This is a genomic window from Alteromonas antoniana (genome assembly GCF_019249295.1).
GTDB classification, from domain to species: Bacteria; Pseudomonadota; Gammaproteobacteria; order Enterobacterales; family Alteromonadaceae; genus Alteromonas; species Alteromonas antoniana.
The window spans coordinates 57,672-115,342 of sequence record NZ_JAESDH010000016.1 but is presented as its reverse complement, the minus strand read 5'-3'; the positions used below and the strand labels follow the sequence as shown (position 1 = coordinate 115,342).

At 51.7% G+C, this 57,671-nt stretch carries 55 protein-coding genes and 1 pseudogene (2 of these 56 cut by a window edge); 36 read left to right on the top strand and 20 right to left on the bottom strand.

The window, feature by feature from the left end:
- From JKP77_RS14285 to JKP77_RS14265, 5 genes are all read left to right on the top strand, one after another.
- On the top strand, nt 1–199 hold the 3' portion of the coding sequence (locus JKP77_RS14285) for a hypothetical protein (RefSeq protein WP_218311834.1). It extends 161 nt beyond the left edge of the window; 199 of the gene's 360 nt are visible here — the last part of the coding sequence; the start codon falls outside the window, past its left edge; the stop codon is at nt 197–199.
- 202 nt (nt 200–401) lie between these two features.
- Nucleotides 402–869 carry a 2TM domain-containing protein gene (locus JKP77_RS14280; RefSeq protein ID WP_220100168.1) on the top strand — a complete coding sequence of 156 codons (468 nt, stop codon included), beginning with the start codon at nt 402–404 and terminating at the stop codon, nt 867–869.
- Nucleotides 870–1,049: 180 nt separating this feature from the next.
- A complete protein-coding gene (locus JKP77_RS14275; RefSeq protein WP_218311833.1) occupies nt 1,050–1,259 on the top strand; it encodes a hypothetical protein in 210 nt (69 codons plus the stop codon).
- A 98-nt stretch (nt 1,260–1,357) separates the two neighbouring features.
- On the top strand, nt 1,358–1,687 hold the full coding sequence (locus tag JKP77_RS14270; RefSeq protein WP_218311832.1) for an antibiotic biosynthesis monooxygenase family protein: 330 nt from the start codon (nt 1,358–1,360) through the stop codon (nt 1,685–1,687).
- Between the two features lie 53 nt (nt 1,688–1,740).
- Nucleotides 1,741–1,929: a hypothetical protein gene (locus JKP77_RS14265; RefSeq protein WP_218311831.1), complete on the top strand. Its 189-nt coding sequence runs from the start codon at nt 1,741–1,743 to the stop codon at nt 1,927–1,929.
- A gap of 247 nt (nt 1,930–2,176) precedes the next feature.
- On the opposite strand, the gene JKP77_RS14260 is transcribed toward JKP77_RS14265, so the two are convergent.
- The gene (locus JKP77_RS14260; protein ID WP_218311830.1) at nt 2,177–2,977 is read right to left on the bottom strand and encodes a substrate-binding periplasmic protein; all 801 of its coding nucleotides are present in this window, start codon (nt 2,975–2,977) and stop codon (nt 2,177–2,179) included.
- A 9-nt stretch (nt 2,978–2,986) separates the two neighbouring features.
- A complete protein-coding gene (locus JKP77_RS14255) occupies nt 2,987–4,105 on the bottom strand; it encodes a porin (RefSeq protein WP_218311829.1) in 1,119 nt (372 codons plus the stop codon).
- A gap of 379 nt (nt 4,106–4,484) precedes the next feature.
- Here JKP77_RS14255 and JKP77_RS14250 point away from each other — a divergent pair, with 379 nt between their 5' ends.
- The 4 genes from JKP77_RS14250 (at nt 4,485) to JKP77_RS14235 (ending at nt 6,548) form a co-directional block, all read left to right on the top strand.
- On the top strand, nt 4,485–4,769 hold the full coding sequence (locus tag JKP77_RS14250; RefSeq protein ID WP_218311828.1) for a hypothetical protein: 285 nt from the start codon (nt 4,485–4,487) through the stop codon (nt 4,767–4,769).
- A gap of 108 nt (nt 4,770–4,877) precedes the next feature.
- Complete coding sequence (locus JKP77_RS14245; RefSeq protein WP_246601214.1) at nt 4,878–5,279, top strand: antibiotic biosynthesis monooxygenase family protein; 402 nt, start codon at nt 4,878–4,880, stop codon at nt 5,277–5,279.
- Complete coding sequence (locus JKP77_RS14240) at nt 5,272–6,231, top strand: prenyltransferase (protein ID WP_218311827.1); 960 nt, start codon at nt 5,272–5,274, stop codon at nt 6,229–6,231. Before JKP77_RS14245 ends, JKP77_RS14240 begins: the two co-directional genes overlap by 8 nt.
- Nucleotides 6,232–6,317: 86 nt before the next feature.
- A complete protein-coding gene (locus JKP77_RS14235) occupies nt 6,318–6,548 on the top strand; it encodes a hypothetical protein (RefSeq protein WP_218311826.1) in 231 nt (76 codons plus the stop codon).
- A gap of 179 nt (nt 6,549–6,727) precedes the next feature.
- Here JKP77_RS14235 and JKP77_RS14230 read toward each other — a convergent pair whose 3' ends face one another.
- The gene (locus tag JKP77_RS14230) at nt 6,728–7,042 is read right to left on the bottom strand and encodes a hypothetical protein (protein WP_218311825.1); all 315 of its coding nucleotides are present in this window, start codon (nt 7,040–7,042) and stop codon (nt 6,728–6,730) included.
- A 273-nt stretch (nt 7,043–7,315) separates the two neighbouring features.
- On the opposite strand from JKP77_RS14230, the pseudogene JKP77_RS22765 reads away from it, so the two are divergent.
- The 9 genes and pseudogenes from JKP77_RS22765 to JKP77_RS14185 form a co-directional block, all read left to right on the top strand.
- Nucleotides 7,316–7,411 (top strand): annotated as a pseudogene (locus JKP77_RS22765) (DUF3703 domain-containing protein); the annotation flags it as partial.
- Nucleotides 7,412–7,900: 489 nt separating this feature from the next.
- Nucleotides 7,901–8,311, top strand: a complete 411-nt coding sequence (locus tag JKP77_RS14220) for a hypothetical protein (protein WP_218311824.1) — start codon at nt 7,901–7,903, stop codon at nt 8,309–8,311.
- Between the two features lie 4 nt (nt 8,312–8,315).
- Nucleotides 8,316–8,534 (top strand): helix-turn-helix transcriptional regulator, encoded by a 219-nt coding sequence (locus tag JKP77_RS14215; RefSeq protein WP_218311823.1) that lies wholly within the window; start codon nt 8,316–8,318, stop codon nt 8,532–8,534.
- Between the two features lie 235 nt (nt 8,535–8,769).
- Entirely contained in the window at nt 8,770–8,940 is a 171-nt protein-coding gene (locus JKP77_RS14210) for a hypothetical protein (protein ID WP_218311822.1), read from the top strand.
- A 2-nt stretch (nt 8,941–8,942) separates the two neighbouring features.
- Nucleotides 8,943–9,263, top strand: a complete 321-nt coding sequence (locus JKP77_RS14205; RefSeq protein ID WP_218311821.1) for a hypothetical protein — start codon at nt 8,943–8,945, stop codon at nt 9,261–9,263.
- Nucleotides 9,264–9,272: 9 nt separating this feature from the next.
- On the top strand, nt 9,273–9,800 hold the full coding sequence (locus tag JKP77_RS14200; protein ID WP_218311820.1) for an LURP-one-related family protein: 528 nt from the start codon (nt 9,273–9,275) through the stop codon (nt 9,798–9,800).
- Nucleotides 9,791–10,351: a DUF7010 family protein gene (locus JKP77_RS14195; protein ID WP_218311819.1), complete on the top strand. Its 561-nt coding sequence runs from the start codon at nt 9,791–9,793 to the stop codon at nt 10,349–10,351. Before JKP77_RS14200 ends, JKP77_RS14195 begins: the two co-directional genes overlap by 10 nt.
- Before the next feature lie 79 nt (nt 10,352–10,430).
- On the top strand, nt 10,431–10,844 hold the full coding sequence (locus JKP77_RS14190) for an acyltransferase (RefSeq protein ID WP_218311818.1): 414 nt from the start codon (nt 10,431–10,433) through the stop codon (nt 10,842–10,844).
- Nucleotides 10,845–11,087: 243 nt separating this feature from the next.
- On the top strand, nt 11,088–11,753 hold the full coding sequence (locus tag JKP77_RS14185; RefSeq protein ID WP_218311817.1) for a YitT family protein: 666 nt from the start codon (nt 11,088–11,090) through the stop codon (nt 11,751–11,753).
- 141 nt (nt 11,754–11,894) lie between these two features.
- On the opposite strand, the gene JKP77_RS14180 is transcribed toward JKP77_RS14185, so the two are convergent.
- The 5 genes from JKP77_RS14180 to JKP77_RS14160 are packed head-to-tail and all read right to left on the bottom strand — an operon-like array spanning nt 11,895 to nt 18,767.
- Nucleotides 11,895–13,205 (bottom strand): sugar MFS transporter, encoded by a 1,311-nt coding sequence (locus tag JKP77_RS14180; RefSeq protein WP_218311816.1) that lies wholly within the window; start codon nt 13,203–13,205, stop codon nt 11,895–11,897.
- Between the two features lie 5 nt (nt 13,206–13,210).
- Nucleotides 13,211–14,341: an N-acetylglucosamine-6-phosphate deacetylase gene (nagA, locus tag JKP77_RS14175; protein ID WP_218311815.1), complete on the bottom strand. Its 1,131-nt coding sequence runs from the start codon at nt 14,339–14,341 to the stop codon at nt 13,211–13,213.
- Nucleotides 14,338–15,333: a glucosamine-6-phosphate deaminase NagB-II gene (gene nagB-II, locus JKP77_RS14170; protein ID WP_218311814.1), complete on the bottom strand. Its 996-nt coding sequence runs from the start codon at nt 15,331–15,333 to the stop codon at nt 14,338–14,340. Before nagB-II ends, nagA begins: the two co-directional genes overlap by 4 nt.
- Before the next feature lie 15 nt (nt 15,334–15,348).
- Nucleotides 15,349–16,233: a glucosamine kinase nucleotide-binding domain-containing protein gene (locus JKP77_RS14165; protein ID WP_218311813.1), complete on the bottom strand. Its 885-nt coding sequence runs from the start codon at nt 16,231–16,233 to the stop codon at nt 15,349–15,351.
- A gap of 14 nt (nt 16,234–16,247) precedes the next feature.
- On the bottom strand, nt 16,248–18,767 hold the full coding sequence (locus tag JKP77_RS14160) for a family 20 glycosylhydrolase (RefSeq protein ID WP_218311812.1): 2,520 nt from the start codon (nt 18,765–18,767) through the stop codon (nt 16,248–16,250).
- A 450-nt stretch (nt 18,768–19,217) separates the two neighbouring features.
- Here JKP77_RS14160 and JKP77_RS14155 point away from each other — a divergent pair, with 450 nt between their 5' ends.
- The 9 genes from JKP77_RS14155 to JKP77_RS22690 all read left to right on the top strand — a co-directional run bounded on the left by JKP77_RS14155 (nt 19,218) and on the right by JKP77_RS22690 (nt 33,224).
- Nucleotides 19,218–20,252, top strand: a complete 1,035-nt coding sequence (locus tag JKP77_RS14155; protein WP_218311811.1) for a LacI family DNA-binding transcriptional regulator — start codon at nt 19,218–19,220, stop codon at nt 20,250–20,252.
- A gap of 167 nt (nt 20,253–20,419) precedes the next feature.
- Nucleotides 20,420–21,982 carry a tryptophan halogenase family protein gene (locus JKP77_RS14150; protein WP_218311810.1) on the top strand — a complete coding sequence of 521 codons (1,563 nt, stop codon included), beginning with the start codon at nt 20,420–20,422 and terminating at the stop codon, nt 21,980–21,982.
- A gap of 700 nt (nt 21,983–22,682) precedes the next feature.
- On the top strand, nt 22,683–25,400 hold the full coding sequence (locus JKP77_RS14145) for a TonB-dependent receptor (protein ID WP_218311809.1): 2,718 nt from the start codon (nt 22,683–22,685) through the stop codon (nt 25,398–25,400).
- A 186-nt stretch (nt 25,401–25,586) separates the two neighbouring features.
- Nucleotides 25,587–27,143 (top strand): tryptophan halogenase family protein, encoded by a 1,557-nt coding sequence (locus JKP77_RS14140; protein WP_218311808.1) that lies wholly within the window; start codon nt 25,587–25,589, stop codon nt 27,141–27,143.
- Between the two features lie 24 nt (nt 27,144–27,167).
- Nucleotides 27,168–27,887 (top strand): SapC family protein, encoded by a 720-nt coding sequence (locus tag JKP77_RS14135; RefSeq protein ID WP_218311807.1) that lies wholly within the window; start codon nt 27,168–27,170, stop codon nt 27,885–27,887.
- Entirely contained in the window at nt 27,887–28,921 is a 1,035-nt protein-coding gene (locus JKP77_RS14130; RefSeq protein WP_218311806.1) for a cupin-like domain-containing protein, read from the top strand. Before JKP77_RS14135 ends, JKP77_RS14130 begins: the two co-directional genes overlap by 1 nt.
- Nucleotides 28,922–30,019 carry a sulfotransferase family 2 domain-containing protein gene (locus JKP77_RS14125; protein WP_218311805.1) on the top strand — a complete coding sequence of 366 codons (1,098 nt, stop codon included), beginning with the start codon at nt 28,922–28,924 and terminating at the stop codon, nt 30,017–30,019.
- A gap of 25 nt (nt 30,020–30,044) precedes the next feature.
- Nucleotides 30,045–31,607: a tryptophan halogenase family protein gene (locus JKP77_RS14120; protein WP_218311804.1), complete on the top strand. Its 1,563-nt coding sequence runs from the start codon at nt 30,045–30,047 to the stop codon at nt 31,605–31,607.
- Nucleotides 31,608–32,234: 627 nt separating this feature from the next.
- Nucleotides 32,235–33,224 (top strand): GGDEF domain-containing protein, encoded by a 990-nt coding sequence (locus JKP77_RS22690; RefSeq protein WP_218311803.1) that lies wholly within the window; start codon nt 32,235–32,237, stop codon nt 33,222–33,224.
- Nucleotides 33,225–33,256: 32 nt separating this feature from the next.
- Here the strand turns inward: JKP77_RS22690 and JKP77_RS14110 are convergent, their stop codons facing one another.
- Complete coding sequence (locus JKP77_RS14110) at nt 33,257–34,039, bottom strand: ZIP family metal transporter (protein ID WP_218311802.1); 783 nt, start codon at nt 34,037–34,039, stop codon at nt 33,257–33,259.
- A gap of 284 nt (nt 34,040–34,323) precedes the next feature.
- Nucleotides 34,324–35,394: an alanine racemase gene (gene alr, locus JKP77_RS14105; protein WP_218311801.1), complete on the bottom strand. Its 1,071-nt coding sequence runs from the start codon at nt 35,392–35,394 to the stop codon at nt 34,324–34,326.
- A 191-nt stretch (nt 35,395–35,585) separates the two neighbouring features.
- Here alr and JKP77_RS14100 point away from each other — a divergent pair, with 191 nt between their 5' ends.
- The 3 genes from JKP77_RS14100 to JKP77_RS14090 are packed head-to-tail and all read left to right on the top strand — an operon-like array spanning nt 35,586 to nt 39,249.
- Nucleotides 35,586–37,172 (top strand): sodium:solute symporter, encoded by a 1,587-nt coding sequence (locus tag JKP77_RS14100; RefSeq protein WP_218311800.1) that lies wholly within the window; start codon nt 35,586–35,588, stop codon nt 37,170–37,172.
- A complete protein-coding gene (gene murQ, locus JKP77_RS14095) occupies nt 37,169–38,098 on the top strand; it encodes an N-acetylmuramic acid 6-phosphate etherase (RefSeq protein ID WP_218311799.1) in 930 nt (309 codons plus the stop codon). Before JKP77_RS14100 ends, murQ begins: the two co-directional genes overlap by 4 nt.
- Nucleotides 38,098–39,249, top strand: coding sequence for an exo-beta-N-acetylmuramidase NamZ family protein (locus JKP77_RS14090; protein WP_218311798.1), 1,152 nt, complete (start codon nt 38,098–38,100; stop codon nt 39,247–39,249). Before murQ ends, JKP77_RS14090 begins: the two co-directional genes overlap by 1 nt.
- 32 nt (nt 39,250–39,281) lie before the next feature.
- On the opposite strand, the gene JKP77_RS14085 is transcribed toward JKP77_RS14090, so the two are convergent.
- Entirely contained in the window at nt 39,282–40,127 is an 846-nt protein-coding gene (locus JKP77_RS14085; protein WP_218311797.1) for an SIS domain-containing protein, read from the bottom strand.
- Between the two features lie 163 nt (nt 40,128–40,290).
- Between JKP77_RS14085 and JKP77_RS14080 the strand changes: the two genes are divergently transcribed.
- The 4 genes from JKP77_RS14080 to JKP77_RS14065 all read left to right on the top strand — a co-directional run bounded on the left by JKP77_RS14080 (nt 40,291) and on the right by JKP77_RS14065 (nt 46,959).
- Nucleotides 40,291–43,158 (top strand): FAD-binding and (Fe-S)-binding domain-containing protein, encoded by a 2,868-nt coding sequence (locus JKP77_RS14080; RefSeq protein ID WP_246601213.1) that lies wholly within the window; start codon nt 40,291–40,293, stop codon nt 43,156–43,158.
- Entirely contained in the window at nt 43,151–44,491 is a 1,341-nt protein-coding gene (locus tag JKP77_RS14075) for a M14 family zinc carboxypeptidase (protein WP_218311796.1), read from the top strand. Before JKP77_RS14080 ends, JKP77_RS14075 begins: the two co-directional genes overlap by 8 nt.
- Before the next feature lie 491 nt (nt 44,492–44,982).
- Nucleotides 44,983–46,395 carry a family 43 glycosylhydrolase gene (locus JKP77_RS14070; protein WP_218311795.1) on the top strand — a complete coding sequence of 471 codons (1,413 nt, stop codon included), beginning with the start codon at nt 44,983–44,985 and terminating at the stop codon, nt 46,393–46,395.
- 147 nt (nt 46,396–46,542) lie between these two features.
- Complete coding sequence (locus JKP77_RS14065) at nt 46,543–46,959, top strand: hypothetical protein (protein WP_218311794.1); 417 nt, start codon at nt 46,543–46,545, stop codon at nt 46,957–46,959.
- On the opposite strand, the gene JKP77_RS14060 is transcribed toward JKP77_RS14065, so the two are convergent.
- The 6 genes from JKP77_RS14060 to JKP77_RS14035 all read right to left on the bottom strand — a co-directional run bounded on the left by JKP77_RS14060 (nt 46,956) and on the right by JKP77_RS14035 (nt 52,763).
- Complete coding sequence (locus JKP77_RS14060) at nt 46,956–47,936, bottom strand: tetratricopeptide repeat protein (RefSeq protein ID WP_218311793.1); 981 nt, start codon at nt 47,934–47,936, stop codon at nt 46,956–46,958. The two genes, JKP77_RS14065 and JKP77_RS14060, sit on opposite strands and share 4 nt — an antisense overlap.
- A 160-nt stretch (nt 47,937–48,096) precedes the next feature.
- Nucleotides 48,097–48,828 carry a sulfite exporter TauE/SafE family protein gene (locus JKP77_RS14055; protein ID WP_218311792.1) on the bottom strand — a complete coding sequence of 244 codons (732 nt, stop codon included), beginning with the start codon at nt 48,826–48,828 and terminating at the stop codon, nt 48,097–48,099.
- On the bottom strand, nt 48,825–49,631 hold the full coding sequence (locus JKP77_RS14050; RefSeq protein WP_218311791.1) for an SDR family NAD(P)-dependent oxidoreductase: 807 nt from the start codon (nt 49,629–49,631) through the stop codon (nt 48,825–48,827). The genes JKP77_RS14055 and JKP77_RS14050 overlap by 4 nt, the downstream gene beginning before the upstream one ends.
- A complete protein-coding gene (locus JKP77_RS14045; RefSeq protein ID WP_218311790.1) occupies nt 49,628–50,563 on the bottom strand; it encodes an SDR family oxidoreductase in 936 nt (311 codons plus the stop codon). Before JKP77_RS14045 ends, JKP77_RS14050 begins: the two co-directional genes overlap by 4 nt.
- Nucleotides 50,553–51,467 (bottom strand): bile acid:sodium symporter family protein, encoded by a 915-nt coding sequence (locus tag JKP77_RS14040; RefSeq protein WP_218311789.1) that lies wholly within the window; start codon nt 51,465–51,467, stop codon nt 50,553–50,555. Before JKP77_RS14040 ends, JKP77_RS14045 begins: the two co-directional genes overlap by 11 nt.
- Complete coding sequence (locus tag JKP77_RS14035; protein ID WP_218311788.1) at nt 51,468–52,763, bottom strand: flavin-containing monooxygenase; 1,296 nt, start codon at nt 52,761–52,763, stop codon at nt 51,468–51,470.
- 157 nt (nt 52,764–52,920) lie between these two features.
- On the opposite strand from JKP77_RS14035, the gene JKP77_RS14030 reads away from it, so the two are divergent.
- Nucleotides 52,921–53,910: an AraC family transcriptional regulator gene (locus JKP77_RS14030; RefSeq protein ID WP_218311787.1), complete on the top strand. Its 990-nt coding sequence runs from the start codon at nt 52,921–52,923 to the stop codon at nt 53,908–53,910.
- Nucleotides 53,911–54,183: 273 nt separating this feature from the next.
- Here the strand turns inward: JKP77_RS14030 and JKP77_RS14025 are convergent, their stop codons facing one another.
- On the bottom strand, nt 54,184–55,227 hold the full coding sequence (locus JKP77_RS14025) for a mechanosensitive ion channel family protein (protein WP_218311786.1): 1,044 nt from the start codon (nt 55,225–55,227) through the stop codon (nt 54,184–54,186).
- A gap of 275 nt (nt 55,228–55,502) precedes the next feature.
- On the opposite strand from JKP77_RS14025, the gene JKP77_RS14020 reads away from it, so the two are divergent.
- Complete coding sequence (locus JKP77_RS14020; RefSeq protein ID WP_218311785.1) at nt 55,503–55,928, top strand: putative periplasmic lipoprotein; 426 nt, start codon at nt 55,503–55,505, stop codon at nt 55,926–55,928.
- A gap of 81 nt (nt 55,929–56,009) precedes the next feature.
- Here JKP77_RS14020 and JKP77_RS14015 read toward each other — a convergent pair whose 3' ends face one another.
- A complete protein-coding gene (locus tag JKP77_RS14015; RefSeq protein ID WP_218311784.1) occupies nt 56,010–57,167 on the bottom strand; it encodes an acyltransferase family protein in 1,158 nt (385 codons plus the stop codon).
- A 1-nt stretch (nt 57,168) separates the two neighbouring features.
- Nucleotides 57,169–57,671 carry the 3' portion of a glycoside hydrolase family 3 N-terminal domain-containing protein gene (locus tag JKP77_RS14010; protein ID WP_218311783.1) on the bottom strand. 1,381 nt of this gene lie beyond the right edge of the window, so the window shows 503 of its 1,884 coding nt (coding positions 1,382–1,884); its start codon lies off the right edge, out of view; it ends in the stop codon at nt 57,169–57,171.

The window sequence follows — 57,671 nt, the reverse complement described above, 5'->3', positions numbered from 1 at the left end:
GTTAAAACACCATTACCAGAAGGCGCGTGACAGCATTACGCTGGCTGTGGTTTCACTTCAAACCAGTGCCAGTGCCAAACCGAAAACGTTTGCAGTTCAGGCCAGCTTTTGTTGTCTGGCTTTTGCCATAACCGGCTCGGCAGTATTCGCCATGAGCTTTTTTTTGCCAGGCATACTTTTTAATAACATGCTAATTTAACGGTATCAGGCATGAAGAATCACGCCAGTTGAATGAATAAGTAACCTTACCCATCGCCCGTGTGCTTTTGATTATCAACGCGGGCCATGGCTCTGTATCCCCCGTCGTTATTGCGCTGTCGTAATCGTGCCGTACAAACGCCGTAACCGGCTTTGGAAAAACGTTGCTATAAACACGGCTCACAGTAAGCAAAGAGAAAACAATGATCATCAGAAAGCTGCGATTACAACATGGCTGGTCACAGGACCAGTTAGCCCAGTTCAGCGGATTAAATATTCGTACCGTACAGAGAATTGAGCGTGGTCAGCAGGCCAGTCTGGAGTCATTGAAGTCGCTTGCCGCTGTGTTTGACATCGACGTAAGTGAACTGGCAACGGAGGAACCCATGGAAAGCACCACAACGATCACCGCTGAAGAGGCTGAAGCTTTAGAGCGAGTAAGGGATTTAAAAGCGTTTTATACCCACCTTATGGTATTTGTCGTATCAACGGCACTGATGTTTGTTGTTAATCTGATGGTATCGCCCTGGTACCTTTGGGCAGTCTGGGCTCTGGTAGGCTGGGGCTTTGGGATCATGGTTCATGGCATTGCCGTATTTGAAACTTTCAGTATTTTCGGCCCAAAGTGGGAAAAAAAGCAGGTTGAAAAAAGATTAAAGCGTAACCTCTGAGCAGGTAACGCATGATAACGGCGCTGCCTGGCTCAACGGGCAGTTGCCACATCGCGCAGAGCATGGCTCTGCGTTTTCTTCGCTTTACAACCAAACCTGTACCTACACACAAAACAGCCATTGAGGTATCCGCGCCAAGCGCATACTATCTTTTTATTCTTTGCTGTTATGTGGTCCGCTATGCCTGACACCTCTTCACAAAAAGTGCTTCCTGTTGGCCTTCGTCTGATTATCGGTATTGCCGGCCTGCCCTCGCTGTTGCTGGGAGCGATGCTTATTTATTCCGCCGTCAATGAAGGGGGCAATAACGTTAGTGCTTTTGAAGTTCTGTATGCCATAGCGGGTGGTATTGCGCTGTATATTGCTATTACCGGGAAAAGGCTGTTCTGATCCTGTTGCCAGCGTCTGTTGAACTTTGCCGTACACATTTGCAGCGAAGATCAACAGCCCCTTCAACGCACAAGTTTTTTTCGAAATATGGAAATGTTATGTATATCGTGATGTTTGAGTTTGTGGTGAAACCCGGTGCCCGGCAGCAATTCCTTAACGCCTGGGCGAAAACTACCCAGGGTATTTATCTGTTCAAAGGCAGTCTGGGTTCGCGTCTGCATCGGGATAAGTCCGGCGCATTTATTGCCTATGCCCAATGGCCTGACAAAGCGACATGGGAAAAGGCTGCTGATATTCAGATGTCACCAGACTATGAGGCGTTTCGCGAAAATATGCACGAGGCGTTAAACCTGGAATCCACACGCATCCTCTATGAGATGGAGGTCGAAACCGATTATCTTCAGCGCAGACCGTTTGCGGTTGAATAGTTATAACAAGGACATGACGTCCGGGCCTGCACTGGAAAAAGGCGGATGAAGATATGAAACGAAAATCCGAGCTGAGAAAAATCACAGAAGCTGCTATCTATATTGCCCTGGGGGCCTGCGTTTACGAATTGAGCGTGCAGGGCCCCGCGCACTTTCGATTTACCCGCATACTGATTATCGCGGTGGCCGCTTTCGCCTTTATCTGGGTAATCGTCAAAGTAAAAAACCGTCTTCGCAACTAGCGTCCGATGCGAAATAATGTGTATCACCGCTACTTCTGTCAGCGGTTGCGCCTTCCTTTCATTCAACCATGTTCCTTACAAACAAAGCATCACGCCAAATTCTGCGTCTTTCTCGCTGTAAATCACGCGACTAACCGTCAGCTTTTCTCTGCCATGGATTGAAGCCTGTTTCTCTACAGGTAAGGCGCAGCCATAAAAAAAACGCTGCACAGCAGCGTTTTTTTATCTCGTTTTTTTCTGCGTCACATTAGCGGCGATCGTAATTCACCGGCTTTTCCGGGTGCTGGTAGTAACCCTCTCGCAATAAGCGTTTGAAGCGCTCCATCTCACCCTGTAACTGCAGGCGTTGCAGCCCCTCGTTAAACAGCGACAGCACCAGTTTGTCGTTGATTTTGCCTTTCGGCACCAGCAAGTGAGTAGTCACGGTAGAAATGTAGGGTTTGAGCGCAGTCAGGTTATCCGTTTCCGCATCACTGAACTCACGCTGCAAAATATACCAGCCGGTCAGTTCATCAATGGGGAAAATATCAATATCGCCGTCAATCAACGCGTCAAAATTCGCTTTATCCGACTCCCCTGACACCACATTTGGCGCACTTTTTATATATGACGCCAACTCGTCATTATACAGATAGCCATTGGTGATCCCCATTTTGTACTGTTTCAGATCATCCAGTGAGCCCCAGTCAGTAATGCCACTGCTTTCATTAATGTAAAACACCAGGTTTTCCACCGATATGGGCTCGCTGTGCCAGAACTCTTTTTCCCGGGAGCGAATATAATTACCGTACGACAGAGCATCATATTCGCCATTCAATGTGGCTTCCAGAGCTTCATCCCAGGGTAATGACGTGAATTCGACGATAACGCCGGTTTCCAGAAACGCTTTTGATATGATGTGATTGATGTAGCCATTATGCTCCATCGAGGTGGAAGTGTACGGTGCGTATTCGGTTGTCGCTATGCGCAACTTTAACCACGCGTGAGCATCACTTTTTGCTGAAAACAGCAAAAGTAACGCACTGAAAATCATAATACTTATGCGCATAATCATCCCCTAAAAATAAATGCCAAGGCTGATGTTAAGCCGGTGAGTGGTGTGCTGACGGCCGCCCAAGTCCAGCCCTACGCCAGGGCCTCCGGAAAACCACATGTTCTTGCCCTGAATACTGTCGATATACACATATAGCTTTGACCAGCCAAAACTACAGCCATTTACCCACTGCGATGACGCCAGTGCCGCATCATCGTCAGGCTCAATGCGACTATACTCGGTGTAACATTTCACTGGTGTTAACGACTTAAACTTCATCGGCAAGGTGTAAACCAGATTCGCTACGTAGCTTTTCCCGGCACTGGTTGCCAGAAACGGAAATTCGAAGGAGGACAGCGCCAGTCTGTCGGTTGGCTGGCCTTCCGGGGCTGCCAGATCATAATCAAAGTCAGTGAACTGAAGGTCTACCTGGAAGGGATCCTGAATATGTCGCAGGTGCACGGCGTAAGCTGTCATGTCACCTGAGTCGAGCGTATCCAGATTCAGAATATCGCCCTGTTGAAATGATACGCCGACATCGGTGGTGCTGCGTCGGGTGAAGTTACCAGTATAATTCACACGCAAATTATACTGACCGTCTTCTTTATTGCGAAACTCGCCGTTGTCAGCAACATCAAACGAATAGCGCCCAAAACGCCCGGCATCATTGTATTCATCATTCAGAAAGTAGCCGCCCTGAACGGTCCAGTCGCCGCGGGTATATTCCACCACCGCCCCCGCATCATAGTCATCCTCAAAACCAATATAATAGTTGGTTGAGAACCAGAAACTGTTTGACGCAAAAGGCTGCAACCCGAACGGCACTTTCGTGATTCCGGCTGTGGCTTTCCAGTATTCATCGAATGTGTAGGTTAAATCGGCATAGCGAACGGTGTTGAAGTCTGTATTTTCATACCACCGGTACTCAGCTTTGTAGCTGAAACTTTCGTAGTCGCCGGAAACGTTTAGCCGGAAGGATTCGAACTCGAGACCGTCACGCAACTCATCCTCGGCCCAGTCGATATGACTGTAATTCACTCTGACATGACCGCCCAACTCGAAAGGAAGTCCCTCCTCCTGTGCCTGAACAGGCAACATCGCGGGTAACGCTAACGTCAGTAAAGTGCAGGTTACTTTTTTCATACTGCAGTCCTTGCCTAATCCTCTCCTGTCCGCAAAGACAATTACGCTACACTGTTGCCAGAACCGGGTGCAGGTTGGCAGCGATTCCAGTGGTGTTCGCGTTGTGAAAGGAAGGTTCTTGTTAGTGTGTTAACGGGTACAGCTTTCCGATACACATAGATCACACTGTTACTGAGAGCATAGCAGGTGATTGACGTTTCTTCAGAAAACACCGTCGAAGCAGAGTAACGTTTGTTCCTGACCCGCAGCCAGGGCGCCCTTCTCTCGCCTGGAAGCGGTATTGCCGACGCGATCATCATAAACCTGTACTTCGGATCATCTTTACAGAGTTTGGTTATCCGCAGTAGGATAAAAAACAGGCTTACTACGGGCAAAGACCATGCATCCTTTAGATGAACTCGACGAAATCAGAGATACCGTTGAAGCGGGTAAGCCACGCTACGTTTTTTATTCGGGCGTACTGGGTCTCGGCATTCCGTTTTTTTTCTTATTTAAGTTCGCCATGCATTGGCTCAACGTGTTGCAGTGGGACGATGACATCATTCAGGTATTTATTGCGTCGTTATTTATGGGGTTCGTGCTGGGGATGTTCAGGTGGTCCTCTTTGCGAATGACGTACGAAATGATGGAGGCGGCAAAACCACTCAGGTTTCCTGACGATTGACTCATCACGGGTTCCAACGCCACCCCCACGGTAAAACCTGACGTCAAGCCGACTGTCAGGATACCAGTCCCGGTCTTTGATTTACGACAACGATCACCGGATTTCCGGTTGCGTCCCCAATTTGATTACCCCATCCTTGAACGGTCCAATACTCAGCCAGGCAAAACTACCGTTATGTATGCTGTCATTTTTCGTGCAGAGGTAAATACTCTGGATGATGCTTACATCGAGAACGCAAAACACTTGCGGCAACTCGCGTTTTCCAGATATGGATGTATTGATTTTGTGTTGTCCTATGAGGCAGGCGTTGAAATTGCAATTTCGTACTGGAAGGACGAAGCCTCTATTGCGCTCTGGAAGCAGGATATTGAGCACCTGGCGGCGCAAAAAAATGGCCGCAACTCCTGGTATAAAAGTTACCGTGTGCAGGTGGCTAAAATAGTGAGAGACTATCAGTATCCTTTACATCCTAGTCGCGATACCAGCCGCAAAGGAAACCCTCATGGATAGGAGTGCTACCGCGTCTTCTCATTCCCGAGACGGTTCTGGTACCAGCAAGAAATCCTACTCCATACAAACCCTGTTAGGCACCTTTCGTATGCCATTTCTACTGCTGACGCCAGCTTGTGTCAGTGTGGGGCTGGGGTGCGCGCTGATTGAGCAGAACAGCATCGACGTACTCGCCGTCATACTGGTGTTCTTAGGTGCCCTGTTAGCGCATATCAGCGTAAATGTATTTAACGAGTATGACGATTTTACCAGTGGTCTGGATTTTACCACCTCGCGCACACCGTTTAGTGGCGGCAGCGGCGCTTTACCAGCACATCCGCAGACCGCGCGACTCGCACATATCACTGCCTGGGTAACGCTTTTGGGCAGTGCACTTATCGGTTTGTTTTTCGTTTACCAGCAAGGTTATGCACTGATCCCACTGGGGCTGGTCGGGCTTTTTCTGCTGGTCAGCTACACCCGCTGGTGGGTGTACCATCCAGGTCTGTGTTTACTGGCACCGGGTTTAGGGTTTGGCTTAGTAATGGTGCAGGGAACTGCTGTCGCACTTACCGGAAGCTATTCGGTGACCGCGTTGGTGGCATCACTTTGTCCCACGTTTCTGGTAAGTGGCCTGTTGCTACTTAACCAGTTTCCCGATGTAGAGGCAGACCGGGCAGTAGGTCGTAATCACTACCCAATAGCTAAAGGTCGCAAAGCCGCCGCCAGACTTTATGCCGGGCTTTTGCTATTGGCTTACCTGAGCGTGCTAACAGGAATAGTCACTGACATATTACCCACACTTTCAGCACTGACCTTATTAACTGCCCCACTGGCGCTGTTTGCTGCAGTAAAAGTCATAAGAACACCCGATCACATTCCGGCGTTAGGACCGGCGATGGCGGTGAATGTTGTGATTAGCCTGGTTACACCACTTCTTCTGGCAACGGGATTATGGTTAAGTATCCCTTGAGACAGAAAAATCCGGGAAAAGATGCGTGCTATTGTCTTAGCAGGCCGCCCAAAGGCTGTCTTCAGAAGAAACCGTAAGGAAGGAATGTGACAATGCGAACCTTTGCCTTGCTCATAGCAACGCTGGCAACCGGCTGTACGACCAGTATACGAGACATCCCATCGACTGACTCTGCGGTGTCGCCGTCGCAAAGTCACCAGCACTGCCGCGAAGTCAGAGCGCAGTGCGAGGCATTGGAAGGAGACATGGAGTCCGAGCAGAAACAGTATGAACAATGGGACTACGACGATGGTTCAGTGGGCTGCCGTTGTCAGTAAACTTTCAAAAACTGATTTCGGGGGCCGTGCATAACACCGCCCTCACTGCTCATAATATGACCATATTACAGCACCCGGAAAGATTTACAGGCTTCGTTGCGCTCAGCCACAATTGCTATTTCCGGTAAGGCATAAAAAAACAGCCCCTGGTGGGACTGTTTTTTTATCGTGCCGATACCTTAGTTTTGCGGTTCGTCATCGTCATCTTCTTCAGGCATTTCAACGTCGACTTCGGGTACTGTCACTTCCACTTCTTTGGTTTCTGTACCCACTTCCACATCAGCAGTTTCTACTTCATATTCAGGCACTTCACCGCCTTCAACGTCAACGCTGGGCATTTCGCCGTCTTCTTTCTTAACGACTTCGTACTCTGGCACTTCGCCGCCATCAACGTCGACATCAGGCATTTCACCTTCTTCAGTTTTATTTACATCACATGCTGTTAGGGCTAATGCAACACTGGATATTGCAAACAATTTGGTCAAATTAAGCATTTGTCTCTCCATTTCTTTGCTTTGTTCACAATATACTAAGCAGATATTGTGCCAGCAATTCCAAACAACATACGGATGTTTTTCTGGCTCACTGATTACTGTAATACGACTCCCCTGATAAGGAGCGCATCATGTCCGCATTCTCTAAGGAATATGCGACTCGCTGTTGCAGTCAAACGTTAGCTGGCCCGTGCGCGACGAGCCCGTCTAGCTCAGTTGCCGCATCGAGACTTTACACACTTTGAGAATACTCAAGTGTAAGGGCAGCGGTCCACGCACTGGCACACGCGAGTTCACACTGAAATGTTCAGATGGGCGATGAGTAACAAGTTGTTGCCTGAATGCCGGGATCAACTGCTGAGATTGTAGGTACTATTGCCAAAAGCGCACTGGGCTGGGTACCGAATGGAAACTGCGGTAGAGCCACTTTTGCGCCCTTTGCAGTATTGCCGCCCGTGATGAAAATGCCCGCAAAAGTTTCCTATGCGTAAAAAAAAATCGCCTGCGCGACGGGTGGAGTGTCTCTGACAGGGTACATACCGCCTTAAGCTGGCCTGCAATTCCCAGATGTCGGGGCGAGTCGTGCTGTTCTTTGTGAACGCTTGACCAGGCAATATACCCGCCTGCGATAATGGCAGTCCCATAACTGCACGCTTTGATATATCCCCGGGTGATCTCAATATCACCGTCCAGGTACCGCGCTTTCGGCGCGCATTTTTCATTCCGTCTGAGACCTGCGAAAAGGCTATACACATCTGGTTACGTTTCCGACTCTCACTTATGTTAAAAATATTTGACATCGCAAACAGTACGAACTTATTATGCTGTTAAATATATTTAACATCAAAAGGAAACATCATGGCTTTTAAAGAAAAATCTGCGTGGGTGATATTGCTTGCCTATCTGGTTGGCTCACTAACGTTCACCTGGTCTCTGCTTGAGGGGGTGAGCCAGGGTAAGTCACCCTCTCCTGTAGACTTTGCCGGTTTTACTATTGCGCTTATTGTCCTTCTGACTGTGGGCCATATCATCATTGCTGCGGTGTCGCCCGGAACCGCAAACACGCCAGAAGATGAGCGTGAGAAAGTTTTTACCTTACGCGCTAAAGCGCTGTCCGGTCAGTTTCTGGCATCTGGGGTAGTGTTGGGGCTGCTGTTTTTTATCACCACGAATAACACTGCCGCGCTCTTTTATGTCGTTATGTATGCACTGATTTTAAGTGAGATAGTGAATGCCGGGTATCAGATACTACTGCACAGAAGGGGGTAAAACGATGGCGGATACATTACCCGTAGGTAACCGGGTTCGCGCAATGCGAGAGTCACACGGTGCAATGTCACAATCTGATCTGGGCAAAGCCGTTGGTGTGACCCGTCAGACCATCGCCGCGATAGAACAGCGCCGTTATGCACCCTCTCTGGAAACCGCGTTCCGCATTGCCAACCTTTTCGACACAGAGATAGGCGAAGTGTTCTTCTGGGATCCGCAATGATAGTGCACCACGACACACCCCGTTACACTCATAATGCCGGCAGCCATTGAGTCTGTTTTCTGTACTCAGTAAAGTACTAAGTTCTCAGTCGCAATTACGACAGTTCAGGAAGCAGATGACGAAGGCTATGGTTTCTGAGCTACTGTGACTGTTATGAAGGGTTATCTGAAAAGGTACAGGTTATTTACCGGAAAAATCAGGTTATGATAATGCGATATCGCGAACCGGAGAAGGTATGAAAGTACAACGTATTCAGTGCACGAAGAACATATCAACCGCGCTACTCTGGGCTGCCGCCATCCTCGCGTCGGCGCTTCTGGGATCGAGCGAGGTTCTGACGCTGATGATTCTTCCCGCCCTTGCTGCGGTCTCTGTTTTGCAGCTGAATAAACCGGGTACACCTTAGTTTTGTCTCCGATCACACGTTCAGTTTATGGCGACATTGCGGCGGTTGTCGCCATCGTCGCTCTGCTTGTATTTGCCTGGTTTTGGAGCGAGGCGCGCAAGGAAGTTACCTACCTGTGTGGCAATTTTTATCAGGGAATTACAAAAGAAAGTGTGAGACGGCAGTTAGATACCGCCAATTTGTTACGGTATCGCACCGAGTTTACAGCAAATGGAAGCAAGATCGTTGCTGACAGCCTGCTGCACATCGATGAATACGCCTGCACAATATGGTTTAGTAAGCAAAACCGCGTTACAGCAGTAAATGTCAGTAAATCGTTATAGAGGGAACCTATGAAATACCTGACAATTCGACAGCATATCTACAGCCCGCGGCATCTGATGGAAATTCATGATGACCGGCGCAATATACTTTACCAGACCTATTGTGAACAAAGCATGACATTTAATGTCTGGCACGTGATGAAAGATTATTGTCCGGTGCTGACTTTCAGACGAAAGATCTTCGCTAACGCTGCCACCTGGCATGTATCAGGCAACATGCAGGAATATCTGGTTAAGCGTAAGTTCTGGTCATTAACCCCTCGCTATCAGGTACTTGACGGTCCGTTCGAAGGATGTGAGGTCACCGGAAACATCGTTGATCGTACGCTAAAATTCTATTATCAGGGCAGGGTGATGGCCACAGCGGATGATCCGTCACTAAACCTGCCGGATAAATACCAGCTGTCTGTGTACCGGCATGATGAGCAAGCTTTGCTGTTTATGTCACTTATGCTGGTTGTTGTGCATATTGAAGCGTTTATTCTTTACAAGCGTCCGCAACCACGCAAAACGGCAAAGAAAGCCTCATGGATATAACCTCAGCCCAACAGGACATGCGTGCCGGCTATCACAATGGCGCGACAGGCATGTTGGTCTCAGGCATCGTGTGGCTGGCAGCCACATGCAGTGTGTTGCTTATATCGGTGCAGGCCAGCGCCATGGTGCTGTTTTTCGGCGGTATGCTGATATTTCCGTTAAGTGTTGTCCTGGCACGTGCCTTTGGTTGTCCGGGAAAACACACACCGGAAAATCCCCTGTCGTCTTTAGCAATGGAAAGCACCGTGGTGCTGTTTGTGGGCCTGCTCATTGCCTTTGTGATGTTGTCAAGCCAGCCGTGGCTTTTCTATCCCGTCATGCTGCTGACCATCGGCGTGCGCTACCTGTTATTTCAGACGCTGTACGGCTTGAAGATTTACTGGCTGGTTGGCATCGTGTTGATGGCCGGTGGCGCGGCAGGGATGTCTATCAGACTTCCGGCTTATCTGACCGCAGGGTATGGCGCGGCAGTAGAACTGGTATCCGCACTACTGCTGCTGACGAGTGTAGCCCGTAGCGATAAGCCTGCTACCCCACCTAAAAGTGAGTAACTACTTGCAATCAACAAATACAGAGTCACGAAAAGGCCCACCTAACGATAGCAAAGTAAAGTTAACACTCGGGCGGTATGTGAAACGACAGAATGGCGTCCCGCTTGGTGCTTCCGGTTCGTTAAGCAACATGTTAATTAGAGCCTTCGGAGCCAGAGGCTTTGACCGGTTCTGGACACACTGGAACCCTATTTTCAGTTTTTATCTTGGTAAGTATATTTTCCATCCTGCCTCGCAGGTCATGCCGGTATCGATAGCCCTTGTTATTACGTTCACAGCAAATGGACTACTTCATGATGCGGTGACTATGGCCGTGCGACACGAACCGGCCTGGTTTTTCACACCCTGGTTTCTGATAATGGGGGTGATGGCCGCCATTCACCGCAGTGTACCCGTGCGCTATGCTACCTTCCCTTTTGGGATGCGGGCACTGATCAACACGCTGCATATCGCTGTTGCGCTTATTTATCCGCTTTGGCTACACCTTTCCTGACAACGGATGAGTCTGATAGCTGCCATCGGGTTTCGCCCTGGCCGTGACAAATTGCCACTTATTTGTATCAACTTGGTGCAGTGTTTACAGTAGCGCAACAGCCTGTTCACTGAACTGAAAAGAGTCGTAAAGCCAGCCATACCATTTGTACGAAAGCCTCGCCAACCAATCTGTTCCAGACACTGCTATCCCTGGAAGTGCCACCGTATAATACGCACCTAATTTCGTAACCCATTATTTTCTATGCAAAAGACAAATCACAGTGTCATTGAGGACGTGTTTGCCCTGTTGTGTGCAGGCTTGTTTGTTGCGTTCGGGGTACATTTGTTTCAGTCGCAGGACCTGATGATCGGCGGCGCTGCCGGTATCGCGCTGCTCGGTACCTATGCGTCAGGGCTGGATTTCGGCGTGTTGTTTTTCGTCATCAATTTGCCGTTCTACGCACTGGCGTGGACGCAAATCAGTAAGCGTTTCACGCTGAATACCTTTATTTCCGTTACCACGGTATCCGTGCTGAGTGATCAGGTGCAGCACGTGGTGGATATCAGTCGGATAAACCCGATTTTTGCAGCCGTATTTGGCGGTATTCTGATAGGCACCGGCATGTTGATTATGTTTCGCCACTCTTCCAGTTTAGGCGGACTCGGTATCCTGGCATTCTACTTACAATCGAAGCACAACGTCCGGGCTGGCACGTTCCAGTTGTCAGTAGACAGCATCATTCTGGCGGCAGCGCTTTTCTATATTGAATTGCCACTGGTCATTATTTCTGTGCTTGCCGCGTTTTGTCTCAACATGGTTATATCACTTAACCATCGTCCGGAAAGGTACTCTCTGCCGGTAAAGTCCGAAAAGGGCGATGACGCTAAGGTCTCGCTCGGCAACGATATGCATCCGCAAAACGGCTAATTGTTCAGCACAATAAAAAAGGGAGCGATGCTCCCTTTTTTATGTTTATCCGCAATATGACTAACCCAGTCGAAGCGGATAGTTTCATTCAGACGACATGCAATACCACTTCGTAATAATGCCGCCCGGTATAAAAAGCCGTTACCAGCTTCGCTTTTTGTACCCTACCAGTCCATACCAGCCAATCAGGCCATAGCCTACCAGCAGAATGACATATGCTGAACGCAGACTGGTGATATCCGCCAGTGCGCCATAAGCCAGCGGCAGCACCGCGCCACCGGCTATGCCCATAATGAGGATTGCTGAGCCCCGTGCGGTCAGTTTACCTAAATCGGCCAGCGCCAGCGGCCAGATTGCTGGCCAGCACAACGCGTTTGCCAGGCCTAACAGGGCAATAAGTGCTACAGAATCGGGGACCACCGGTACGCCCATCCAGCCCCACAATGCTGTCGCGATAGCGGTACTGCTGTCGCTGCTTAACAGCAACAGGACCGAAACAATCAAACCCAATACGGCCGAGCCTGTGAGTGCCTGGCTCTGTGAAACAAACCGGGGAATAAGCACTAATCCCGCCAGGTAGCCAAGCACCATAAACATCATCGTATAAGCCCCAAGACTAGTCACATTCGACAGCCCCAGAGATGATCCGTACAGTCCGATGGTATCGCCGGCGATGACCTCTACCCCAACGTAAAAGAATAACGCCATTGCCCCCAGGATCAGTTGTGGGTAGCGCAGAATGCTTTCATGAGACGGAGCATCTGATGGCGCTTCTTCGCGTATCGGTGGCAGGTTGACCCGCGACAGTCCCAGCGCAAGCACGACCATTGCGATAGCCATGCCGATGTAGGGCGTTATCACTTTATTGGCCATTTCAGCCACCAATACGGCACGGTCAGAGGCAGCCATGGCGTCGACACTGGCCTTACTGACATCCGGAAAGTCAGCCAGTACCAGGAAGGTAAACAGAATAGGTGCAAGTACGCCCGCTGCTTTGTTTAGCAGCCCCATTACCGCAATCCGCGCCGCAGCACTTTCGTGAGGACCAATACGCACGATATAGGGGTTAGACGCCGTCTGCAGAATGGTCAGACCGGAGCCCATTACAAACTGCGCGAGCAGAAAGATACTGAAATAATGGGTTTTCGCCGCGGGCACAAACATCACCAGCCCCAGCGCTATCAACCCCAGACCGATGACCATACCGCGCTGATAGCCGGTTCTGTCGAGTATCCAGGACATCGGCAAGGCCATGACCACGTAGGCAATATAAAAACAAAAAGCCACAAACAACGCTTCGATTTCGTTCAGATCGCAGATGATTTGCAGAAACGGAATCAACGAGCTGTTTAGCCAGGTAATAAAACCGAAGATAAAAAACAGGATCCCGATAGTGATCATCGGTATGAGCGCGCTTTGTCGCGCAGTGTCGGATTGAGCCAGTGTTGTCATTATTATTACTCCGTTGGCGTGTCCGTCAGGCGGCCCTGCTGCCAGACGTGGGTAAGGGTAAGCGAGTGATCGAGCGCCAGGATATCTGCCGACAACCCGGTCTGCAGGCTGCCGTATCGGGTGGATACTCCCAGCATTTCTGCCGGCGTCTGGCTGGCCATCTTCACCGCGTCCGGTAGCGAGACAGCGCACTCTGACACGGTATTTCTGAGCGCCTCAATCATAGTCAGACACGAACCAGCCAGGGTGCCATCTGGTGTGGTGAGCTTGTCGCCTTCGCGAACAATGCGCGTATCAAAGAAAGGCACTTCCTGCAGGTCAGTAGCCGCAAGCGCCATGGCGTCGGTTACCAGCATCATTCTATTGGCACCTTTGGCCCGAAAGGCGACCTGACAAGCAATGGGGTCAACGTGATAGCCATCCACAATAATGCCGGCGTAACTGGATCCGTGGGCCAGTGCAGTGCCCACCATTCCCGGTGCGCGGGACTGCAGTGGTGACATCGCATTGTATAAATGGGTAAAGCCTGCCGCGCCCGCCTGAAGTGCATCCGTCACCTGTTCTGCAGAGGCATCGGAATGACCAAGAAAAACGCGAATACCAGCATCGGTCAGCGTACGAATAACCGCAGGCGACACATTTTCAGGGGCAACCGTGACCATAACCACACCCAGCGCCGGGTTTTGTAACAACGCCAGTTCCTCTTCGCTGGGCAGCCGAATGAAGCTTTCACTGTGCACGCCCTTTCTGGCCGTACTAAGCCACGGGCCTTCAAAATGTACGCCGATGATGCCAGGGACATCATTGCTTCTGGCATCAACAATGGCCTGCGCGGCGTTGATCATCGTCTCGGTGGAATCTGTGATAAGTGTTGGCATCATGGCCGTGGTGCCAAAGCGACGATGTGCACGCATCATGGTCTCAATGGCTTTAACCGTGCACTGTTGATTTAACAGCACACCACCTCCCCCATTTACCTGTACATCGATAAATCCCGGGATCAGCATGTCGTGTGCGACAGCACGCTCTTTCTCCGAGGCATCGCGAATATCTGCGATGCTTGAGTCCTCAACAACCAGCGTTTTATACGCCTCAAAACCTATGGCGGTGAGTACCTGTTTACCCGTGATAATCATACCGTTTCCGTTACTTTCTTCAGGCCAGGCGGGGTATCAGGATCCAGTCCCATTTCCTGAGCAACCTGTTCAATATCAAGATAAAAGCGTTGCATAATAACCAGCGGCTGCAGGCGTTTGTGCGTGCCTGTGCTCAGGCTGATATCCGTGACCCTTGCACCGCGCTGGGCAATATCGGCCAGTTGCGATGTATGAAAACTGGCAGTCTCATCATCCAGCGACACATTAATCACGCACAGCTTCTTCTCAACCAGCGTGACAGGTCCATGCAGGAACTCTGCACTGCTGAAAGCTTCAGCATGAATCCCCAGCACCTCTTTTAACTTCAGAGCGATCTCTCTGGCGATGGCATAACCAAAGCCCCTTCCCAGTACCACGCAGTGGGCAATACCGCTGAGATCATCAGCGCGCAGTCTTGGCGTGGCCTCCTGCGCTTTTTGCATGCAGTCCGGCAACCCATCGAGAGCCTCTTTCAGCTGCGCATCGGGTTTCCAACACGCGTATAGCTGGCACAGTGCGCTTAGCGTCGCCAGATAGCTTTTGGTCGCTGCAACCGCTTTTTCGTTTCCTGCCTGCAACGGCAATACGGCATCTACCATTTCACTGAGCGGCGAGGTAGTGTCATTCACCAGCGCGACACAATATGCGCCGCCCGCTTTCGCCAGTTTGACCTGGTGCAGAATATCCGGGCTTCGTCCGGACTGGGAAATAACAATCGCCACGCAGCCTTCCAGATTCAGTGTTGCCTCAAACACACCTGCCACAGACGGCGCTGCGGCAATGACCGGTACGCCACAGCCCACTTCAAATAAGTATTTTGCAAACACGCCGGCATGATCAGACGTGCCGCGGCCAATCATCATAATTGCCCGGGGAGGCTGTTGACGAAAACGTTCGCCAAGGGCATTACAGGTGTCGAGGTTGTTCGCAAGTTGCGTGCGGATCACAGTCGGACTGGATGCCGCCTCGCGTGCCATAATACTGGTAGTCATAAACCTGAAAATTTCCTATTTCGCGTGTTGCTGATAATAAAAAGCGCCCCACTCCGGGCCATGCTGCGCGTGAACAATGGCTTGTTGCACATCGTCCGCTAACCAGGGGGTGATCGACCCGGCAACTCCCCCAACCAGCACCAGCTTATTACCACTTAGCGCAATGGCTTTTCTGGCAATTGCGGTGAGGTATTGGGCGCCGCTCTCAATAATTTGCGTGGCGGCAGCGTCGCCGTCTCCCGCCAGTTGCAGAAGCACCGGGGACAGCTGTCCAAAGTGTGCAGGAGGCGCCTGATTTAGCCTGTCGACGAGCGCCAGCGGCGTATGACACTGGTAGTGATCGCACACGGCTTTTGCCAGCGCGCTGCCTTCCTGTACACCATCCAGTACTTCCAGCGTGTGGACCACGGCCTGACGTCCCATCCACGCGCCGCTGCCTTTATCTCCCAGCGTAAATCCGTGACCACCAAACTGCTGCAGTTTGCCTCCAGTCAGCGCAGCAGCGCAGGAGCCAGTGCCCACCACGAGTACGGCACCATCACTGCCACCATGCGCTCCCAACATGGCAGCATGGAGATCGGAGGTAAACGAGAACGCGGCAAACGGGTGTTGCCAGTTATTCAGTGCATCTGATGCCGACGGCAAATTCGCACCTGCCAGCCCCGCACCCACCGCCGTTTTACGAAGCTGCTCTGGCGCAGCTAATCCGGCATCAGCAAGCGCGGCGGCTACCGCGTTAACGATGGATTGCCGGGCGATATCTGCAGCTCTTGCTACATTCGCCGGTCCCGCTACGCCGGCACCGATTACTTCGCCTTTCGCGTTGTAGGCTTCTGCACGGCACTTGGTACCGCCACCATCAACACCTACATAAAAATAGTTACTCGATTGCAATGTCATATCCTCTGCTGCCATTACTGCTGTGTAGCCGCAGCCTTTGCAGGCTGTACACTGGCACTTACTCTGTCAGTTCCCGGCAGGAATGTACGGAAGTAGTACTCAGGCATGAGTGTGAGTTCTTTGGTTACCGGCTGCCAATGCGTCTTATCTTCAGACCAGGCAATGCCAAGCCCTGGATAAGCGGCATTCACCTTAACTCTGCCATCTACCACTTTTACTCCCGGCGGCGGCAGACGGAAATTTACCTGCCGGTCGACGAGTTGTTTTAACTGATAGCTTACCAGTTGCCCGGCAAAAGCCGAATATGCAGCGTACTGCTGTTCATGCAGGGCATTCACCGCGTCCGCTTTTCCCGCCACGGTATCAATCGCCGCCTTCGTCCATGGGGCTGGATTCCATGCACGCTCGGCCAGGGCAAACAGGCGCGGATAGACCATATACTCCAGCGTGTCAGCACTGCGGATCACTTCCGTCCACACTTGTCCCTGGATCCCGGCGATGTCTTGCGCTGCATCCGTATACTCAGGGTTCTGGCTAAACGGCTTGCCCATCCTGTCTGTCCAAAGGTATTGATGTACCGGAAGCACCTCAGGCGTAAACTGAAACACTTTAAACAAGTCCGTATTTTTAGACCCCCAGTAATACCCTGGCTCTTCAGGATGATTCTGATAAGGGAAGTCGAAATACAGAACATCCGGGAAAGCCAGCACAGCCTGTGCCTGGGACTGTTGCCATTCAGCCACCGTACCTGCTCCACCCGCTGGCAGCGTTGTCCATACGGTTACCAGCGTATCCTCAGTGCGTTTCTGCGCTGGCAACATGCTCATGCCGTCACTCCAGCCGCCCAGAATCAGCCCTTTATCTTTTGTCAGTTGTTGCACTTTTTCTACAAAATGCCCCAGCAACTGATGCGCGGTTTCTTTCGTCAGCGGCTCACCCAGCATGGCCTCGCAGGCAGGTGAGTTAACCCACGCGCCACCGGTTTCATCGGCGCCCATGTGAAAGACTTTCAAAGGTACGCCAGCGTCATCGTGTAACTGCTGGATACGACTGATGACCGTGTCCACAAAGGTGTAGGTATCGGCGATACACGGGTTAAGGGTGTTGTCATTGTAAAACTGAATAGAGCGATAAACGGTGGTATCCGCCTCCTCCACCAGATCCGGTGACTGAGGGTGCGTTTGTTGTCGCGCCTGCATACTCTTTATCGCAGCGCGGGCATGACCCGGCATATCCACCGACGGAATAATCTCGATATGACGTTCTGCGGCATACTGAACCAGCGCTTTGTAATCAGCTGCCGTAAGATAACCGTTGACGCTGCTGTTTGCGTCCGGCCCGCTGCCAAGCTGCGGCATCAGGCAGGCGCTTTCGTTCTCTGACTCGCAGCGGCGACTGCCGATATCCGTAAGTTCGGGATACTCTTCAATCTCAAGTCGCCAGCCTTCATCATCGGCGAGATGGAGATGCAGTTTATTAAGTTTTACCCGATACATCTGTTCAACCAGTTCAAACAGCACGGCTTTGCCTGGAAAATTACGGGCGATGTCCACATGCATACCGCGATAGCGGTAGGCCGGTTCGTCTGCGAGACGCACTGAGGGAAATGCCTGCTGCTCAGGCTGATAAAGCTGCGCCAGAGTAAGTAGCGCATAGTCTCTGGCAGACGCGTTAGCGGCGGAAATCTTCACGCCCTCATTATCGATGCTCATCTGGTAAGCCGCGCCTGTCAGGTCCTGAGTTTCTTCGAACCTTACCGGAAAGCCATTCGCTTGCAGCTGAATTCCTGCGTTCCTGAATACACTACGGGCGGGATGTTCTGCTGCCAGCGTTATTGCCAGAGCCTTCGCAGGAACGGCGTTGCCTGTTACGTCTAACCTTGTGACATCCGGTATAACGCGGGGAGCACTGTCGGGATGATACTCAGTCCAGTTAGAATAATGTTCAAACAGCCATCCGGCATCGGCCAGCGGCATCGTATCGGCGGCGCTGCGACGGGTCTGATTACGCGTTGCCCATTCGCCGGCGTGCACTGGTGTATTTATTTTACGAACCGGATCGACTGTCGACCGGGTGGCTTCAATAATGACAGGCTCTGCCCCGGGGGCTACCAGATACCAGTTCGGGATAGCATCAGAACGGGACACATGCCAGAACAGTGCGTGAAGAGTGCCTTCAAGTGTCTCACCCGGTGACAGAGTGCGTACTGGCGTAAGTGCGTGCAAATCACCATTAATGTGCGTTACGGTAAAGTCGTCAGATGTGACTGCCTCAACGGGAGCGACATGACTGAAGCGAATCTCCCAGTCAGAATCGGGCAATGTGGCTGGCAATGTCAGGGTAACGGCGGCACTAAAACAATCGCTGTCGATTCCCGCTTCCCGGCACGCAGACTGTGAGACTGTATCGATGACCTGATATTTCACCCCCAGATTATCCGCCAGTTGTTGCAGCGGCGCTCGAGAAGGTGCTGAATGTACGCAGCCTGCTATGCAGAGCAAACCACTTATCAGTAACATTGTTTTATTGAGCATTGTGTACCACCAGCGTAAAACATTCCCACACTTTTTGATAACGCTGTCATTTAGCACGAAAACGCATCAAAAGCAGATAATACAGGGCATAGTTAACAAATAATAATAAGTATCAAAGACCGCGTGACAACGCTGTCATTAATTTCACTTTACAACATGCCTATTGTTCATGCAAACTTTTATTAACATTAACTGTGCTACCCATGTCTACCCCACGTGTTCCCTGTGGTATGAGCAGGTATGACCTGACAACCACATCGTCAAACGGAAATTTTGCCGCGTTTATTGCAGTAAGGTCACCGGTCAGAAAGTCAGGTTTCGATGTAAATTATTTGCATATGACGGACATGAGCACTACTCATTATTGTTGGAAAAAGGCATCATAGGTGCCTGTTCGAACAGCGTTATCGCTCAGCAGTGACGATAACGACATTCAGGAATTGTTGTGGCGTGAAAACAACCATAAAAGATGTCGCTAAACTTGCCGGTGTATCCTTTAAAACGGTGTCGCGGGTGATCAACGCGGAACCTACCGTTAAACCGGAAACCGTAGAGAAAGTCCAGCAAGCCATTGCGCAGTTGCATTATCAGCCCAATACAGCAGCCCGGAATCTGGCAGGCACCAAAGCCTATGCCATTGGATACGTCTACGACAACCCGAACGCTTACTACGTTATCAATATGCAAAACGGCATACTACGGGAGTGTCGCGAACGCGGTTATGAGCTGATTATTCACCCCTGTCAGGCCGCAAGTCCGAATGTCATCGACGAAATCGTGCAAATGGTAAGAAAGTCTCAGTTGTCTGGCCTTGTGTTATCGCCACCGTTATCGGAAATGGCCAGTGTCATGGATGCACTTGATGAGCTTGATGTCCCTTACGTGCGGATCGTGTCAGGAAGCGCAACCAAACGTACGCACCGTCCGTGCGTGTTTGTTCACGACAGAGATGCCGCCAGAAATATTGTTGAGCACATGATTTCACTGGGGCATAAACGTATTGCCTTTATTTCCGGTGACAAGGGTCACCGTTCCACAGAAGAGCGAAAGCAAGGTTATCGCGAGGCCCTTATCGACAGTGGCCTGAGTGTGGATCCGGCACTGGAAATTGACGGTAGCTATTCGTTTGAGAGTGGGGTTAAAGGGCTGAAGACACTGCTGGAGCAAGACGATGTTCCTACGGCTATTTTTGCCTGTAACGATGAGATAGCGTCAGGTACCCTGTTTGCTGCAAGACTGAACGGTATCGACGTGCCCGGAAAACTGGCAATTGCCGGCTTTGAGAACTCGCCATTCTCACGACAAACCTGGCCGAAACTGACGACAGCGGCGCAGCCAACCGACGAAATTGCGCGCGACGCTGCCCGTACGCTTATCGACATGGTGCAATCGGGCCGAAATGCGCGGTTCGCCAGCCAGGAAGTTCAGCATGTGCACTTTCACCCGGAGCTGGTCGTCAGGGAGTCTACCTACCTGCCCGACTAACCGGTTTTACAAGTGCGTCATCAGGCCGGTACTATGTTTTATCAAAGACGATGCGCTGGCTACCCTGTCGTTTGTTGTGAAGACATACAATTGCCTGCCAGAGCAAACGTGCCAATGGTATGCGCCATGGCTGACACCATGCATATTAAGAATAAGAGATGCGCAACATGAGTCAGGTTTCCCGATTAGTGATTGTAGGTGGCGGGATTGCCGGCTGGCTGACCGCCGCCTACATGGCAAGAACGCTCTGTGACAAGGTAAATCACGACATTCGTATTACCCTTGTTGAGTCACCGGGCAGCACCCCGGTTGGCGTAGGCGAAGGATGCTGGCCATCGCTTCGCAATACCCTTGCCCATCTCGGAATTTCGGAAAACCGTTTCATGCAGGAATGTCAGGCGACGTTCAATCAGGGAACCCGGTTTGAAAACTGGCGACATCACTCCGCGAATACCGATAACGATGCGTTTTATCACCTGTTTGATACCCCTACACTCAACTGGCCGGTAAGCCCGGTACCATTCTGGTTATCACACCTTAATGACGATCCTCACCCTTTCGCTGACTCAGTGTCGATACAGCAACAGGTCTGTGAGGCTGGGCTTGCTCCGAAACAATTATCGACTCCAGAATTTCAGGGTCACCTGAATTACGGTTACCATGTTGATGCCGGTAAGTTTGCAAATTTGCTGTCTCGTGTTGCCTGCTATGAAATGGGCGTATCGCACATTCAGGCAGACCTTACCCACGTGCATCACAATGCTGCAGGTGACATTACGCATATCTCGACTCGCCAGGCCGGAGATATTGCCGGCGATCTTTTTATCGACTGCACGGGATTTTCTTCCCGCCTGCTAGCGCAATCGATGAATGTGCCTTTTGTGGATTACAGTCATATTCTGCTGGCCGATCGTGCCATCGCCATGCAAGTGCCTTACTCCAGCGAAAATACCGAAATTCCGCCATATACCCGTTCCGTGGCGCAAGACGCCGGGTGGGTATGGGATATTGGCCTGAGAGATCGCCGCGGTATCGGCTACGTCTACCGCTCGGCTGACTGCAGTGATGCGCAGGCCCGGGATGCCCTGATGACGTATCTGGGTGATGAACAGTTGCCCGGCGATATCAGAGTGATTCCCCTTCGCCCGGGCCGCCGCGCGAAAGCGTGGCACCATAATTGTGTCGCCATTGGTATGTCTGCGGGATTTATTGAGCCGCTTGAATCCTGCGCCTTGCTAATGATAGAAGACGCCTGCAAACAGGTGGCAGATTTATTTCCGGCGAAACACGCGGATATGCCTCACACTGCGGCGCTGTACAACGACACTTTTGTTCGCCGCTGGGACAATGTCGTGGAGTTTATTAAGCTGCATTATGTGCTTAGTGGCCGCGAAGATACCCCCTTCTGGCTGGACAATAAGCGTGTATCGACCTGGCCCGCCGGATTGAAACAAAAATTGCTGCGCTGGCAAAGTGCGCCACCAGCCAGCTGCGAATTTCCTGATTGTCAGAGCCTGTTCACAAGGGAGCACTACGAATTTATCCTCTTTGGCATGCAGTCAGAGAAGCAATTACATGCCATGGCCGAAAGCTACGGCAAAGCCTCGGATCTCGCAAGGATGGCATCTGCGGCGCTGGAAGAACGCTGGGGCTATACGCAGGCAAAACTGATTTCCCACAGGGCATTGTTAAAAGCCCTGGAAAAAGATCGCTTCCCCCGCGCCAGATAGTATTGCTGCTTAAAAGAAGATGCGAACCCGTCTGTAGTTACCCGGCGGGTCCCGAAGTATGCAGGGGCAAGGCAGAATCTGCAGGAAATGGCCCTCTCTCCACACTGCTGTAATAGTGCAGCGCCGTAATCGCATTCCCCACACCTTTGTCCACCTCCATCAGCAGCCCGTCGGTACACCTCCGCCATGCCATCGTCTTCCACAGGCGTGTTTTCCTCGTCCTATTACGGATTGGTATTACCACCGGCTGGTATAAGATCAGGCTACGTACTCTCGATACGACTATCACACTGTATCCGGCCAACACGGGCCAGGGTTTCATCGTTTCATTGTTCCTTGTTCCATTGTTCCATTGTTCCATTGTTCCATTGTTCTCAAGGCTAATACTGCGATTTCACCGTGACAGGTAACAGGGTTGTTAATACTTATACTTACTGGCGCACAGCAACGCATTGTCATCATGAACGCAGAGCGAAACTTTCATCCTATTTTTGCTATTTTTCCGTCATCAAACTGCCTAATTTGAATTATTTTTGCACAGGTATATCGCCCGTTTCGCCTTACGCCATGGGGAATGCAGCATGTTGCTGTAAAAAACATGTAAAAAAAGTCTTGATGACAGCGCTGTCAGGATTTAAGATTGTTCAAAATGACATCGCTGTCATTTCTACTTCACCTCGACGAATGGGACCACATAACTATGAAAACAAGAAATCTGAAATTCTCGACACTGGCACTCGCGGTCGCGTCGAGTTTTGCTGTGAATACGGCAACAGCACAGGAGGAAAGTGCTGAAAACGATATGATCGAAAGAATCGAAGTTTCCGGCATTCGTGCAAGCACCAAAGAAAGCATTAACAATAAACGGTTCGCGAACAGCATTGTAGACTCCATCAGCGCGCAGGATATTGGCAAGTTTCCTGATAAGAACGTCGCTGAATCGCTCTCTCGTATCACCGGTGTCGCCGTAAGTCGTGAGTTTGGTGAAGGTGAAAAAATCAGTATTCGTGGTGCGGGGCCAGACTTAAACCGTACGCTGTTAAACGGACAGACTGTCGCCTCCGCTGACTGGTTTATCCTTGACCCGTCTAACCGTTCTTTTAACTACACCCTGCTGCCATCATCCATTGTAAAAGGCCTGGAAGTGTATAAGTCGCCACAGGCGTCTATCGATGAAGGCTCTATTGGGGGTACAGTTATTCTGCGCACCCGCAAACCTCTGGAACTAGACGCCAATACCGTGAACGTTGGTGTGCAGGCCCAGTACTCAGAGACCTCGGAAGAAACGGATCCACAACTGGACGCGCTGTATTCGTGGAAAAATGACGACCAGACATTTGGTTTCCTGGTAAACGTTATCGCACAGGATCGCACCGTACGTCGTGAGGGCTTTGAAGTACTCGGATACAACAAAGTCACGCCAACCGCTGAAGACACAGACGATGCGTCCATCATTGGCAATACCTACAACGTACCTTCCCTGATCGGCGTACCACGATTTGACCAGTCACGCGAGCGACGCACCGTGTTTGCGTCACTGCAATATGCGCCAACGGATGAGATGGAATTCACACTGAATTACCTGAACTCTGAAATGGATGCCAACAACCGAAACCAGAACCTGCTGATTGGTCCGGGAGACGCGGGTAACGTTATCGAAACTATCGAAAACGGCACCATCGTGGGTGACAACAACGTGGTTGCTTCGTCATCTTCAGGCCGCCTGCCTTATAACTTCATCAACCGGGTATCGAGCACCGAAACCGAGTCTATCGATTTAGAGATGAACTACAGCACAGATACGTATCTGTTGCACCTGCAGGTAGGGACTACCGAAGCCAACGGCGGTACATTGCGCGAAACCTCGTGGGAATATGCACCGGCTGGCGGCACCGACTGGTCGTATGATCTGCGCGGCACACCTACAATCGAAACCTCAGTTGATCCCAGCGATGCAAGCCAGTTTGCTGCAGGCTGGATTTGGGGGGGTAAACGCCCTACGCATGATGCAGAAGATTATGCCCAGCTGGATCTGGAAGTCCCGGTTGAGTATGGCCCGTTCACTGCTTTGAAAACCGGCTTAAAAATTCGTAAAGCCGAGAACTCAATCCTGGATCGTCAGGTAAACAGCTGGCAGTGGGGTGAAACCACTCGTCCGGGTCTGACTGGTTCTCAGGGTCAGGATATTGCGGGTTACATGTGGTGGATATTCGACCAGTGCCCTACGCTGGCTGACTGTAACCTGTCATCAGGTTCGCAATCGGTTGATGCGGTGGTTAACGGCTCGTTTACCAATCAGGTCACGCAAAACCAGCAGGCTATGGAAGACATCGCCTTTGGCTCGCTTAATGGCGAACCTGCCGGCTATGCTGCGCACCTGTCTCTTGCTGATATTTACAAAATTGAAGAAGACATTACCGCCTTTTATGTACAGGGTGATTTCGACGGCGACGGCTACCGCGGTAACGTTGGCGTGCGTTATGTGTCGACCGACCAAACCTCTGGCGGCTATGAATTCAGTCAGGATTCGTCCGGCTTGTTAACCCTTAACTACGACTGGTTAGCGCCGTCTGAATTAGCCTGGGTGGAAGCGGAAAACGATTACAACGAGTTCTTACCCAGTGCCAACATTGCGTTTGATTTGTCAGACGACATGATCTTTCGTGTAGGTGCGGCGCGCGTTATGTCTCGTCACAACTGGACCGAGATTGCGTCAACCGAATACTTCGGTGATTTAGGTGGTGGCTCCAGTACCGGTACACGCGGTAACCCTTACCTCAAGCCGATGATTGCCAACCAGTTTGACCTGTCTTACGAGTGGTATTATGCCGAGGCGTCGATGTTCTCTGCTACCTACTTCAGCAAAACCATCTCGTCGATGCGCACGTCAAACGTCGTAACCGAGCTGCGCTCGAATGACCGCTATCAGGACGTGCCTGTTGCCTTTAACCAGCCGGTAAATGATTTGGGCGGTACTATCAACGGTATCGAGCTGAACCTGCAACATGACTTCGGTGGGTTCGGGGTCCAGGCTAACTATACCTATACCGATGCCAAATCTGACCAGACCCGTGACGAAAACGTACCCGGCTCTGGCTTATTTGAAGGTACATCGAAAAACATGATGAACCTGGTAGGTTACTATGAAAACGACACCTTTGGTGCACGCCTGATGTATAACTACCGTGATGACTGGTACCAGGGCATTTCACCCAACGGTGCAGAAGTGTGGACTGAAGGCTTTGGCCAGTGGGATGCCAGCGCGTCATACGACGTGACTGAACACATCTCGCTGACGCTTGAAGCGGTGAACCTGCTGGATGAAGAGATTGTCCAGTACAACACCGATAAGGATCGCCTGTACTCACTGTACAAAAACGGCCGCCGTTTTGTCGTGGGTGCGCGATTCTCGTTCTAACGTTGTTTGATTGATGTGTTGTTCCTTTATAGCCAAGCATCTGCTTGGCTTTTTTTCTTAACAGCACCGACAACACGCGAAGCGGCTCTCCCGCAATAGCACAGGTGTGCACCGATGGTATTGAGGCAGGGGTTCACGTAGTATGAAAGGCAGGCAATGCTCGCCGGTTGATTGACAGATATCGCGATGACAAACAGCATTAGAAAAGTCGTAATTGTGGGTGGTGGCACCGCGGGGTGGCTTACCGCGAATATCCTTGCGTCACAACTCAGCACGCAGAAAGACGCGCACGGTATTGATATTTGCCTGGTGGAATCACCTGACATTCCCACCATTGGCGTGGGTGAAGGCACCGTTCCTACCATGCGCCAGACGCTTAAGCTGATTGGCCTCAGCGAAACCGAGTTTGTGCGTGAGTGCGATGCCACGTTTAAGCAGTCTATTAACTTTGTCGACTGGCTATATCCGCCAGAGAATGGCAAGCATCATGCTTACCAGCATTTGTTTCAATACCCCGCCAATCCCGGCTTTGATCTCACGCCATACTGGCTGTTGCACGAGCATCACAATATCAGATACGAAGATCTCGTATCCGCACAGGCGCAGGCCTGTCATGCTGGCTTGGCACCAAAGAAAATTACGACCAAGGAATTTGATGGCGTATTTGATTATGCCTATCACCTCGATGCAGCTAAATTTGCGGCGTTACTGACAAAGCACGGTATACAAACGCACAACGTTCAGCATATCCTGGCAAACGTCACCTCGGTACATCAGTCTGCAAACGGTGATATTGCGTCGATTGAGACGGATAGCGCCGGCATTATCGACGGCGATTTGTTTATCGACTGTACCGGCTTTGCCTGCATGCTGCTGGGCGACACGCTGGGCGTCCCCTTTGAAGACAAAAACGATATGTTATTTGTCGATCACGCTGTGGCAATGCAAGTGCCTTATGCGGATGACACCGCGCCAATTGCCAGTCATACCATTGCGACCGCTCAGGAAGCCGGCTGGACATGGGATATTGGGTTAACGCAGCGTCGCGGTACCGGCTATGTGTATTCCTCGCAATATACCGATCACGATACCGCCGAACAGGTGCTTCGCGATTACATTGGTCCGGCAGCCGCACAATGTGAATGCCGGCACATTCCAATGAGAATAGGTTACCGCAGCGAGTTCTGGCGCAACAACTGTATCGCGATAGGGCTGTCAGCGGGGTTTCTTGAGCCTTTGGAAGCTACCGCCATTTTGCTGATCGAAGCGACAGCAAAGCTGGTAGTCGAGCAGTTCCCGGCCACCAGACTATCCATGTCACATTCAGCGAAGCGCGTGAATACGATCACCCGGTATGGGTGGGATCGCGTAATCGACTTTATCAAGCTGCATTATTTTTTAAGCCGCAGAACCGATACGCAATTCTGGATTGATAATACCCGACCGGAAACCGCTCCGGACAGCCTGTTGGAACGACTGGAAGCCTGGCGACACCGTCCGCCTGCCGAATCTGACTTCTTCAGTAAATACGAAATATTTCAGTTAGAAAACTACCAGTATGTTTTGTACGGTATGGATTTTCACACCGACCTGTCAGATTCACGTAAACGCTATTTTCACCAGTTGCAGACACAGGAATTCCGCCAGCGTATGGCGAAATACCAGACCCATGTTCTCAAAGGGTTGCCGACGCACCGGGAACTGATTGATCAAATCAGACTACACGGCATGAAAGCCATATGACACTAACCAAATGCAGTTATCATTATGAATAAAAACATTGAGTTACTAGATAATAATAAGCACCGGAACCTGAAGCTGAAAAGCACAACGCGATTTGAGCACATGTACCACCGAAACATGGTGCCACTGGTGGCAAATGAGTTTATGCACGCCGCCATCAACTTCCCGATTTTCTTTATCAAAGAAGCGAATACGGCGGAATTTAAAGCGGTGGGGTTGCTTGGGTTTGATCAGGACGAAAACCTCTACTTCACACCGGAGCGACTGAACACCAACTATTTTCCACTTAACGTGCAACGCTACCCGTTTGTGCTGACTGCAGAAACCGCAGAGTCAGAAAACTTTGCCATCGCCATTGATACGACCAGCAACCTGGTCAGTGACACGGATGGCCAGCGTTTATTTACTGATGACGGCGAGCCAACCGACAATCTGCACAAGGTGTCTGCGTTTCTGTCAGAACTGATGACCAAAGAACTCGCCACCAAAAAATTCATCGATTACCTTATCGACAACGACTTACTGCACGAAGCCTCTCTGTCCCTCGCCCTTGGCGATGACGGAAACACCAGTTTGAATGGCGTGTACAAAGTCAATGAGGAGCGTCTGGACGAGATAGAGCCGGATGTACTTGCCCAGCTTCACAAACGGCATTATCTGCCAGCGATATATGCGCACCTCACGTCAATTGGCCAGTTACAGCGCATGGTGGCGCTAAAACGCATGAAGTCACAGTCGAAATAATGATGCATCTGGAAAATCTGCCCTCGGTTGAGGTTTACCACAATGTCGACGCTGCGCGGTTTCGCGATGACATCGTCAAAAAAGGTAGACCTGCCATATTAAAAAACCTGGTAGGTAGCTGGCCGGCCGTCGCAGCAGCCAGGCAGTCGGCCGGGGATTTTATTGCGTATTTACGGTCGTATCAGTACCAGGGCAAAATTGAAGCCGTGCGCTGCCGCGCCGCTGAAAATGGCTTTATGTTTTACAACAAACGCTTCACCGGCTTCAATTTTGAACGGCGCGCGGTGACGCTTGACGGCTTCTTGAGTGATGTGCAGGCCAGTGCAGAAAACCCCGGCTATGCAACACATTCGTGGCAAAGCGCACACATCGATGATTTCTTTCCTGAGTTTTTACAACAGCACCCGATGACCCTGCTGCCCGACAGCGTGAGGCCAAGGATCTGGCTGGGAAATAACACGGTGGTCGGCACCCATAATGATGACAGTGAAAACATCGCCTGTGTGATTGCGGGAAAAAGGCGCTTCACGTTCTTTCCACCGGAACAATTGCCTAACCTTTACATCGGGCCGCTGGACAAAACCCCCGCCGGGGCTCCTGTCAGTTTAGTGGATTTGCGAGCGCCGGATTTCGCAAAATTCCCGCGAATCAAAGCGGCGCTTACCACCGCCACCATCGCGGAGGTGGAACCCGGTGATGCGGTCTATGTGCCTACCCTGTGGTGGCATCATGTTGAAGCGCTGGACGGGATCAACGGTCTGGTAAATTACTGGTATGGCGGTGCCCTGGACGACGGTAAAGCGCTGGTAGGCTTAGACACCCTGCTGTTATCGATTTTGACATACTCGCATATGTCTCCTGCGGTGAAGCAGGCATGGAAAGCCACGTTTGATCATTATGTCTGGTCCGACAGCGACACCTTTGCACATATTCCAGACCACGTGAAAGGGGTACTGGGTGACGTCCCGGATGCACAGCGTAAACAGCTGGCTAAATGGCTGGCAGATAAACTGAATGAGTATGCTGACAGTTAAATGAAAGAGCCGATTTTTATTCATATCCCCAAAACCGGTGGCACCTCAATCAACTGTGTGATTAAGGGAACGTCCTGGCAAACGCCGATAAATTACCATTACCGGCATCTGGTTTTTGAAACTAAAAAATCCAGTTGTGGCGATATTTTCCAGCGTGAAAATCTGGACCGCTACCGGGATGAATTCATCTTTATGATGCTCCGGGATCCACTCGACAGGCTCATTTCCGAATATTATTACATCCGTAATAATCAGGATTTCATGCAGTATTTAACTACACAGCCGCGAAGTTTCGAAGAATATATCGACAATCCGCAGACCAGTAACTACATGCTGAAGTTTCTGGATGGCCGGCGCATTTATGACGACAATACCGACATATCGGAGCAGCGAACCGATGACATTCTCGGCATTATTGACGAGTTAAACATCCACACCGGTATTTTTGAGCAGTACGCGCTGTCTTTATCTTACCTTTCCAGCAAAGGCGGCTTTCAATGGCCAGATACCATTGATGTAAAACGCGCCACCTTAAACCGTCCTGATGTAAGGGAAATTTCAAAAGCCCTTCGCGAAAAGATCCTTGCCAACAACGCGATGGACATGAAGCTTTATAATCACTGTCTGGCTCGTCTTGCAGAGAACACCAAGACACTGGCCGTGCAAAACATAACATTCAAAGGCGGCAGGCTGGACTTTGTGATCCCGTACACCATGTATAACTGCATTCTCGATGTGGAGTTGCAGGACAAAACCTTCATTAAAACCAACAAAACCTTTCTGGTGACGCTAAACCACTACCTGCATAAAACCGTCTCTACAGGCAAAGACTACACCAGAAACTGGCTATCACTTTTTCGTGATGCCGTGAACTTTTATTACCCCAATACCCGCTTTGCCAAACAGGTCAAAAGCATCAAACACAGCGACCCGCTTGATGAAGTGATAGCGATAGCCCGCCTGATCGACAGTGCACCACAAACCCCGGGATTAGGCCTGGATGTGACACAGCCAAAATTACAGCTGCGTTTAACCCGGGAGATGGCGCAGGTTATGCGTCAAGAGGATGCTGTTCGCAAAGGGCTTAACCGTTGGTAGCCATAAGATAAGTGAGAAAAAAACGATGATAAATTCAGAGGCGACCAGACACGTACTGATTGTGGGCGGCGGCACGTCAGGCTGGATAACCGCGGCGTACCTCGGCAAGCATTTGTCCTGTAAGGAACCTGGCGCGGTGCAGGTAACCCTGATTGAATCGGAAGATATCGGCACCATCGGCGTTGGCGAGGGGACGTTTCCCACCATGCGGGTGACACTGGAAACCTTAGGGATTTCCGAAACCGAGTTTATCCGGGAAACCAGTGCCACCTTTAAGCAGGCTGCCAAATTTGCGCACTGGCTGTACAACCCGGCAGACAATCATCCAAGAAACTATTACTACCACCCTTTCGATGTGCCGCTGGGCGGCCCTCATATGGATATTGCCAAATACTGGCTACAGGAAAAGGAGAAATACGGCCCATATTTTGATGAGGCTGTCAGCATTCAGGGCACAACCTGCGAAAATAACCTGGCGCCCAAGAAAATTACCCATAAAGAGTTTGCTGGCCTCAACTACGCCTACCACCTGGATGCAGCCGCCTTTGCCAGATTACTTCGAAAGAAAAGCGTGGAAGAGTTCGGAGTTAAACATCTGACCGGCACTGTCACAGATGTGAAAAAAGCCGCGGATGGCTCGATAGCGTCGGTGATATCTAAAGAACATGGCGAACTTCACGCTGACCTGTTTGTAGACTGCACCGGGTTTAGCGCACGCTTAATTGGTCAGGAATACAACACGGCATTTAAATCGATTGATGATGTCTTGCTGGTGGATCATGCCATTACCGTTCAGGTGCCCTATGCTGAGCCCGATGCGCCAATACCAACGCATACGATTTCGACAGCACAGGAAGCTGGCTGGACCTGGGACATCGGTTTACAACACAGACGTGGCGTAGGTTATGTTTACAGCGCCCGCCATACCAGCCACGAGCGCGCCGAGGACGTATTGCAAGCCTACCTGGGGGACAGCGTTGATTTGTCCGGCGCCCGGCGCGTCCCGATGAAAACAGGCTACCGTACTGAGCAGTGGCATAAAAACTGTGTGGCAATCGGGCTTTCTGCCGGCTTTTGTGAGCCCCTTGAGGCCACCGCCATTGCGATGATAGAGCTCGCAGCACGCTTTCTTGTCAGCGAATTCCCCTACTCAAAAGCCTCTTACCCTATTGCAGCAAAAGCGTTTAATACGTCCTTTGTTTACCGCTGGGACGCGATTGTCGATTTCGTTAAAATGCATTACTACTTATCGCGCAGAAACGACCATCAGTTCTGGCTGGATAATACCAGTCCGGAGACGGCAACAGACAGTTTGCTGGAAAAGCTTGAGAAGTGGCGCTACAGCACACCAAACCGCAACGACTTCCCCAATGTGAATGAAATGTTTGGCGTAGAAAGCAACCAGTTTGTGTTGTATGGCATGGACTATCAAAGTCATATTCAGCCCTCTGCACTGATTAACGAGCAGCATTATGCCGATAAGCTGCACAAGCAGCTGTGCATGCAGAAAGAGAAAATCAGTCAGATGTTGCCCGCTCATAACGCACTGATCGATCAGGTGTTGAAGCACGGTTTTGCCAAACTGTGACAAAGAAGGTGAGAATGAGGGTGAAGACAAACGCACAGCTGATAACGAACAACTGGTGTCATAGCCCGTTCTGTAGGGACGTTGCAAATAAAGTATGTCGAGCAGTAGGGTTGTGCGGCGCACATTGCCTGAAGAGTATCAGCTGACGGCGGTAGTGACGTAAAACGCCTGCATCAGGCAGGCGTTACAGTAAGACATCCGCGTTGCGGGTTACTATGGGTATGTTGAAGCCATAACCATCCCGCAGCCGCGGCAGAAACAGTTACTGCGCAGGCTTTTTCTTTGGTACAGGCCTGGAATAAGCACCACGGTTTACGCGTGGGCGGGAGTAGGAAGTTCGCATCAATCACCTCTGAGGTAGATAGCACCGGTAGGCAACCGGCAGTGCGTTAACAGTTGATTAACTGCACACACTATATACCCCTGTTACTCTCTCCGCGCTAGTACTTTCGGCTAACGGCTTACCGGGCTACAGAACATTTACACTGGCTTTCGTTGTGCTTTCAGCCACTTAGTCTGTTAACTCAGCGATATTTATTTTTTTTACTGGTCAATTTTCAATAAAAAACTTGTAAAACGCAGCATTTCCCTGCCAATCTACAGAGAGAGTAATCAGAGTATTGCCGTGTGGAAAAGCGTAGTTTACAAAAACATCACGCAGATGATGCCGACTTACAGGTCATACTTATTCTCAGCGGAGCTTTTGCGCTGGGCATACTGCCGTTTGTTGTAATCCGCTTCATGGCCAGCGACTGGCCGGTATTTTTACTCGATGTTATTGCCTTAGTTATCAACCTTGCCATGTTTTTTTATGTGCTGATAACCAAGCGCACCACCCTGGCACGCTGGGGTATTTCCGGCCTGTGTGTATCGGTGATGACCCTCACCATTTATCTTAAAGGGGCGGACAACATATTCTGGGTGTACCCCGCGCTGACTTCTCTGTTTTTTATGCTGCGTCCAGGTTATGCCGTTATCTTTAGCAGCCTGTTTTTGCTTAGTTCAACCATCATGGTCTGGCCACAGATGACCACGCTGGCAATGGCTCAGTTTCTGATCACCAGTAGCAGCACCCTGATGTTTTGCTTTGCTTTTTCATACCGAATGCGCCAACAGAAAAAAGAGCTGAATAACCTGGCGACTCACGACCCTCTGACTGGCGTGGCCAACCGTCGCGCGCTGGAAGAAACGCTGCTGTCGATTATCGAGCGAATTACCCGCCACCCAAACCAGCGAGCGTCCCTTCTGATGATTGACCTTGATAAATTCAAGTCGATTAACGATGAGCATGGCCATGCCATCGGCGATGCCCTGTTGGTTCATTTTGCCGATACTGTGCGCCAGCGACTGCGAGCATCTGACGGCATTTATCGGTATGGCGGTGAAGAGTTTGTGGTTATTGCAGAAAATACCTCACTGGATGAAGCCGGTATTCTGGCCGAGTCGCTACGCCTGGCGGTACAGGAAAATATGATGCATGAGGGGCTCAAATTAACGATATCCGTCGGAGTGGCCGAATATATTGCTGGTGAGTCGTCCTACCGCTGGCTGGAACGCGCAGATATGGCGCTGTATCGCGCGAAAGAAACGGGCCGCAACGTGTGCTGCACGGCATAATAATTGTGAACGTGCATCATCGCGGAATATTATCACCCTATCACCACGTCCAGGATCATCATCACCACAAAACCAATCAGTAAGGTAAACGTTGCCAGGTTCTGATTACCGTTTTGATGAGTTTCCGGAATAATTTCGTCGCTGATGATGAATAACATGGCCCCAGCAGCAAACGCCAGTGCGACCGGCATCAGCATTGACGCGCTGGCTACGGCAACCGCACCAACCAGACCGCCCACAGGCTCAACCATGCCTGATAACACGCCTACCAGCGCACATCGTGCGGGGGAATACCCAACGCTCAGCAAGGCCACAGCCACAGCGAGCCCCTCGGGTATATTCTGCAAGCCAATACCCAGTGCCAGACTCACTCCGTTAGCTACCTCGCCCCCTGCGAAGCCGACGCCAACCGCCAGCCCTTCGGGAAAATTGTGCAGCGTGATGGCAATGACGAACAGCCAGATGCGCCCCAGCTTGGTATCTGATGCCCCCTCCCGACCGGTAATAAAATGCTCGTGCGGCGCCCGCTGATGGATAGTGAACAAGGTACCGGCACCGGCCAGAACGCCTAGCGCCACCGCGATGGCGCTGAAACCTTCCGAACCGTACTCTACGGTGGCATAGTCAAGCGCCGGCAGCAGTAACGAGAAAAAAGTCGCTGCCAGCATGATCCCTGCAGCCAGACTTAACAAACCGTCTTCCATGCGACGGGACAAGGTGCGAATGGCAAACACGCCAAGGCTGCCTGCTGCGGTTCCAAGGCTGGCGCAGCTGCTGGCAATCACGCCCATTAATACGACATTTGTGGCGTCCATTACGCTCCCGAAAAAACAGTGATGTAATGGTATACCTCATGGCGCGCCGTTTTGCTCACTCTGCGTCTGAACCGATGCGGGTTTGGCACTTTACCCCACAGAATAACGGTAAGAGAATACGTGCTGCCGCGCTACCCACTCGTACTGCTCTGTGTGAGATGTCTGTTTATTCAGCGCGCGAAATTTTCAGCTTCCGACAAGCCGGTTTGTGAAGGTGTAATGGAGCTATTTCAAGCGAAACGGGCGATGTTCAAAAGCCGCGCCCTAAGTGCACGAAAGCAATCTCAGCGATGTCTGACGATGCGCGGGACGCGCTGGGATACGCGGGTCATCAGTTCATACCCGATGGTGCCGGCATGCTGAGCAACAGTATCAATATTTACCTGCTCCCCCCAAAGTTCAACACGGTCGCCGGGACGAACTTCGCCGATATCGGTCACATCCACCGTGATCATATCCATCGACACCCGGCCCGCCAGCGGTGCAAGCTGCCCGTTTATCGCCACCGGCGTACCGTTGGGGCAATGACGCGGGTAACCGTCTGCATAACCGATTGCGACTGTGGCGATCTTCGACGTGCGCTGGGCCAGCCAGTTTTGTCCATAACCGACATACTCGCCAGCGGCAATCGTGCGTACTGCCATCACGCTGGAACGTAGCGTCATCGCCGGTTTCAGTTGTGCCCGCTCTGGCACATCCGGCCCACTGCCAAACACAGCCACGCCTAACCGGTTCCAGTCTGCCTGACTTTGCGGCCAGGCCAGTGTGGCCGGAGAATTGGCAATACTTATCGGCAGATCAATGCGGTTTGTCAGTGCCCCGAAAGCATCCAGCTGCTGTTGCGTAAAAGGATTGTCCAAATCATCAGCACAGGCAAGGTGGGTTGCCAGTACCGTTTCTGATGTTATCAACGTCTGATATGTGTTGAGGATCGGCGCGACTTCATCAATCGCAAACCCAAGGCGATGCATGCCAGAGTCGACCTTCAACCAGATATGAGGGCGCTGCCCTTCCGGTAACGCCATTAACCAGTCGAGCTGACCATGATGATGCGCCACCATAATACAATCGCTGGCTCTGGCGAGTGCACATTCGCGCTGCTGATGCGGGCCTTCTAACACAACAATGGGTGCAGTAATACCGGCCTCTCGCAGGGCGATAGCTTCTTCTATGATTGCCACCGCAAACCGCGGACTGATATCCCGTAACAGACGCGCCACATTCACCGCACCATGACCGTAGGCATCAGCTTTAATCACAGCCATGCTGCGACTATGCGGCGCATTAGCCTGAAGCAGCTTAAAATTATGAATGATGGCGTCGGCGTGAATAATAGCCTGGGTCTGTCTGCTCACCGTACGATCATGTCCTGTCAGAAATACACTGGCACGAAGTGTACCACGACCACATGATTTTAGAATTTCCAAAGCATCATTACTTTTTCATGTGTTACCCGTTGTATCGCTGCGCTTTCCTCCGGAACCCGGTATACAAACCAACAGGAATAAACTATTCTATTTTTCACAAAAGCTAAGAATGATTCATTATGCTACGTCACTACACGACAGCCGATCTCTACGTGTTTCTGGCCTATGGCCTGGTGCTGGTGTGCAGTGGCTGGCTGTTCAACCGACGTGCGAAGTCCACAGACGATTACTTCTTAGGCGGGCACAATATGCCGGTGTGGGTCGTCGCCATCTCAGTACTGGCAACTTCGCAATCTGCCGCCACCTTCCTGGGCGGTCCGGACCAGGGGTATCGCAGTGATCTCACCTATCTGGCCACGAACCTGGGTGCCTTTCTGGCAGCGTTCTTTGTTGCGCTGTTTCTCATTCCCCGTTTTTATCAACTGCAGGTTTTCACCGTTTACGAGCTTTTGGAAAAACGCTTTGGCAGCGCGGCAAAACGTCAGGCCGGATTGATGTACCTGTTTGGCCGTATTTTTGCCAGTGGTGCCAGGCTGTATATGGGAGCACTGGCGATAGCGATGATCCTGTTCGGCAATATCGACGCTTCCAGCGTGATTATTGCCACGCTGATAATCACGCTGACAGGGCTGGTATACACCGTTTACGGTGGGATCCGCAGCGTTATCTATTCTGATGTTCTGCAAGCCGGCATCTATGTGGGCGCAGCCGTTGCCGCTATTGCAGCACTGCTGTATGCCATACCGGCAGATACCAGCGCGATTCTTGACGCGCTGGCAAACCCGGGCCCCGGGCAGGACTCCAAACTGACATTGTTTTCCACAGAGCTGAATTTCGGTCCCGATGGCGTGTTTTCTCTGTGGTCGGTATTCACCGGATTTGTGCTGTTGAACATCGCCGCCTTTGGTTTGGATCAGGACATGACACAGCGGCTTCTTACCTGCAAAAATGCCCGAGAAGGCAGTAAAGCCATGCTGATGTCAGTGGTGATGGTGATCCCGGTTATGCTGCTGTTTATCACCATTGGCTTGTTGCTGTGGGTATATTACTCGCGCCCGGATTTGATGATGTCGGGAACCAGCTCCGCACCCGCGCCAACCTTTGCCGGAGAACCGGTTACTATTTTTATGTACTATGTGCTTACGGCGATACCGGACGGGATCCGCGGACTGGTCACCGTCGGCATCATGGCTGCTGCATTGTCGACCTTAAATTCCGGATTGAACTCGATGTCCAGCGTATTGATCCAGGATCTTTACCGGCCATGGCGGGAAGCACGCCAGCGCCATACTCAGGAAAGCCATTATGTGACGGCTGGGCGAATAAGCATGGTGTTGGTGGCAACGGCGTTAGGTGCCATGGCCTGTCTGTGCTACTACTGGCAACAATATACCGACACGCCGTTGTTACAGTTTGCGCTTGGCGTGATGGTGTTCTCCTATTCCGGTTTGCTCGGCGTGTATTTTGTTACCTTGTTTACTACACGGGGCAATCGCTATTCGGTAACCAGCGCGCTGCTGACAGGCTTTATCGTGCCGCTTAGTTTGCAACCCTATATTGCCGGTCTATGGCTGCCCGACGCATGGCAACTACACCTTGGGTTCACCTGGCAACTGGTGCTGGGAACCTTCTTGTCTACTCTGGTTTGTCTTGCCGGCAAACCGCTGCAGGCCGAACCAGCCTCACACTACACAGGTGCATCATGACACACGATAACGAAAACACGATGCTGCTGGCACAGCTTGACCGCATCGTATCTGAGGGCAGAAACCCGGATACCATGGACATAGACTTACTGCCGACAGAAGCCATTCTGGCGCGCATCAATCATGAAGACGCTAAAGTAGCGCCAGCTGTTACCGCAGAACTTCCGGCTATTGCCCGCGCCGTGGATTGTATTGTCGGGAAGCTTCAGTCTGGCGGACGCCTGATTTATATCGGTGCCGGCACCAGCGGGCGTCTGGGCATACTCGATGCGGTCGAGTGCCGCCCCACCTTCAGCGTACCTGACTCGCTGGTTGTGGGTCTGATTGCCGGTGGCGATAAAGCCATTGTGCATGCCGTTGAAGGCGCTGAAGACAACCATGCTCAGGGTAAAGCGGATGTGCAGGCAGTGAATCTGACATCCAGTGACGTGCTGGTTGGGCTCTCTGCCAGTGGACGCACTCCCTACGTGACAGGTGCACTGGAGTATGCCAGAGAAATCGACGCCGGTACGGTGGGTATCGCCTGTAATCCCGGGGCGCCAATTCTGCAGGCAGCAGACATACCGATCTGTCCGGTTGTTGGCCCGGAAGTCCTCACTGGCTCAACAAGAATGAAGTCAGGCACTGCGCAGAAACTGGTACTGAATATGTTAAGTACTGCCACCATGATCCGTCTGGGTAAAACCTATGAGAACCTGATGGTAGATGTGAATGCCACCAATGAGAAACTCAAAGCCCGGGCCAGACGCATCGTGATGCAGGCTACCGAGTGTGATGAGGCCACCGCTATCGACGCGCTGGCCAAAGCTGGCAATCAGGCAAAACTGGCCATACTGATGATCCTTACCGGCGATTCTGCCGAGGCAGCCAGAACGAAACTTAATGCGCATCAGGGCTTCCTGCGCAAGGCGACGGAGCAACACTAATGCGCGTTTTTCTGTTGACTCTGATGATGTGTTGGCTGCCTGTTGCAAACGGCATTGTTGTAGGCGCGGATCAACCTGCGCAGTATCTTCCTCATCTGAAAGATCGCCGGGTATCGCTGGTGGTAAACCAGACATCCACTGTTGATGGCAAGCACCTCGTCGACTTTTTACTCGACAACGGCATAACTGTGGCATCGGTGATGGCACCAGAGCACGGCTTTCGCGGCGATCAGGGCGCGGGCGAAATCATTCGCGACGGAATAGATACCAAAACAGGCGTTCCCATTCTGTCTATTTACGGGGCAAATAAAAAACCGTCGCCCGACATGCTTAACGATATCGATATCCTGATTTTTGATATTCAGGATGTCGGTACCCGTTTTTATACTTACATCAGTACCCTTCACTATGTCATGGAAGCGGCGGCGGAAAACGACGTTCCACTGATGGTGCTTGACCGGCCTAACCCGAACGGCCGTTTTGTGGATGGTCCTGTACGACAGCCAGGATTCGAGAGCTTTGTTGGTGTGGATCCAATCCCGGTGCTGCACGGTATGACTGTCGGCGAACTGGCTCTGATGATCAAGGGCGAGGGCTGGATAAATGAGGCTGACCGCCTGTTGCTGGAAATCGTACCGGTACAAGACTACGAACGCACCATGCCATGGTCTGTCGCAGTGGCCCCCAGCCCCAATCTGCCGAACGATACGGCAATCAGGCTATATCCTTCGCTGTGCTTTTTTGAAGGCACTGCGGTCAGCGTGGGTCGCGGCACGCCGTTGCCTTTTCAGCTATACGGCCATGACGTGGTCGCGCTTGGCGATACGCCATTTACGCCGGTGTCGATGGCATCTGCGCCCTCTCCCAAACTGCAAGGCAAAGAGATAATGGCAACTGTGCTTACCGACAGTCCGATAGCGGGGCTGGACTTATCGTTGTTGCTAGAAAGCTACCAGGCATTCAAGGCCAACGCACAGCCCTTTTTCACGCGTCCGGCGTTTTTCGACAAACTGGCAGGCACCGATTCACTGCGTGAGGCAATAATGCGCGGAGAGAGTGAAGCGCAGATACGTGCAGGCTGGCAGGAAGAGTTGGCTACGTTCAGGCGCCAGCGCGCGCCCTACCTGTTGTATCCTCCTGATTCGCCGTGAACCGCTGGGCCGACAGACCGCGCCGTGTACTTTCAGCCTCTGCGAAAGCGCGATACCACCTCGTTGGTTTTCTCAAGTAACTTTCGTCCACTGCGCGATGACTGGGTTAAGGCAATAAACAACATATCAATAACCAGTTCCTGCGAGGTTTTAGCCAGAATTGAAGAAAGCCGTGCTGCACGCTGTTCCGCCACAGAGTAAAGGGTGATAGAAGCATGGTGTGACACCGGGGTGTCGCCATACCGGGTAAGCGAAATAATCGTTGCCTGACTGCGCACGGCCTCCTCAACCACATTCACCACTTCCCGGGTTTCGCCGGACTCACTGATTGCCAGCACCACATCGTCTTTACTCAGCGTTGCAGCCATGGCCAGCTGAACGTGTCCATCGCCTTCCGCCATTGCCGCTATCCCCAGTTTTTGCAGCTTGTAGGCAAAATCTTTACTGACCAGCGCGGAACCACCCACGCCACATAACAGAATTCTTCTGGCGTTTTTCAGCCTTTCCACCGCGGCTTCAATCATTACTCGGTCATTCAGCGAGCGGGTTTCATTCAGTACGCTGATCTTACTGGCCACCAGCTTATCAGCCATTGTATCGAAACTATCGTTTAACGCGATTTGTCCATGAAGTTGTGTATCTGGCGCCTCGCGATTCAGCGCATCAATCACCGCCAGTTTAAAAGCCGGATAGCCCTTATATCCCAGTTTTTGCGCAAATTTTACGACGCTGGACTGACTCACGCCCACAACATTTGCCAACTCTTGTGAAGAGAGATCGCGCACTGCACCGGGCGAGTCGAGCGTAAACGCAGCCAGTTTGCTCTCGCTGGCAGACAAGTTGTCTTTCACCGCTTTAATTTTTACAAATGCAGACATAGCCGTTCCTGGTTTGATCAGCAACTGTTCTCCCCTCTTTGGGTTGACAGAAATACCGCATCAGGCTGAGTAAAGATGGAATTTTTTATTCAAATATAAACCAGTTGATAAGAATATCAAAATCCCGTTAAATAGCGGTAATCTTCACTCGCGGGAGCACGCCATGAACGATGTGCCAGCAGCCACCGACATGCCTGAAACAGCACCGGCGGCACCCCGCCAGTGGCAGCATTTCCTTACCAGGGTTGAGGCATTATTGCCAGCCGACCATGTGATCACCGACCTTCCCCGACGAATTGCGCTCAGTACCGATGCCAGCTTTTACCGCAAAACCCCTAAACTTGTGGTTCGTATCCCATCGGCAGATAGCATGCGTGCGTTTATGGCGCTGGCGTTCGAATACGGCATACCGGTCACATTCCGGGCCGCCGGCACCAGCCTCTCTGGTCAGGCTATTTCAGATTCGGTACTGGTTATGCTGACACGTGACTGGACCGACAGCAGCATTACTGACAACGGCAACGTCATTACTCTGCAACCCGGTATCATCGGCGCTGCTGCAAACCGGTTACTGGCTCCTTACCATCGAAAAATCGGCCCGGATCCGGCGTCAATTAACACCTGTAAAATTGGCGGTATTGCGGCCAATAACGCGTCGGGCATGTGTTGTGGTGTAAAAGACAATAGTTACCATACGCTCAGCGACATGCACGTTATTTTTGCAGACGGCAGCGATGTCGATACGACCTGTGAACGCAGTGTAGCGCGTTTTCGCGAGACTCACGCCGCACTGCTGGGTGATATCCAGCGCCTTTGCGAGGACCTGAAAACCAACACCGCTTTGTGCGAAAAGATACGCCATCTGTACCGTCTGAAAAATACCATGGGCTATGGAATGAATGCGTTGCTGGATTTTGATGATCCGCTGGATGTGCTGACCCATCTGATGATTGGTTCAGAAGGTACACTGGGGTTTATTGCCAGTATTACGTATCGCACTGTTCCATTACCGCAGGCCAGACAAAGCGGGCTTTACCTGTTTCCTTCTGCCCGCCTCGCCTGTGAGTTCATTCCGTCGCTGGCGGCACTTAACGTTGATTCGGTAGAGTTGATGGATACCCGGGCACTGCGCTCTGTGGCCGGTTTGCTTGCCCCCTTTTACCATCTGCCGATAACTGATGGCGCCGTGGCACTGCTGATTGATGTAGGCGCAGAGGACATCGCCACGCTGGACGCGACATTAACGCAAATTCGCACTGCTTTTACCGATGCGCCGGACATTATGCCGATGTGTGAGTTTACGGCTGATCCGGTGACGATTTCTGCACTGTGGGACATTCGCAAAGGCCTGTTTCCGGCGGTTGGCGCGGTGCGTGAAACCGGCACCACGGTCATCATTGAAGATGTGGCATTTCCGCTTAGTGAACTGGCCGACGGGCTGGATGCACTGACGTTATTATTCGATAAGCACGGGTATGATGAGGCTATCATTTTTGGGCATGCGCTGGATGGCAACGTGCATTTTGTGTTTACCCAACGCTTTGACACCCCTGACGACATTTCCCGGTACGATGCCTTTATGCAGGACGTGGGCAGACTGGTTACCGGTACGTTTAACGGCACACTGAAAGCGGAGCACGGCACCGGGCGTAATATGGCCCCGTTTCTACAGGCGCAGTGGGGAGTTGACGGCGTCGCCATTATGGCGCGCATTAAATCGCTCGTTGACCCGACAGGGATCCTTAATCCCGGCGTCATCATTAACGCCGACCGCAACGCGCACCTGACTGACCTGAAATCAATGCCTGCGGTGAACGACGAAGTAGATAAGTGCATTGAGTGTGGCTTCTGCGAGCCTCAGTGCCCGTCGTTACATTACACACTATCACCGCGCCAGCGTATTGCGTTGATACGCCGCCAGCATGAGCTTCCCGTCACCGAGCGCAGACAGATAGATGAGGCATTCACTCATCTTGGCGTTGATTCCTGCGCCGCTACCGGGATGTGCGCTACCACCTGTCCGGTTGGCATCAACACCGGTGAATGGATAAAGTCGATACGTCGCACTGAGACCTCACGACACTCCAGTGCATCGCTCACGGCAGCGCATTTTGGTGGTGCTTCAGCGATTGCCCGGTTCAGTCTGTCTGCAACCCATACCATAGCAGGCCTGACAGGCACTAAGGCGATTGCGTCTCTCAGCGCGAAGGTCCGCAGTCTGACCGGAGGCAAAACGCCGATATGGTATCCGGCTGTCCCCAAAGGCGCCCCCGGACACTTACCCGCTGGCACGCTTGCCAGTAAGAAGGTGGTGTATGTGCCTGCCTGCCCGAACCGTATTTTTGGTCCTGCCGACAGTCTGCGTCCTCTGCCTGAAGTCATTACCTCACTGCTGAATAAGGCCGGATTTGAAGTCTTGTATCCTGACGCACTATCGTCATTATGCTGCGGCCAGCCCTGGGAAAGTAAAGGTTATACGGAGCAGGCCGCGCAGAAACGGGCGCAGTGGCAAGAGCAGGTTTTGCTTGCGTCAGAAAACGGGCGCTGGCCGGTCATCACCGATGCCAGTCCGTGTACCAGTCAGTTACGGCACTCAGGCGGCCCTGAGATACTCGACATTACTGACTTTTTGCTGACGCAGATTGTTCCTCATCTGACAATCTCGCCGCTTGAGACACCGGTCATGCTGCACGTCACCTGTTCGTCGTCCAAGCGCGATAAAGGGCATACCTTGCGCCAGTTAGCGGCAGCCTGCACCCGTCAACTCATCGAGCCTGAGGATATCCCCTGCTGCGGTTTCGCCGGCGACAAAGGGCTGTTTGAGCCGGGCCTGAATGCAGCCGCCCTGGCGACATTAAAAACGCAGATCCCATCCGCATGCACCTGGGCTGTCTCAGATAGCAGAACCTGTGAAATCGGACTGACGCATCACAGCGGCCTGACCTACCGTCATATTGCCTATTTGCTGGATGAAGTCAGTCGGCCACGTGACACCACTCACGATACGGCAATGAGCGGTCAGCATGACTGAACAGCCAGCGGCCGACACCCTGCTTAAGCGGATAACCGCGTACCAGTGGCCAGCGCTGGATAAACCCCATCTTACCTATGCTGACATCGCCGCGGAGCTCAAGACCCTTGCGGAACGTGATCGGATCACACTTACCCACATTGGCAATAGCTTTCAGGGGCAGCCCATACACCGCCTGAGCATTGGGCAAGGCCCGCTGACGTTGCTGGCCTGGACACAAATGCACGGTGACGAGCCCACCGCTACCGCCGCCATGCTTGATTTGCTGGCAATGCTCAGCGAACCGGCTTGCGATGACATCATCAGCGATAACTGGCTTTCACAGGTCACGTTGCACATTATTGTAATGCTTAACCCCGATGGAGCCTTACAACAGCGCCGCGAGAATGCCCAGGGTATTGATATTAACCGCGATGCGCGGGCGTTGCAGACACCGGAAGGCAGGCTGCTGGAACAGCAAGTCAGAGAGCTGCACCCTGATGTCGGGTTTAACCTGCACGATCAGAGTCGCTACTATGCGGTCGGCGGCAGTAAAAAACCGGCAACGCTATCGTTTCTCGCGCCGCCGTTTAACGCATCGGGTGATGTTGATGGCAGTCGGCTACGTGCCAAGCAGCTGATAGCGGGAATGTATGAGGCGGTATCTCATTTTCGACCCGGGCAATTTGGTCGCTATAACGACACTTATGCCCACCGCTGCTTTGGCGACACGATTGCCGGTTGTGGCGTCAGTACTATCCTGATTGAAAGCGGCGCCGATTATCACGACCCCAACCGCCAGAACGCCAGGGCACTGAATGTGGTAGCGCTGTATGCTGCACTTAACGCCTGCATTACTCAGCGCTACCGGCAATACACGCTGGATGACTACTACGCCATTGCAGAGAACGTGGAAAATGGGTTATGCGACGTGCTGCTGAAAAACGTGACGCAGGAAAACGAGGCCGGCGATCGCTTTTATTGTGATATCGCCGTCAACGAGACTCAGCCCGGCCATGCCACCGTCTTTGCTACCGGCGATCTGACTGAGCTTGGCGGGTTCAGAGAGATTGACTGCAACGGCCTGATCCTCTGTAACGCAAAAGGATTTTGCACTAAGTCCGGCGATGCTGTGACCCATGAGCACTACCAGGAGCTTTTATCTCAGGGGTACAACCATATTGTGAGTCAGGAAAACCGGGGTGATATCGCGACCGATATCCCGGTACTGCAGTGCCAGACTCCATTACCCGACAAAACCGGCCCCTTGCCTGACACACCCGCCTTTTTCGTGTTCAGAGATGACGAAACGCCTTGCTGTGCATTGCTATCCACTCACTGGCTGACGTTCTGATATATACATCACTAACACCGATTTTCTGCTAGGGAAGATGCGAATAAGTCTATAGTCACTCAGCGAGTCCTGAAGCATGCAGTTGCAAGGCAGGATTCGCAGGGAATGGCAGTCGCCCTTGCCAAGAAGCCTAACGCCGCAAATGTTTGCTTCAGGGCTCGCCCTTCGGGGCTTACAGCCAAGCGCCTACTCGCCGTTGGTCTTTTTTGACTTAACCCGTTAGGCCTGCAAAAGACCGCCTTGATTAGTCACTTGGCTGTGAGCCTGAGCGACCATAGACTTATTCGCACCTTCCCTAGCGCTTTGCGCGCATGAATAAAGCCTAACTTGCTGCAAATTCCCACTGCCTGTTTGACACTTTCCTTGCTAAATACGAACGTTCACGCTACACATATAAATAACACAATATTAACATAATAATATAATACATATTCGTAAGCATCGAATGTGACACTACCCTGCAAATCAAATGAATTTACTCAGGAGACAATATGAAACATTTCTGGATAGCCAGGACAGGGCTAGCCGTACTCGCATTGCTGCACTGTCTGTCAGTCAACGCCATAGAAAACGGCGTTTATACGATAACATCAAAGGTCAGTAGTAAGCTGGTGGAAGTAGCGGGGGCGCAGACAACGGATGGCGCTAACGTGGCGCAGTGGTCTTCTAATGGCAACAATACCCAACGTTGGTTAATCACCCAGGTAGACGGGAATTATCACTCTGTTATTAACCTGAACAGCGGTAAAGCACTGGAAGTCTATGAACTCTCCACCGCAGATGGAGCCAATGTTGTTCAGTACGAATACAACGGCGGCGCTACGCAACAGTGGCAGATAAATGAGTTGAGTAACGGTTATGTTGCCTTCATTAATCGCAATAGCGGCAAAGCGCTGGATCTTTACAACTATGACACTGACGATGGTGCGAATATTGCGCAGTGGTCTTACTGGGGAGGAGATGCGCAACAATGGCAATTAAACAAACTTGCCGACGTAGAGGGTCCACCCTGGGATCCATCCACCACCAACGGCGCAGAAAATCATTGGCCGCTTACCGGTAACCTGGTCACGCATGACCCCACAATAAATTATGAAAACGGTACCTGGTGGATATTCCAGACCGGTCCGGGCATTTATGGCAAGTATTCAACCAACGGCATAGAGTGGACGGGTACCGCACCAATCTTTCCAAACGGACTGGCCTGGTGGTCTGATTATGTGCCAGGGCATGATGGCGAGGATGTGTGGGCACCTGAGCTCAAATTCTATAACGGCACGCCGTGGCTGTACTATTCCATATCCACTTTTGGTTCCCGTGTTTCTGCTATTGGCCTGGCATCGGCCAGCTCGGTTGCTGCTGGTAACTGGCAGGACGAAGGCGTAGTGATAAACACCACGAACAATGACAATTACAATGCAATCGATCCTGATTTAGTCGTAGCAGAAGATGGCGCGCCATGGCTCACTTTTGGTTCATGGAACAGCGGTATAAAAGTAACGCGCATAAATCCAATAACCATGAAACCCTTTGGTCAGCGCTACGACATTGCCAGCCGCTCTGGTGGCATCGAAGCGCCGACGATTGTTTATCGTCAGGGTTATTACTACCTGTTTGTTTCTGTGGGTAAATGCTGTAACGGCACTGACAGCACCTACCAAATCCGCTACGGCCGGGCGACGGATATTCGCGGTCCTTATGTTGATAAAAATGGAGTGAACATGCTCAACGGCGGTGGAAGTTTGCTCGACGGTGGTAACAGCAACTGGATTGGCCCGGGCGGCCAGGACATTCTCAATACCGATGTCATTGTTCGCCATGCCTATGACGCCTCCGACAATGGAACTCCTAAGCTGCTTATCAGCACACTAAACTGGGACAGCAACGGCTGGCCTCGCTATTAGTACGTAAACTGCATGAGGGTAACAAGGGTGTTACCCTCTTAAAACGGCCGTTATTAAGGTCTTACCGACATTTCCTGAAGACAGCGAATAGCTATCGGGTATGATTCACTCTATAATCAATGAGCATTCATTAAAAGTTTAAACACTGTGAAGAAAAAATTCACCTGTAGCATTAATGGTCAAATCCTGGTCACGCATTCCATCGGACAGTGGGATGAACACCATGCGAAACGGTTCGCCACCTACATCAAGAAACAGGTAAAAGGGTTTAATCAGCAGCCTTTTGGTCACCTGATATATTTTGATGACTGGCAACTGTCGGGACCAGACACCATTCCCGTCATTCGCGACCTCATCGGCTGGCTGGTCGCAAACGGCATGCGCTGCGCGGCAGAAATCTTCCATCCCGATGCACTTAAAGCCTACCTGCTGGATAAAGTGGTTTCGGAAAGCCTCGAACATTTTGACGTTCACCGTTTCGACAATGCCGAAGATGGTGTTGCCTGGCTTAAAACGTATGGCTTTCACACAGCAACCCCACTCTCTTCTGACACGACTTCCTAGTCAGACCTGTTCGCGTTACGAAGCTTGCGGGCAGCGTCGTGTAACGCCTCATCATCACTTTTCTCGGCCAGCGCCAGGTTCGTCGTCATTTTTTCGGTCTCGCCCTGAAGCGAATAGAGCTGCGCTAATCTGAGATAGCCCCATGTTTGTGGAGGCGCGTCGGTCGGCACCTCTGTATTATCGATGTCGGCAACATACTCACGAAGTGCGCTAACCCCATGCTCAATATGCGCCTGACTAAATACCGCATTGCGTCCTATCTGATACAGCGCATTCAGGTAATCGCTGCGGGCGTATTCAGCATCTGCCACGTTTCCATCAGATATCTCCTCAGGCGCTCCCGACCTATTCGCGACCAGCGTTTTCTCAGCCGCAGAGAGTGCCTCAACAAATGCGTCGTAAGCCGCGTCATACTGATTTTGCTCCTGAAGCTGTAATCCATGGCGAAAATGAAAGTCAGAAACCTCAGGGAATTGTTCTCTTAGTTCAGCAAGTCTTGCGGAAATCTGTTCTGGTTCTGCGGTACTGGCAAGCAATACCAGCTCGGCCTTTGCACCTTCCACTGGGCTAATCTGCCTGATTGTCTCTACCTGTTCCCGGGCCAACGCTTCGCTGCCTCCGGCAATGGCAGGTGCCCCCAGATAAAACCGCAGCAGCCCTTGTCGATATCTGACATTGGTTGGGGCCAGCCTTACGGCGGCCTTAAAACAATCCAGCGATTTTCCGGCATATTTCAGCGCTGAAAAAATAGCGTCTGAAGCCTGGCGCCCCATGATTCTGCCGCACAGAAAATGTGCTTCCGGATTTGCCGGTGCGTCTTCTAACAGCGTTTCAACCAAGGTTTCTGCCTTGTCGATATCGGTCTCTATCAGTGCAGTGATTCGGGTGAGTGTCGTATCCACCTCTGAGTCAGCCTGAGCGGCGGTAAACGGCATGAGCATGACAGCGATGGCAAGCCCTGTTGTGAGTATTTTCATATCCCCTCCTGATGTGTTCAGCACATAGCATGGGATAGTTGCGTGGCGTGTAGCAGTGCCAAAAGTCACGATTTTACGTGTTTATGCGATTGAAGGGGTCACAGGGCAGAGCTGCGGAATGCCAACAACGTCACGCCGCACCATTAACCGTTATTCCCGCTTATCCCCAGACACTGTGAACGGAAGTAACCAGTAAAATCAGCCCGACAATAAGCAGCACGCTAAATACTGCACGGGTAAACGCCTGCTGACTGACGTGATGATGCAGTGCATTCCCCAACAGCGCGCCCACCAGCACGCACGGTAGCAGCATGGCGATTTCTGGCAGATAGTCTCTGAGCTCACCAAACACGGCGAACCAGACTGTCAGCATACTGTTCAGAGTAAGCCAGACGCACAGCAACGTGGCACGCAAGCGTGTCTTATCCAGCTCAGTTCGCGCCAGCGCGTACACCAGCAGCGGTCCACCGGATGCAAATAAGCCATGTGTAACGCCCGCGCCGGCAATCAGGCTGCTTCGTACCGGCGTACTGTGAGCCGGAGCCCTGGCATTAAGCAACGCCCGCAACGCGAACCAGCAAATCAGAAGGGCGAATATGCCTTGTGTGTAGACTACGTGTAAATAGTCTGCCAGCCAGACGCCTGCCAGCGTGCCAACGCCCATCAAAGGGAGGATTTGCGTCAGCAGCAGCTTATACGCAACGGCATGACGATAACGCCATACCAGCGGCGCGGTCATCATGATATTCAGCGGCACCAGCCATTGCACCAACACCGGAATCTCCATGACCAGTGCCCCTATCGACAATGCCAGTACGATACTGCCAAATCCCGTCATCGCTTCGATAGTAAAAGCCACCAGTACGCCCAGGGCTACAACGATAAAGCTCATAAACCAGGATCCAGTTCGTGGTGCAACTTTTTACGCATCAAATGCAGATAAAGCGAAGGACACACGCGGTACAGCAAACTGGCCATGGCAGTGAAACGATCCGGAAACAGTCGGCGCTGCTTTTTCTCTATGCCAGTAACGATGTTTGCGGCCATCCATTGGCTGCTGCGCATCCGACCAGCCATGGTACGTTTGTGCCGCGCCTTGTCGCCGACGCCATCCAGCGCATTGTTTTCGATAGGGGTATCCAGAAAGCCGGGATATACCATCAGAATGTGGGGACCCGATTTGCCGAGTTCGGCGCGCAACGTCTCAAAATACTGATGCAGCGCAGATTTTGCTGCGCAATAGCCCGCGCGTCCCAGAACCGGCATCCAGCCAGCCATCGACCCAATATTTACTATGGTTGAATCCGCATTCATGTGCGGTAACAGCCCCTGCGTCAGCTGTACCGGAGCCAGATAATCGACACTCATGACTTTTTGCATTACATGCATCTGCGTTGATACGGCCAGTGACCGGTGCGTGATCCCGGCATTATTGATCAACAGATCAACGCTGGCACAGCGGGTGCGAACAGCAGCGATGAGCCGGCTGATGTCACCGACATCAGACAAATCACAAACCAGCGTATCGACTTGCGTAAAAGCACTAGCGACCTGCTCAAGCGCTTCCTTCTGAATGTCTACCAATATGAGGTGATACCTGTTCGCCAGCGCGTGCGCAAGATCCCTTCCCAGTCCGGATGCTGCGCCGGTAATCACGGCAACAGGTCTGCTACCTGCCCCTGTAAGACCGTTCATCCGAGCCTTGCCTGGTTATGCTGCACGAAGTATTCGAATACTTCCCGGCTGGTTTTTCGGGGCGTGTATCCAAATTCCTGTTTCAGCGCCTGGTTGCTTAATACCGGGCGGTAGCGCAGAAAATCAAGCTGCTCTGCACTGTATTGCGTCAGTCTGAGCTTGTGTCCGATAGTCAGCGCTATGCGCAACAGCCAGGCAGGTAGCTGCAATACTGGCTTGTTCAGCGCCCGGGCGATTTCAGCAATCGTCATGGCACCGTCTCCGGCCAGGTTATACATGCCGGTTTTGCTCTCAGTAACCCCGGTGGCGATAATCTCGACCACATCTTCATCCCAGATAAACACAAAGGGAGAAGGCGAGCCTTTTACCGCCAGTAAGCGCCGCTGCTCAAACAGGTTGGTTATCTGGTTTTGGGTGTGGCTTCCCAGTACGGTGCCCGGCCGTAAAATAAGTTGTCGTAGCTGCGGACTGGTGCGTCGATGCGCGGCCAGCATCTCTTCAATCAACCTTTTGTGCTGACTGTAGGCAAAATGGTCGTTGCCTCTGAGGGAATGCTCTTCTGTCAGCCAGTGTGGGTTGTCAGCATGATAACCGTAGGCTGCGCCGCTACTGCTAACCGTAATATGCCCAACGCCGGCCTCCAGACAACAGGACAGGACATTGGCGGTACCGTTAATATCAATATCGTAATCCCGCTCGCGGTCATCACTGGCTTTCATTACGCTGGCAAGGTGTATGACATGGCTGATACGGTTCGCTTTCAACAAGGTCGCAAGGGCCGGGTCCCGAATATCCATCGTATGATAGGCATAACCCGGGGCAGACTGCGCGCAAATATCGATGCCCACCACGGTATGTTCGCTTCCCAGCTGCGAAACCAGCCGCCTGCCCAGATAGCCCTCGCTACCGGTGATAAGAATATTAAGACTCATAAGAATACTGCTTTGCATTTGATTGACGTCTGGCCTGGCGCCGGTCCAGCCCCTGCCAAAGGAAACTCAGGCTCATACCGCTGATAAGATGCCAGATCCCCCAGGCAGCGGCGATAATCGCCATGGAGGTAAGATCGGAAAAAAAGGTAAAGATAATGCCAAGCCCAAGGCCGGAGTTTTGCAGTCCAACCTCCAGCGTTATCGCCCGACGATCGGCGACAGGCAGTTGCAGCATTCGCGCCGAGCTCCAGCCTATTGCGAGCGCCAGCGCGTTGTGGGCAATGACCGCCAGCAAAAAAATACTGGCGCCACTTAAAAACTTCTGCCAGTTCATCCCAAGGGCTATCAGTACGAACCCAAACAGGGTAAACAAGGAGATAAACCGGAAAAAAGGCTCGCTTTTGCGGGCGAAATCTGGAAAACGCTGTGCGCAGACGAGTCCCAGCGCCAGCGGAATAGCCAGCACCAGTGTAACAATCAGCAGCATGTCGCTTACCGACACCGAAATACTGTTCAGCAGTTCCCGGGTTCGCGGATTCAGGGCCCCGTAAAACATAAAGTTCAGCGGCGTGAGCACACAGGCCAGCAGGCTGGCAACGCCAGTCATACTGACGGACAGCGCCGTATTTCCCCGCGACAGATAAGTCATCAGGTTTGAAAAGCTGCCTCCCGGACAACAGCTCACCAGCAGCAGTCCCAGCGCCACATCTGCCGGTATGGGGATGAGGAATATAAGAAAGCAGGTAAGTGCAGGCAACAATATAAACTGGGCACAAAGCCCCACAACCGGCCCCAGTGGTTTCTTCACTATGCGACGAAAATCGGCTGGCGTGAGGCTTAGCGCGATACCGAACATCATCATGGCCAGTATGGCGTTGAGAATTATCAGGCTGGTAGCAGACATTTACGCGCCCGCGCTTAACTGGCGCATTTCATTGTTGAGCGCCTGCAGATACTCAGCCTTATGAACATAATAGGCCATTCGTTCCAGTGGAAGATACTGCATGCCGCCGTCGATTCTCTCTGTGGCTTTGGCGCGCACCTTGTCGAAGAATGCGCTGGCAGCAGCAGGATTATCCTGTTGCATGCGGATAACCCGGGCAACCAGCTGTGCCTGATCATCACGGCCCTGCCAGCCCAGCCCGGCCGCTTCAACCATCCCCATAACAAACAGCCCCGGATGTTTTGGGTTGAATACATTCAGATATAACTGCGGTGCATCGCCCTGCCAATTCAGATGCTGCTTATCAATAAACGGATAATGCAGTTTATAGCCGGTAGCCTGCAGTATCAGGTCGTAGTGCGCTTCCTGGCCATCGGTGAATTGTGCTCCGTTTGAGGTAAGTGCTTCTATGTCAGGCCGCACGGTAATGTCGCCATGACCGATGTGATGTAAAAATAATGAGTTAATGACCGGGTGTGACTCATACATTTTATAATCAGGATCGGGGAGACCATAACTGCTGGGCTTGCCGGATATCAGACGCACCAGCAACCCATCCACGTGTTGCTTCAGGAAGTTAGGTAACCGGATTTTACCGCCCAGCGTGTCGGTGGGACGCCCTGCTACAAATTTGGGTAAAAAGTAATAGCCTCTGCGCACGGCCATATCTACGTGTTCGGCGCGGTGCACGGCATCAACAGCAATGTCACAGCCGCTGTTGCCACACCCGACTATCAGTACACGCTTGCCCTCAAAAATGTCGGCATTGCGGTAATCACAACTGTGCATCATCTCGCCATCAAACTGACCCGGAAATTCTATACGGTTAGGGTGATGCAAAGTCCCGTTGGCCAGCAGCACACCAGACGCTATTATCTCATGCGTTTTGTCGTGCTGGCGGTAGGTAACCCGCCATTTATCGTCAACCGGCTCCAGGCGTTCCACCCAGCAACCAAAGCGATAATGGCGGTACAAATCAAAATGTGCCGCATAGTCATGAAAGTAATGCTTCAGTTCGCTGTGCCGCGGATAGGTAGCAACATCATCGCGCATGGGAAAGTCATCAAACTCAGTCATGCGCTTAGAGGAAATAAGATGCGCCGACTGATACATCGTGCTGGTAGGGCTATCGATATCCCACAACCCACCCACGTCATTGTGGGCCTCCAGCCCTATCACCTGAATGCCCTGCTCGGCTAAACGGCGTGTACTACACAATCCCATCGGGCCGGCGCCGATAACAACATACGGTTCCATCTGCGTATCTCTTATTGCTGACTCAGGCCAAAGGTTAACAAATAGTTTACACATAAATCCCGCAAACACAGGCCATTTAACTGGTTAATTCGAGACAACAGTACAAATTCGTCGTATGCTGATGATCTGCACAGACAAGTAAACAAGCGCGACTATTTTGACAGCAACGGTGACACAGAGCTTTACCAGAGCGATTTTATCGCAGTTGGCTCACTATGATATTCAGCTCGAACCAGCCATTCGTGCACAGCTGGCAGACTATGCCGACCAGCCCCGGCTACCGTTACCTCTGCAGGATGAAATGTGGAAAAGTATCGAGAGTCAGGTTGCACCAGGTACAGGACTTCGCGTTGGCCGGGCACTAATGCCCCAGCACTTTGACACCATGGGATTTCTGTTACTCAGCAGTCCATCACTTAGTGTGGCTGTGGATTGCCTGGTGAACTATTCACCTTTGGTTGGGGAAGGCGGGCAGTTCAGGAAAGCACACGAAAGCCGGGGATGGAAAATTACCTATGACGATCAGTTCACTACGGCTGTCACTCTGCGTATCGAAGCTATTATTGCCAGCATCGCCACCGGCGCCAGTTGGGTTGCAGGCAAAAATATCTCGCCGACTGCCGTGCTCTTTGCGCATGAAGCCCAGACTTCTCTTAGCGAATACCAGCAGGTATTCGGACAGGCAGACATTCAATTTGCTCAACAAGAAAACGCGATTATTTATGCAGATGCCGATTGGCATTTCAAACAGCGGGAGGTGAATCCGGCAGTGCAAGCGCAGATGCTGGAGCTTGCCAAACAGCAGCTTAGTCAGCTGCACCCCCAGTCATTTGAAGATAACGTTAAGACACTTCTGAAAAATCAACCCTGGCTTAGCCGAGCTCAAATGGCAGCAAGTCTTGCCGTAAGTGAGCGCACGCTTACAAGAAAGCTTCAGTTACGTGGAATGACTTACCAGCAGTTAACTCAGGCGGTGCGAAAGCATCATGCCCTTGAGCAAATCTGCCTGGCGCATGTGACGCAGGCAAGCCTGGCTGATTATCTGGGGTACAGTGATGAGCACGCTTTTGCCAAAGCATTTCGCCGCTGGACCGGAATGGGGTTCAGGGAATATCGCCAGACGCACTGTACTGTTAACGGACACTGAACTACTGGCAGACATTGCGCAGGTGCAGGACACTTCGCCGGGACAGCTAGCTAAGCTATCAGAATGAGCACCGACTGGCATCAAAACCGTGTCGAGGCTTTCGGCCTGCCACAGCGATGAGCACGGGTTAGTGAGCGCTCACATTTGCACTTATTTCCCCAGACGCTGCATTGAAGAAAACACTGGAACCTGGCGATCTTTGGTCAGTACTAATGCTGTAGACCAGTTTTGTGCTAGACAACCGCAAGTGAGCGAAGTTTAGATAAACACTCTCTAGGGGCTCTCTTTCTGTTCCTCGTGTTGTTGCTCACTGGCTTCCAAACGAGAGGACAGAGTTTCAATACGCTGTTTCAGTGTCTCTTTCTCTTCACCACTGACCGACGGCAACTGCTCTTTTAACATCGACAACTGCTTTTCCATCGCTTCTTTCGATTTTAACTGCGACTCGGCCTGCTCGGCCTTATCAAATACGACAGCCTCGGGCGCTGAACTTTCACTCTCTGATTCATTCTCTTTAGCTTGCGGGATCATCTGGACGCCCGGCTCCTGTGGACGCTGATTCATAAATGAGGGAGAGACAATTTCAATGCCGGCTTCATGCAAACAGTCCATCACCGACTTGTGCAAATTGGACCGCGCACTGAGCATACTTTTAACATCTTTGAGTAGCCCGGCAATGCGATATGTAACAGAAAAGTCGCCCAGCGCTGTCACCTGAACAAAAGGCTCTTCAAGCTGACTGCGCTCTGCCGCCAACAAAAGGTGTTTCTCAACCAGTCCATGATGCAGTTCATAGCCCAAACTCAAATCGACCGAAATAATCGCGCCTGATGCGCGTACCACACTGACTGGCGAAGACACCAGTAATGAGTTGGCAAAGGCAATGAGTTCGCGGGTTTCACTCTGAATTTCGGTATCCAGCAACCCCATTTGAGTAACACGCCCCGCAAACCCGTTCACCCGGACAAAATCACCCACCCGGAACGGCTTATTCACCCGCAGTACGATCCCCGCCATCAGGTTGCTGACCACGGTAGTAGAAGAAAATGCAATAACACCAGACAACAATACACCAATAAGGGCAATGATCTGGTTGCGGGTACTTTCGATAACAGGAAGTGACAGCACCACCACCAGTAACCCCACCAGAGTGAGTAACAGCATGGTGACCTGCCGGGGTAATTTTTTATCCCCCGAAAGATAGTCGTGACGCCCAATCAGAAAATGATGGGTGAGCCCCAATACCAGCACCACACCGAGTAAACTGACTACCAGCGGATAAAAAGACGTTAGGGCGGTAAGTATCGTTTCTGCCATAGCCACATAAATAGTTGAATAACGATATTTTCAGCATACCGCAGAACGTGAGGTGGCGCGACTATACGGGATTTTCACGCAAACAATCACATCGTACTTTCCCAGAGAGTGATGCCGTCTTGCAAAATGCTGGTCTGAAAATGAACGCCAGCTTAACCCCGCAGCTCTGAGCCAGTTTACTGTTGATTTACCTGAGTCCACTTGCCATATTGATTACTTATGATCTCGGACTTAATCAACGAGCTAATGGACAAACCAATGGACAGGGCCCACTAATGAAAACCACCATCGTTTTACTCGGAACAATGATGCTCTTAGGTTGCGCAACATCACCGTACGCCATTATCGATGGCACTCAAAGTCAGGTTTCCGACCCCGACAATTACGATGTGAAAATTCTGTCCGTTGATGGCAAACGCCTACCGAAAGAGGACATTGAGAACGTTTCTCCCGGATTTCACTACATTAATCTGGTGACAACGAAGCGACTGAACACCCGCGCTAAAGATGCTGACTACAAAATGCTGGCAATTGATGTTAAAGAATGTACCCGCTATCTGGTGACAGCCCAGCACAAAAATTCAGTCAGAGATGAGTGGGAGCCGAAAGTGTTACGCGAAGAGCCGATTAAGGCATGCACACCGGGTGAAAAGCCTGAAACAAGTGAAGTCCTGACCGTGGTAACTGACGCCGATAGCTGAAATCTGAAATTGCGGAGTCAACCTTTGCGTGTTTAACCTGGTAAACGCATATCATTGCTGGCTTTATTTCAGTGAACCAGGTTACACCTTCCAGAAAATCCGCTTACGGTACATCCAGGCCACGGGCAGATAACACACCACCAGAAAACACACAGCGAATGCAAGCGAGCCGTTAAGCGGACCAAACACAGGCGCAAACCAGTCATTGTACAAATAGCCGTGCAGACTGGTGTTCTCAACACGTACCATCATCAGACACCGGGCAAGAATGCCTGCCAGCATGTAAAACGCAATACTGTTGGCGCCGCAAACGATCAGTGGTGTTGCCCAGCCTTGCCACCGCCGTACATCCATGACATATAGCAACACACTAAGTGCCACCAGCGACCATCCGCTACTCAGAAAGACATAAGAGGGCGTCCATAATGCTTTGTTAACCGGCACAAGCGGCGACAGCGCGTATCCCAGCGCGATACAGGCTACACCGCATACCATCGTCATCAGTGCCTTTCTGGCATGACTATCTGTACTTTGCAGGTACATACCTGTCAGCACACCGCTTAAACTTGTGGACAGTGCCGGAAGCGTACTTAAGATCCCTTCGGGGTCAAAACTGAAGGGTTTGGCATCAGCATAATAAAGGTGGGCAGGCCCGAGAATGTGATGATCCAGCCAGGCGCTCAGACTATTTCCAAACTGCCACTGTCCGACGTATGTCGTACCAGATGCATCGGCATAAGGTACCAGAGCCATGAGCAGCCAGTAGGTTGCCAGCGTGATGACGAAAGCAGCCGCGATCCCCCGGCGCCCGAGCCATAAAAGCAATGCGGCGGTTAGCGCAAACACCACACCAATACGTTGCAGCACACCGGGAAGCCTGATTTCCAGCACCCGAGACTGCCACCAATCGTAGTCAGGTTGCGCGAAATTGTAATAAAACACGGCAAGAAACCCGCCTAACAACAATAACTTCGCCGCTCTCACCAGCGCCTGACGCATCACCTGGCGCCGCGACACGCCTTTTGCCAGCTGACGGGGTAATGAATAGGCCGCAGCAATGCCGACAATAAAGATAAAAAGCGGAAATATCAGATCGGTTGGCGTCATGCCGTGCCATTTGGCATGTAACATGGGCGCATAGACATGAGACCAGCTGCCGGGATTATTCACCAGGATCATGGCCGCAATGGCCAGTCCGCGCAGGGCGTCAACCGCAGCTATGCGGGATTGGGTATTCATGTTATCTGCCGTTTCCCGCTTGTCGAACCGTCACCGGCAACGTACCGGAAGGTTTGAACCTGCCACTCAGAGCCTGATAGATGGCATCGAATACCGCTCCCTCTGCGCGCCCGTCATCATACACGGTGACGTTGTAACCATAGGTAGTCAGCGCAATGTCAGTCTCATCAGAGAACGCAGCCAGCACATAAGGCGCGCGCAGCGCCACCATCACTACCGGCACGCCAGCATCTCTGGCCGCCTGCATTGTCTTTCGCATCCAGAGGTACTGCGCAGGTTTATCGGCACGGTCGCGCAAGGATGCCAGGTCGTCCATGCCTCCCATTTCCGCCACGCTGTACTGTGGCGTGATATCGGCTACCACCAGCGCGTTCAGAGAGCGCAGTAGCGCTTTAGGCGGCGACGGCGGCAATGTGGCCAGCGACTGACAGGACACAGGGATGCGTTGATGTTTTTCGACCGCCGTCAGCATGGCCTTGCATCGCGCTTCGTCCGGCATTACAA

Coding starts and splice junctions, on each gene's coding strand:
- JKP77_RS14280 (WP_220100168.1), top strand. CDS start 402: ATGATCATCAGAAAGCTGCGATTACAACATGGCTGGTCACAGGACCAG.
- JKP77_RS14275 (WP_218311833.1), top strand. CDS start 1,050: ATGCCTGACACCTCTTCACAAAAAGTGCTTCCTGTTGGCCTTCGTCTG.
- JKP77_RS14270 (WP_218311832.1), top strand. CDS start 1,358: ATGTATATCGTGATGTTTGAGTTTGTGGTGAAACCCGGTGCCCGGCAG.
- JKP77_RS14265 (WP_218311831.1), top strand. CDS start 1,741: ATGAAACGAAAATCCGAGCTGAGAAAAATCACAGAAGCTGCTATCTAT.
- JKP77_RS14260 (WP_218311830.1), bottom strand. CDS start 2,977: ATGCGCATAAGTATTATGATTTTCAGTGCGTTACTTTTGCTGTTTTCA.
- JKP77_RS14255 (WP_218311829.1), bottom strand. CDS start 4,105: ATGAAAAAAGTAACCTGCACTTTACTGACGTTAGCGTTACCCGCGATG.
- JKP77_RS14250 (WP_218311828.1), top strand. CDS start 4,485: ATGCATCCTTTAGATGAACTCGACGAAATCAGAGATACCGTTGAAGCG.
- JKP77_RS14240 (WP_218311827.1), top strand. CDS start 5,272: ATGGATAGGAGTGCTACCGCGTCTTCTCATTCCCGAGACGGTTCTGGT.
- JKP77_RS14230 (WP_218311825.1), bottom strand. CDS start 7,042: ATGCTTAATTTGACCAAATTGTTTGCAATATCCAGTGTTGCATTAGCC.
- JKP77_RS14220 (WP_218311824.1), top strand. CDS start 7,901: ATGGCTTTTAAAGAAAAATCTGCGTGGGTGATATTGCTTGCCTATCTG.
- JKP77_RS14215 (WP_218311823.1), top strand. CDS start 8,316: ATGGCGGATACATTACCCGTAGGTAACCGGGTTCGCGCAATGCGAGAG.
- JKP77_RS14210 (WP_218311822.1), top strand. CDS start 8,770: ATGAAAGTACAACGTATTCAGTGCACGAAGAACATATCAACCGCGCTA.
- JKP77_RS14200 (WP_218311820.1), top strand. CDS start 9,273: ATGAAATACCTGACAATTCGACAGCATATCTACAGCCCGCGGCATCTG.
- JKP77_RS14195 (WP_218311819.1), top strand. CDS start 9,791: ATGGATATAACCTCAGCCCAACAGGACATGCGTGCCGGCTATCACAAT.
- JKP77_RS14185 (WP_218311817.1), top strand. CDS start 11,088: ATGCAAAAGACAAATCACAGTGTCATTGAGGACGTGTTTGCCCTGTTG.
- JKP77_RS14180 (WP_218311816.1), bottom strand. CDS start 13,205: ATGACAACACTGGCTCAATCCGACACTGCGCGACAAAGCGCGCTCATA.
- nagA (WP_218311815.1), bottom strand. CDS start 14,341: ATGATTATCACGGGTAAACAGGTACTCACCGCCATAGGTTTTGAGGCG.
- nagB-II (WP_218311814.1), bottom strand. CDS start 15,333: ATGACTACCAGTATTATGGCACGCGAGGCGGCATCCAGTCCGACTGTG.
- JKP77_RS14165 (WP_218311813.1), bottom strand. CDS start 16,233: ATGACATTGCAATCGAGTAACTATTTTTATGTAGGTGTTGATGGTGGC.
- JKP77_RS14160 (WP_218311812.1), bottom strand. CDS start 18,767: ATGCTCAATAAAACAATGTTACTGATAAGTGGTTTGCTCTGCATAGCA.
- JKP77_RS14150 (WP_218311810.1), top strand. CDS start 20,420: ATGAGTCAGGTTTCCCGATTAGTGATTGTAGGTGGCGGGATTGCCGGC.
- JKP77_RS14145 (WP_218311809.1), top strand. CDS start 22,683: ATGAAAACAAGAAATCTGAAATTCTCGACACTGGCACTCGCGGTCGCG.
- JKP77_RS14140 (WP_218311808.1), top strand. CDS start 25,587: ATGACAAACAGCATTAGAAAAGTCGTAATTGTGGGTGGTGGCACCGCG.
- JKP77_RS14135 (WP_218311807.1), top strand. CDS start 27,168: ATGAATAAAAACATTGAGTTACTAGATAATAATAAGCACCGGAACCTG.
- JKP77_RS14130 (WP_218311806.1), top strand. CDS start 27,887: ATGATGCATCTGGAAAATCTGCCCTCGGTTGAGGTTTACCACAATGTC.
- JKP77_RS14125 (WP_218311805.1), top strand. CDS start 28,922: ATGAAAGAGCCGATTTTTATTCATATCCCCAAAACCGGTGGCACCTCA.
- JKP77_RS14120 (WP_218311804.1), top strand. CDS start 30,045: ATGATAAATTCAGAGGCGACCAGACACGTACTGATTGTGGGCGGCGGC.
- JKP77_RS14110 (WP_218311802.1), bottom strand. CDS start 34,039: ATGGACGCCACAAATGTCGTATTAATGGGCGTGATTGCCAGCAGCTGC.
- JKP77_RS14100 (WP_218311800.1), top strand. CDS start 35,586: ATGCTACGTCACTACACGACAGCCGATCTCTACGTGTTTCTGGCCTAT.
- murQ (WP_218311799.1), top strand. CDS start 37,169: ATGACACACGATAACGAAAACACGATGCTGCTGGCACAGCTTGACCGC.
- JKP77_RS14090 (WP_218311798.1), top strand. CDS start 38,098: ATGCGCGTTTTTCTGTTGACTCTGATGATGTGTTGGCTGCCTGTTGCA.
- JKP77_RS14085 (WP_218311797.1), bottom strand. CDS start 40,127: ATGTCTGCATTTGTAAAAATTAAAGCGGTGAAAGACAACTTGTCTGCC.
- JKP77_RS14080 (WP_246601213.1), top strand. CDS start 40,291: ATGAACGATGTGCCAGCAGCCACCGACATGCCTGAAACAGCACCGGCG.
- JKP77_RS14075 (WP_218311796.1), top strand. CDS start 43,151: ATGACTGAACAGCCAGCGGCCGACACCCTGCTTAAGCGGATAACCGCG.
- JKP77_RS14070 (WP_218311795.1), top strand. CDS start 44,983: ATGAAACATTTCTGGATAGCCAGGACAGGGCTAGCCGTACTCGCATTG.
- JKP77_RS14060 (WP_218311793.1), bottom strand. CDS start 47,936: ATGAAAATACTCACAACAGGGCTTGCCATCGCTGTCATGCTCATGCCG.
- JKP77_RS14055 (WP_218311792.1), bottom strand. CDS start 48,828: ATGAGCTTTATCGTTGTAGCCCTGGGCGTACTGGTGGCTTTTACTATC.
- JKP77_RS14050 (WP_218311791.1), bottom strand. CDS start 49,631: ATGAACGGTCTTACAGGGGCAGGTAGCAGACCTGTTGCCGTGATTACC.
- JKP77_RS14045 (WP_218311790.1), bottom strand. CDS start 50,563: ATGAGTCTTAATATTCTTATCACCGGTAGCGAGGGCTATCTGGGCAGG.
- JKP77_RS14040 (WP_218311789.1), bottom strand. CDS start 51,467: ATGTCTGCTACCAGCCTGATAATTCTCAACGCCATACTGGCCATGATG.
- JKP77_RS14035 (WP_218311788.1), bottom strand. CDS start 52,763: ATGGAACCGTATGTTGTTATCGGCGCCGGCCCGATGGGATTGTGTAGT.
- JKP77_RS14025 (WP_218311786.1), bottom strand. CDS start 55,227: ATGGCAGAAACGATACTTACCGCCCTAACGTCTTTTTATCCGCTGGTA.
- JKP77_RS14020 (WP_218311785.1), top strand. CDS start 55,503: ATGAAAACCACCATCGTTTTACTCGGAACAATGATGCTCTTAGGTTGC.
- JKP77_RS14015 (WP_218311784.1), bottom strand. CDS start 57,167: ATGAATACCCAATCCCGCATAGCTGCGGTTGACGCCCTGCGCGGACTG.